Genomic DNA, 56,321 nt, shown 5'->3' with positions numbered 1-56,321 from the left:
ACCATCGTCTGTCTTTCTTTTCTCCTTTGCCAAAACCTATATTAAGGGTGTGCGGTGTAGTTCAGCCCCAACCCAACAAGTCCAATTAGGAGGCAACAATGAAAGCGACATTCAAAGATATTGCGCAGTGTTCTGCCATTGTTTTGGTAATGGCATTGACCGGTTGCGCAAGTGGCAGCGGATCAACCAGTGCGGGGCTTGGTGGTGGTTCGGGTGGAAGCTCCGGTGGTGGCGGAAGCGGCGGCGGTGGGGGTGGCAGTGGTGTAACCAGCACCAGCGCATCACCAACCGGTCGGGTTGCCGATAATGCGGGCAATATCATCAGCACCACAGGCGGTGCTGTTTCTACCTTGGGTACAACGATTGGTGATGGTACGTTGCCGGTCGTACCCGCACAAACACAATCCGATCTGGGTCGTGTAGTGGATGATGCGGGCAATATCGTGACGACGCTCGGTCAGGGCATTTCCAACGGACTTGGCCAGACCGGTTTGGTTGAAAATCCGCTGGGCATTACGGTGGCCAATACGGGTAACGTGATCGAACGCACAGGGCAAACCGTGCAGGATACGGGTTCGCTGGTGAGCAATGTCGGTAGCGGATCGCTTACGCCGCTGGCACCGGTGACGCAGCCGGTTGGTGGTCTGGTGACACGTGTGGGTGAAGGCGTATCCGGCCTGGCACCAAACGTAACCAATGGCTTGTCATCGGGTGGTGTGGAGCAGATCACACAAAGTGGCAGCAATGTCATCACACCATTGACGGATCGTGTGACGACGCTGACGCAAAAGGTTGGCGAACGTACCGGACTGGATGAGCCGGTCGATGGTTTGCTGGGTCGCGTTGGTGGCGGTGTCGATCAGCTGGGGCAATCGGTCAGCGGCTCATCCGAGTTGGGCTCCGGGCTGGGTTCGGTTATCAGTTCAACCGGGCAGACGGTTTCTGCCGCCGGCGTCCTGATCAATGATCGAGACGGCACAGGGTCGAGCAATCTGGTTTCCAGCCTGACGAATACGCTGGGTGGATTGAATGGTCCAAGCCCAAGCGTTGGCATCGGTAACCTGACGGCGACGGTGGATGCGACCGTCAATGTTCTGGTTGGCGTCAATGTAACGCATACCGGCACGGGTGCCAGTGGCGGCACCGCACCGAACTTGCTGACACCGGTGCAAAACCTGACGACGGGCGTGACAGGTTTGCTAGGTCGATAAGGCGTGCGTGATAGACGTTGCGCGTAACGGCAGTCGAATAGATCACCGTTGATCGTGTAGTCAAACAAAAGCCTCGCGATGCGAGGCTTTTGTCATTGATGCGTCGAAGGTTGCGTTGTGCTTGTGCGCTTTTAGGTCCTCAAGGCTTGGTGTCGGTCTTTTGCGTGCGTGGCTTGTCGGATGCTTTCGCTTTATTTTGTGCGGCTTGCTGTTCGGCGGCTTCGGCACGCAAGCGTTCTCTCTCCTTGTTCATGACGAAGTCGGCTTCGCGCTTGCCATGTCCGGGCTCCAGTTTTTCTGTCGATGGCGTGGCGGGTTTGGATGTATTGCCAAACTGCGCCAGTGCCACCGAGCTGACCAGTAGCGATGCCAGTAAAAGAGGACGCACCTTGCGCATGGATATCTCCTGAATGGTTGAGTGATGAGCGACTCGCTAACGTTGCACAGGCTTCTGCACCAGCGAGATGACATTGTCGGAGGCAAACTGATCCTGCAGTGCCTCGATCTCGGCAAACAGTTTCATCAGGCGTTCCAGCCACGGATAACGCGCATAACGGATGGCGCGATTGGATTTTTCCAGGCTGGCGGAAAACTGTTGCGTCAGAATGCGCGGCGCGCCACGACGACACACGCCGCCATGCAACATGGCGCGCTTGCCCAGATAGTCGATTGCGCAACGGCGTTTGTAATCCATCGCATCCGCCTCGGCATGGGGGCCGACCAGTGGGCCGGGTTGCGCTACGGCACGCAGATAACTGTTCCAGTCGCCTTCCGTACAGGCGGGTTGGGTAGTAGTGACCTGTTCAGCAACGGTGTCGCCGGTGATTGGTGTGGTGGTCTCGATTGATTTTTTAAGTACGGTTCCCATAGCAACTCCATTGAAGTGGTGTCCTGCGGTACACGGACTGATTGCTCTCTGCTCATGCAGAGGCGCGTGGCGAAGATCGCTGCAGATGATGGACAACGACTTCGGGGTAAGTCTGCTTCGGTTTTGATGTAAGTCTGCGATGTAAGTATGGTTAACAAGCTAAAGGGCTGAGCATGATTCGGATGTTCGACAGACCACATAAGCATGAGATTTACGTGCGATTGCTGCATAAATTTTGCGCAGTAGGGTAGATCATTTCACTTGAGAAAGGAAATGCTCAGACATCCGCATGCACGGGATGACAATGCACTGCGCACCGATACGAGCCAGCAACTATTTGCCGAATTGCACCCGTTCTGCGTGGCAATGCGTAGAATCATGCGATCTCCCTTTTGATGGTTGATCACCATGAAGCCTGTGCTGTGCCGCCCCCTTGCTCTTGCCACGTTGATGCTTGCTCTGGTGTCGCCGTTTGCGATGGCGCAAACCTATACGCTCGCCGATCTGCAGGCGCTGGTCGCCCGCAAGGAATTTGCCGAAGCCGTCTTGCATCTGCGCGATATTACGCCGACGGCACGCGACGCCACATGGGATGACATTGCGGTGCAGACCCTTATTGGCAATGCCGACAATCTGCGCAAGGATGGTGCGGGCGAAGCCTATCGTTATCTGGAAGAAGGCACGCGCGCTTTTCCGTCCACCGCCAGCGATGCGCGCATGAAGAGCAAACAGGTTGAGCTGGGTTTGCAGGCCGTGAAGGAACGCCGCTTTTACGATCGCAACGAGCGCGACAAGGTGGTGGAAGCAATTCTGCAGATCGATCCGTCCGTGATCGTGCCGCTGATCACCGACGCCTATTACGATGATCCGCATCAACGCATCTACCTGTGGATGCAACAGCAGCCCCAAACAGTCAGCGGTAATCAGAAGCTGAAAGATCATGTGTTGCGTCGAGCTGGACAAAAGAACGTGAGCGAGACACCCGCGCAAACACAAAGCAAGTTTGCCGCCCTGAAAAAGGTTGACTGGCTGGAGGAATGGGCAAAAGCCGATCAGGCGCGCGTGGCGACGTATGCATCCGAACTCATGCGTGGCGAGTTTGGCAATCAGCACATCGGTCGCGTATTGCTGACCTCGCTGGAAGAAGCGGGTTATCGCAATGATGATTTACGCGCGCGCTTTTTTGCACCGTTGGCCTTGATGCGTTCAGCGACAACCTCGGTTGATCCGCTGGATCAGATTGCCAGGGTGCCGTCATCCAGCCTGAAAAAAGCCGAGCGCGAACTGCTGCAAAGCAAACCGACATCGGCTTTCTGGTTTGGCGGCGTGTGGGAAACGGCAGAGTGGGACAAGTTGCGCAAGCTGATGCCGGATGCCGCCAGGCTGGCAGAGCAGGAATGTGCCGCACAGCGCAAGGATGCATCGAAAGAACCCGCACATGTGAGTTACGGCGGTTGTCGCTGGATCAAGTGACGGTGCGGATAACAATGCAGTAGCTGTTTACACGGTGAGCGCGACACAGGACATAGGGCATGCAACAGACAAGCGATGTCGGCAGCAAGAAAAAACCGGGCATCAGCCCGGTTTTGTTTTTATGCAGCGCGTACCTTATCGAATCGCTTCAACTCATCCGATGCAATCGCGGCCAGTTCACGCAGTGCGCGAATCTCTTTCTCGCGCAACCGGCGTGGTTCGCGATCCAGCACGCAGAGCGTACCCATCCGAAAGCCGTCACGATCGATGAGTGGAATGCCGGCATAAAAGCGAATGTACGGCATGCCGGTCACGAGCGGATTATTGCGAAAGCGATGGTCGGCATGGGCATCTTCGACGATGAAGGCATCGTCGTCCAGAATCGCATGACTGCAGAAGGCCCATTCGCGCGGGGTTTCATTCACATCGACCCCAATGCGTGATTTGAACCACTGGCGTTTTGCAGTCAGCATGGTCACCAGTGCCATTGGCGTGTCGGTCACTTGCGTGGCCAGCCAGGTCAGGCGATCAAAGACCGGATCGTTGGCCGATTCCACAATATCCAGCGCGTTCAATGCCAGTAACCGTGCAGCTTCGTTGCCGGGCACCGGATAACGCGGCGCAGATTGTGGCAGAAACTCCACATTGGTCGGGATGAAGGCATTGGCCATGCTGTCTGCGCTGGCCGTATCGGCACGTGTCTTCAGCAAACGCGTGATGGCGCTGAGGCGCACGCGGCGATGGCCGCCCGGTGTCTTCCAGGATTCCAGCGCGCCACTCTCGATCCAGAGCTGCGCGGTACTGACGGCCACCCCAAGCAGACGCGCAGCGCTGCTGGTGGTCAGAATGGGATCGCCGTCTCCTGCGTCCGTTTTTTTCATTTTTGTCATGCTGTTGCTCCGTTGGTTGATACGGAAGTCGCTATGGTATGCGCGATTTAACCAGAAATCACAATTATTTTGTTGGCATATGGAAATTTAAAGCCTAGTATAGGCTCATATTTGCTGTTTTCGTCAAATTCATCATTTTTTAACCTTCTGTGCCGGCAGAGATGACAAGACGACAGCAGCAAGTCACTTTTACGTATGGGTGACGCATCAGGAAGCAACGGCTGCTTCCAAAATGGGCTTGAATCGCATGCGTTTATCGATTTGGAAAGTTCATCATGCAGTTCCTTCGGAATCTCAATATCGGCAAGAAGCTGGGCCTGGGCTTCGGTGCAGTCACCCTCCTCATGCTATTGCTGACTGTTGTGGCGCTGACGCGGATGTCCGTGATCTCGAACGCGGTGTCGGTGCAAACCCAGTTGCAGCAGGAAAAACTGGCGCCGTTGTACGACGCGCGCGAAGCACTGGCGCAAACGGGTCTGGCGGCGCGCAATGCGTTCATTTTTCAGGATCAGGCCAGTGCCATGAAAGAGCTGGATATTGTGGATCAGCAAAAAGTCCTCTATCTCAGTGCCATCAACAAGGCGGCGAACGCATTTAGTGATGACGCTGACTTTGCCAAGGCGCGTAATGGGCTGCTGACGATGGCAAAAGAACTGGAGCGTCCGCGTCGATATCGGGCGTCGAACGATATCAGTGGATTTGGCAAATTTCTGGTGGAAGAATGCAGCCCTCTGCGTCGCCAGATTGTGACAGACATCGACAAGGTGATCAAAAACGTCGAGGCGCAAAGTATGCAGGCAGCGCAATCTTCCAATCACATTCTGGATGCATCGATTATGTTGCTGTTGGTCATTGCCGGTATCGCCTTACTGACGAGTGCAGTCATTGCGGTCCTGATTACGCGCGGTCTGTTGAAACAGTTGGGTGGTGAGCCAGCGTATGCCGTAGCGATTGCGGAAAAGATTGCGCAAGGTGATCTATCGACAAAGATCATCACCAAATCGAACGATCAAACAAGTCTGCTGCACGCAATCAAAACCATGCGCGATAACCTGGCGACAATCGTCAGCCAAGTCCGTATGGGGACAGACATGATTGCGTCTTCATCATCAGATATTGCGCAAGGCAACGTAGATTTGTCGTCGCGCACGGAGCAGCAAGCCTTTGCTCTGGAAAAAACCAGTACGGAGATGCAAAAGCTGACGGACACCGTACGTCAAAATGCAGACAATGCACAACAAGCCAACACGCTCGCTGTCTTCGCATCGACTGTCGCGGGCAAAGGCGGCGCCATGGTTAACGATGTGATCGATACGATGAGTACCATCGATGCTTCTTCGCGTCGTATCGTCGAGATTATTTCGGTGATCGACGGTATTGCATTTCAAACCAATATCTTGGCGTTAAACGCTGCGGTGGAAGCAGCGCGAGCGGGCGAAGCGGGACGTGGGTTTGCGGTTGTGGCAACTGAAGTACGTAATCTCGCGCAGCGTTCCGCAAGTGCCGCAAAAGAAATCAAAGCACTGATCGATGACTCTGTCAGCAACATCAACGCTGGAACCAAGCTGGTTGCCCAGGCAGGTCAGACGATGAAGGAAGTTGTCGACAGCGTACGTCGCGTCACAGAAGTGGTGGGAGAAATCAGTGTTGCAGGTCAGGACCAAAGTGTTGGTATCGGTGCGGTGAGCCAGGCTGTTTCAGAGATGGATCAAACAACCCAACAGAATGCAGCCCTGGTTGAAGAGGCTGCAGCAGCAGCGCAATCGTTACGCGATCAGGCAGCCACCTTGTCCCAACTGGTCCAGACCTTTGTCTTGTCTGAGGCGCAGCATGACGAAGCGTTGCGTGGCCATCGCCGTGCGGAATTTTCGGTGGTAAGTGACGTACCGATGTTGTCCCCTACGAGATTGCTGAGTACAGCATGATGATGACCGCCCTCCCTCTCGACCGCGCCACTTCCGAATACACTGATAATTCAACACTTGAATCGCAGCGATTGGTCGCCTTGCGTAGACTCGGCTTGCTGGATAGTGCGCCGGCCGAAGCATTTGATCGTATTACGCGACTGGCAGCACAGATATTTAAACTGCCGATTGCCGCTGTGTCATTAACGGATTCAGACCGTCAGTGGTTTAAATCACGCGTTGGCGTGACGCATCAACAAATTCCACGACATCTTGCTCCGTGCTCTGAAGTGGCTGACACCTCGAATGTACTGGTTATTCGTGATTTGCTTGCCGATGATGCCTTTAAGCATAGCCATCTAGCGACCACCGGTGTGCGCTTTTACGCCGGCGCCCCTTTGATCACCGATGATGGTTTTAACTTGGGTGCAATGTGCGTGCTCGGGCATGAACCGCGTGATGTCACTATTGAGGAAAGCAAAGCGCTTAGTGATCTGGCAGCACTGGTGATGTCGCAGATCGAACTACAGCATGCGTTGGGTCGTATCGATGCAATTAGCGGACAACCTAACCGCAATCAGTTTCGTGAAGACTTTGAAGATCTTGAAAAAGATCGCCCAGGGCAGTTTGCCGATCTCGTTCTGCTTAACATCGCGCGCGCTGAAGAAATCTCCAGCGCAACCAGAGTGATGGGTTCGCAGTATGTAGAAGCATTGGTGCGTGGTGCCGCATCGATGTTGCGTGCCATGCTGCAACCAGAAGGAACGATTTATCACATCAGCGACACACAATTTGTTTTCTTCGCGCCTCGAGACGTTGATGCTGCTGCTTACCGTTCGACGCTGGAATCGTTTCTATCTGATTACGAATATGGCGTGGATTCACGGTACGTGACAACCGCCACGTTTGGCACGACACGATTTCAGATTGGTCTTAGCGACCATGGTGACGTTTTACGTATGGCGCATAGCGCATCGCAAGACGCTATCCAGTTGGAAGGGCGCGTGAAAGCCTACTCGCCGATGGAAGATGCTGCTTATCGGCGCCGCTTTCAACTTCTTCATCAATTTGGCATTGCGCTTGAGAATACCGAGAGGTTGCATCTCGTTTATCAGCCACGTGTCAACTTGGCCACGCAGAAATGTGTCGGTGCAGAAGCCTTATTACGTTGGACAGATCCGGAACTAGGTGCGGTATCGCCGGCTGAATTCATGCCGATCGTCGAATGCAGTGCAATGATCCATGCCACGACAGCATGGGTCATCGAAAACGCAGTGAGGCAACTTGCAACGTGGCGTAAGGAAGGAAAGCATTGGCAGATAGCGGTGAACATTTCCGCGTCTAACTTGTTGGAGCCACTATTTGCGCAGCATCTGTTTGCGGTACTGAAGCGATATGGGGTTGATCCATCAGAGTTGGAGCTCGAAGTAACCGAGAGCGCGATTATGACAAATCCACAGGATGCCAATCTGGTTCTCGAGCAGTTGGTCGCCCATGGATTAAAAATTGCGATTGACGATTTCGGTACAGGTTATAGCAGCCTTGCATATTTGCAGAAACTTCCGGCGAAGATTCTAAAAATTGATCGCTCTTTTGTAAAAGATCTTGCGATAGACGAAAGACAAAAATCGTTAGTACTGGCCATGCTGAGATTGGCGCACGAGCTCGATTACACGGTCGTCGCTGAAGGCGTGGAAAGCGCGGAAATCATGGCTGTGCTTCAGCAGATGGGGTGCGACGAAGCGCAAGGTTATCTGTTTTCGCCGCCACTTATGCCAGCGGATTTTGTGGCTTGGCAGAATAGTCTGGGATAACGAGAAAAATGCACTTCATCTGCTCGTCTGGTTGAAAGCGCCTGTAGATTGTTTCTTCAAAGGTGGATCTCAGCGCAAAAAAGCGTACATCGTGATGATGTACGCTTTTTTACTTCAGCTCGTGTTAAATACGGCCCGTAAGCAGCAACACGATCAGTACGATGACCAGAATACCGGTGATGCCGCTTGGTGCATAACCCCAGTTACGGCTGTGACCCCAAGTAGGCAAGACTCCAATCAACAACAGAATCAGAATAATCAAAAGGATGGTGGACATAGGGTTCTCCCGTCGTAAATATGGCTAGATCATCCATCCTGTAGGACTTTCGTTCTGTGCGGCGGCACACGCAGTGCTGCTGATTTGCAACTTGCGCAAAGAGCCTGAATGAGGAACGAACTGAATGCCGGGTCTGCTTCGACATAAGGCGGTTCTTGATGTGTCGCGCACCTGTCTCATAGTCGTAATGGTGTTGCACCCACGCCTGGCTGTATTTGAAATCACCTTACAATCATCTGCGTATGGAATTTTGTGCGTGCAGATGCGTCTATCCAAGGTTGATCTTTCTTGGGACAAAGAATGATGAAAATGCGCGTAAATCGATGGTTCGCCCGTGCCGGGATGCTTGCTATCGTGTTCGCACTGATGGGTTGTAGCGGATATGCCGATCAGCCGCGTGCTAAATCCGGCGTAGAAACGTACGGCGTTATCGATGTTGGTATTGGCTCACATCGATAATGTCAGCGATGTACACCTTACCTTGCGCGTTTGGTGCAACATTGCGCGCGCAACCGCGAAGTAAAAACAAGATCAATTACCTATTTCAGAAAGCGACACATGAGTTCACTACCCACTAATCTGCATGACGATGTGGTCCAGTCTGATCCTTTTTTTGACAACGTATTGGGTTTGCCCTGTCTGACGCTGGTATGTGGGCGGGCCGAGGCGCGTGTAACGCGTCAGGGTGCACAGGTCATTTCATGGCGCGCCAGTGACGGACGTGAACGCTTTTATCTTTCCACTCAAACAGGAGGCATGAAGCGGGAGGACGCGCTGGATGCGGCAACACTGGCACAGGCGATCCGTGGTGGTGTACCGATCTGCTTCCCACAATTCTCGGTGCGAGGCGCGATTCTCAAGCATGGTTTTGCACGTGCATTGCCCTGGACGCTGGAGTCGCTGGTCAATCACGATGCGGAGCGTAGCGTGGCGGTTTTTTCCCTGCGTGATGACGCGCGCACGCGTTCGATTTGGCCGTATGCTTTTCTGGTGCAGTTGACAGTGACGCTGGAGCCGCAACGTCTGATGATTGCCTTGCAAGTGACAAATACCGGTGAGGAAGCCTGGACGTTTACCGGCGCCTTGCACAGTTACCTGTTGGTGGACGAGATTGCCAAAACCGAACTGATCGGCTTGCGAGGTACACATTACGAAGATGCGACGGCCGACAATGTGGATGTCATTGATCCGGACGACAGTCTCCGCATTGGAGAGGAAACCGATCGCGTTTATCTCTCGCCGCCGGCATCATTGCAACTGGTCGAGGAAGGCAAGCCTGCGCTACACATCGGCAAAACCGGTTTCACCGATACGGTGGTGTGGAATCCGGGGCCGGAACTGATCCAGACGCTGAAAGACATGCCGGATAGCGACTGGCAGCACATGCTGTGCGTGGAAGCGGCCTGTGCATCGGCACCGGTGATCGTCCAGCCGGGCGAAACCTGGATAGGCAGTCAGGTACTGTCGATTGCCGGTTGAGTCGATAGGAAATAAAAAACGCGTGCCTGATCTTCATCGGCACGCGTTTTATTTTGGGATGGAGGAGGCACCTCTTATTCCTCGCCCCATTCCTCTACGAATGTCTGGCGGAATGCAATCAACCAGGCCAGACGTTCTTCACCCAGTCGTCGCCCTGCTTCGGTTTGCATCGTTGCCGGCAAGGTCGCCAGTTTGACTCTGATGTGATCGAGCGCATAAGCACGATCATCCAGCGTCCTGTCCCGTGCCAGTACATCAGCGGGATGCGCCAGTGCCGAACCCATGCGCCCTGCCGTATAAAACAACCGTGCCAGTCCGACTGCACCCAATGCATCAAGGCGATCCGCATCCTGCACGATCTGTGCTTCGATCGTGACAGGGCTGATCGCAGCAGAAAAACTATGCGCCTCGATTGCATGCGCAACCAGCGGCAGCTTGTCCGGATAAAAGCCGACCGCGCGTAACGCAGTGCATGCCTTCTCTGCAGCGAGGCGTGATGCTTGCGCACGATCCGGATGATTCTTGGGCAGATTGACCAGATCGTGCAGATAGCATGCTGCTTGTACGACCAGCCGATCAGCGCGAGGATAATCGGTCAGCAAATGTTGTGCGGTCTTCCACACGCGATGCAAATGGTTGATGTCATGCGCACCGTCGTCTTCTGCTGCGGCGGTAGCGATGGCAACAAATTCCTGGCGCCAGTCTTGTTCGGATTGTGTCGATGTGTGCATGATTACTGTGCTGGTTGACTACGCATGATAGGCAGCGGCGACGTATTGCCATCCTTATCCTGACTGAAAGCCAGAACGGTGTGTGGATACGGAATCTCGATGCCGGCGGCGGCAAAGTGGCGTGTGACCAACCGGTTGAATGCACGCTGCACCATCCATTGCATGCCGGGTGCCGTCTTGATCAACACACGGATGTTGAAGCCGCGTTCGTGCAGGGACGTCACGCCGGGAATCGAAATCTCTTCCAGAATCGATGGCGCCAGTTCTTCATCCTGCATCAGTTCCTTGAAGGCTTCTTTCAGATGATGGATGGCGTTATCGACATCTTCACGATAGGCGATCGCGTACTCGCCATAGTGATAAGCAAAGTCGCGCGTGTGATTGGAAACCTTGTCCACCGATGAAAATGGAATCATGTGGAAGCCGCCATCGAGCGTGCGGATGCCGACCGAACGGATCGTGATTTTTTCGACCGTACCAAAGATGCCGGCGACTTCCACCACGTCATTCTGGTTCATGCCATTCTCAAGCTGGATGAACACACCGGTGATGACGTCCTGCACCAGCTTTTGCGCACCAAAGCCGATGGCCAGACCGACCACACCGGCACCGGCAATCAGCGGTGCGATATCAATCCCGATTTGCGACAGCACAACCAGAATCGTCAGCGTCACGATCACGACCAGCGCCGCATTGCGGAACAATGAAAGCAGTGTCTTCTCGCGTTCGCTCGGCTGTGCGTGCAGACTGATCGGACTCAGGCGATGCTCGATGATGCTGGCAATGGTGGTCCAGATCAGCGCGGCGATCACCAGAATGATGGCGACGTGTACGGTGGCAATGATGACCGCGCTGCCGCGATCCGATGCAATCCAGTGACTCAGATTGAAGGCGCGCCACGCGTCGAGTACAACCAGTACCACGACCATCATGTTGATCAGATGGAAGCCCTTGAGTGCAGGCGGCACGTAGGAGTTGATGCGTGCCTCCAGCATGGGCAGGCGCGTGCGCAAGTCTTCCGACAGGCGAATGCGCCGCGCAAAGATCGATGACACGATGGTCGATAGCAACAGACCGATGCCAATCGCCAGCAGCGTTTGCAAGGTCGCTTCTGCCATGAATGGCAAGGCATCGTGTGGTGCAATCTGACTGACAATCAGCAGCACGGTGAAATAGACGATGGCCAATGTATGCCAGACACGTGCAAGCACACGGATCATTGTCGAGAAGAACGAAGTCGACGCCGTCTTGGCATAGTCCTCCAGGCTGTCACGTACCGATTTGCGATTGCGGCGGATGGTATTGATGGCATAGACATACACACCCAGCATGATGACGATGTTAAGCAGATGACCAATCGTCGGCGACAGTGCGGTTTTGACGACTGGCACTGCAACCAGAATGCCGTAGCCCATTACACTGATCACGCGTTCCAGCCAGTTGCCCCAGTAGGTTGCCGTTTCGTCGCGCATGGTGAACAGACGCAGACGATCAAAGCGTGGCGAGAAAATGCCGCGCACGACGGCCTTGGCGATTTCGACCGCGACGAAGGCATTGATGAACAGGGATTCGAGCGTATTGATCGTCTCGGCCTCGCCGACAGCAAACAGTGCCACGCCATAACCGACCGCGCCGGCCAGCAGAATGGCGGCAATATCCACCATCATGGCAAACACGATGGCGACCGATTTTCGATACAGTGCCGATCCCACGAAGCGAACCGATTCACCGGTTGTGGCATCGGCAGGCTCGGCTGGCGTTGCAGTAATCCATCGATTGCTGCGCGCATAGATACGCGCAGCCAGTGCGCGAAACAGGAAGAAGGCAACGATCGTCGCAGCGGCAATCATCAGCAGATTAACTAGTAAGGCACGCCAGGCACCGGGCACGATATTGCCCGGTTCATCGGCTTGCTGCTCCTGACCCATGCTGCGGACAGCGGCCATTGCCTCGGACACGTCGGCGCTGATACTGGCAATGAAGTGCTGAATGCCGTCTGCGATATTGCGGGAAAACAGAAGATTGCTATCCGGTTCGATCGGTGCCGATTTGACGATGTTGGTCTTGCTACTTGCGGACGCCGGTGAGGCAGGCGGCGTCGACGTTGTGGATGCGCCGACGACTGAGTCTTGCGGTGCGCTGGTGCCGGCAGCCTCGGTACTGCCGCTCTTGTTTTGCGTATCGGCGAGGGTGCGCAGTTCGGAAATCAGTTGATTGCGCGTGCTTTCCGTTTCCAGAAGATCGGCCAGTGCAGCATATGAAGTGGTGTTGCCGGCTGTTGTGTCCGTCGCAGTGGATTGGGCATGCGCGGAAAAGGGAATACCGATGGCAAGTATCAGGACCAGAAAAAAAGCCTGAATCCGGTGAAGGCGTGTGTCGGACGCGTGTCGTCGCGGAATGAATAGTGTGATGTTGTGCGGTTGAATGATCGAACCCAAATCGGCTTCCTCCACAGATCGGATGTTGATGAAACAGTGTGCAGGCCATCGGTATGGCCCGCGACAACGCGCAATGCGCTACGGACAGGGCAAGCAAATGGTGTTGATAAAGCCGTGGCGACAATGCATGAACAGACGCATTTGCGTGATACCCAGCGTGTTGTTGTGGTGATTGTCCGGCGTGACAACGGCGATGTCAGGGAGAAGACTTTCTCGCCTTCGTGACAGAATGCTTTGCAGCGATGATGCGGTCACAGACCGATCAGAAGATCCTTGCCCAGCCGACATGATAACAGCCGATGCAAAATTGGCCTATGCCGCAGCGATGCACAGGCCCTTGCACCTGGATGAAAGAAACGCGAAATCAGACCGGGTTGGCAATCCACCAGTAGCCGACGCCGCTGTCATTGCGCAGTGCGTAACGCACATGATTCATGAAGCGCTGCGGAAACATCTTGGCATCGGCAGTTGGCGAGGATTCCTGCAACATGGCGTTCACCATGTCCGCGATCTTCTCGCGCGACATGTTTGGATTGGTCGCAGCCGTGACCAGTTTGGAAAGCGAGAACACGATCTCGCGATCTGCCTGTCCCCCATCGCGCCGGACCAGTGCCGTAATGGTGGTGATATAACCTGTATCTTTGGAGACGCTGGCCGTGATCGAGACGCCGGTGTCGAATACCTGCTGGAAGTAATCATGTACCGCGCCGCGCCGGATTTCGACGGTGTTGATATGGAAGGGTTTGTTGAAATTGCGTGCCGCGGTGTTGAACGCATCGACAAACTCTTTCGGAGTGAACGCGAACTCACCGGCTTTCGGTGCGATTTGTGAGGAATTCGTCTTGCTGCCGATGGCGAGATCATCGCCGCTACCACAGGCGGTCAGACAGAGCGCCAGACCCAGAATGGCCAAACTTTTCATTGTCTCCTCCTTGCCCTGTTTTCCGTCATATGTGCGGATGGCTTTTTTATGGAAGGCGGCGTTCATTGCCGCGATGTTTAAAGATTACACCAAATGAAAAAAAATGCAGGCCTGTTTTGCGGCAAGGGCTGACGGGCTACGAGGATCGAGGTGCTTGGCTATAATGCATTGTCGATTGCAACACGCATGGCCGTAATTTCTTAAAAATTTTGCATCGTTTCCGGTCTCCATCACGTCGTTTTCACCAAAAAAAGACATGTCGAGCGGGAGGCTGACGATGATCTCCCGTTTCTCTTCCACTACTATGAATAAATCTGACCACATCCTGATCGTTGATGATGATGAGGAAATTCGGCAACTGCTTTCGGATTATCTGCAGTCGGCCGGTTATCGCACCTGGGTCGCAGCCGACGGCAAGGCCATGCGAGAGCAGCTGGACAAGGTGCAGATCGATCTGATTGTGCTGGATCTGATGATGCCGGGCGAAGACGGCGTCGCATTGTGCCGTGAACTGCGTACGCACAGCGATATTCCGGTCATCATGCTGACCGCACGCGGTTCACCACTGGATCGCATCGTCGGACTGGAAGTGGGTGCCGACGATTACATGCCCAAGCCATTTGAACCGCGCGAGCTGGTGGCGCGCATCAAGGTCATTCTCAAACGTGCACGCAGCTATCCCTTGCAGGCGGCACGTAATGCACCGGGCTTCATCCGCTTTGCCGGATGGCGGCTGGATACGCAGGCGCGGCAGTTGCAGCGTGATGACGAGCCGGTGATTACGCTGGGCAGTTCGGATTATCTGGTGTTGCGTACCCTGATCGACCACGCCAATCGCGCATTGACGCGCGACTATCTGCTCAACAATGTGTATAGCAAGGACAGCCTGCCGTTTGATCGTTCGATCGATGTCTGCATCAGCCGTTTACGCCAGCATCTGGAACCTGATCCGCGTCACCCTACCCTGATTCGTACCGTGCGTAACACCGGGTACATGCTCACAGCGGACGTCGTCGTCGAAGAATGAAGTGGTTTTGGCCGCGATCGCTGACGGGCCGGCTGGTCATCATCATGGTGATCGGCATGTTGTCGGCACAGCTGATGACCGGCACCATCTGGTTCGATATGCGCTACGGCAAAGCGATGGAAGTGCCGACACGACTGGTGGCCAGCGAACTGGCGCTGCGCATACGGTTGCTGGAAACGCTGCCGCTGGAGCAGCAAGTTGCCATGTTGGCCAAGATCAGCAGTCCGCATTTCACACTGAAACAGATCGACCAACCGGCTGAATCCACACGGACGGAAACGCGTCATCAGGCGGTAGCGATGCTGTTTGAAAACGTGCTGGAGCAGCAGCTCGGACAACATCTGCCAACCCGCATTCTCAAGGCGGACTTGCAAAACCGCGACGGCAGCGAGAGCAGTTTCTTTTCTCTGCTCAGAGAAGATTTTCCGGAAGGACATTTTGTCGTGCAGGTGGAGCTGCCGGATCATCGCTGGCTGGAAGTCAATGCGCATGAAGGACAGGCTGGTCTCAGCATGGCGCCGCAGACCGCACTCTACGATTATCTGATGCGCATCTATGTGCTGCGCATCATTGCCATCGTTGCGATTGCATTGATCGTCGTACGTCTGGTGATGAAGCCGCTGAAGAAGCTGGCGAACGCCGCCGAGCAGTTGGGTGAGAATATCCACAGCCCACCGCTGGATGTGACCGGCCCGGATGAAGTCAAGCAGGCAGCGCAGGCATTCAACATCATGCAACGCAAGCTGATCGACGGGATTGCCGAACGGACGCGCTTTCTGGCGGCGGTATCGCACGATCTGCGCTCGCCGATTACGCGGATGAAGTTGCGCACCGAGATGCTCAAGGATGAGGCGGCACAAGCCAAGTTCCGCAAGGATCTGGAAGAGATGGAGGCGATGGTGACATCGACGCTGCATTTCGTACGCAATATCGATACCGAAGAACAGCTGCGCAACGTCGATATCAACGCACTGCTGGAAAGTCTGAAGATCGATGCCGAAGAGATCGGCTCGCAGGTCACGCTCCACGGCAAGGCGCAACCGTTACCCGCCTACGCGCGCAGCTTGCGACGTTGCGTGCAGAATCTTCTGGAGAATGCCATTCGATACGGGCAGACCGCACATATCGAGGTTGTCGATACCCCGGCCCAGTTACAGATCATCATCAGCGATCAGGGACCAGGTATTCCACCCGAACTGCTGGAACAGGTAATGGAACCTTTCATGCGGGTCGAAGGGTCACGCAATACGCATACCGGGGGCTTTGGTTTGGGCTTGAGTATTGCCCGTACCGTAGCGCAGGCACATCGCGGCAGGCTGACCTTGCGCAACCGTGAAGCCGGCGGTCTGGAAGTGACGCTGACCTTGCCGCGTACAAACAGAAGTAACGCCTGACCTCGTGCCATCGACCAATGAAAAAGCCCGCCGGCGATTAAACCGGCGGACTTTTTCATTGGATGGAATCTACTTTGGGAAAATCTCGAACGCTTCACCAACCTTGAGTGCAACCAGATCGTATAGCGAATGACGCGGTTCGGGACCGGCGCGTTCAAACCCTTCTACCGTATCGGGTGTCACGCCTTCAGGCGGCGGCACGAATTGCATCCATTCTTCATAGCCTGGATGCTCCTTCAGGTTGCGATTGAGTTCATCCAGAAACTCCTGTGTGCTCAGTTTGGTCGTCGCCATGATCGCCTCCTTCTTGGACTTGGTGAGACTTCAGCTTAGCACGACGCAGACGGTTTGTTTGTGCGCTGCCCGACAGACGAGTGTGCTGCTTGTCGGGCAGGCCGTTCAGCTTTTGTAAACGCCGCAGCCGACGATCATGTCCTTGTAACGTGCCAGATACATGGATTTGGCTTCGACCTGCTTGCTGATCGGATTGAGGAACATATAGTCCTGCCAGCCCTTGCTGCGGTTCTGGATGATGGCGATACGCTCGCGCACGTACAGATTGCCGGCACCATCCTTGGCATCGATCAGGTCCTTGCCGATCAATGCGGCATTGGCACCGTGCGCCAGATTCTTGCCGTGCATGTCATACACGACCACATACAGATCGCGGTCGCAGAACGGGCCAAGTTTGTTGCTGATGTCGGCAAAGGCCTTGTCCACACCCTGATCCTGCATTGCGTCGATGGCTTTCTCGACCATGTCGACGGCTTCGTCGGTGGTACCGTGGCTGCTGGTTTTGATCTTGAAGACGCTGACGACATTGGTCAGTTCGGTCGTCTGATTCTGTAGCGAGTCGGCGGCCGCAGCGGCCTGCTCTACCAGTGCGGCATTTTGCTGCGTGACTTGATCCATCTGCGCGATCGCTTCATTGACCTGTTCAATGCCGATACTCTGTTCACGGCTGGCTGTGCTGATCTCGTTCATGATGGCGTCAACACGCTGGATGCTGGCGACGACTTCTTTCATGGTGGCACCGGCTTGGGCGACGAGCTTGCTACCGCCTTGCACCTGATGGACCGAGTCTTCGATCAGTTGCTTGATCTCTCTGGCAGCGGCAGAGCTGCGTTGCGCCAGACTGCGGACCTCGCCGGCGACCACGGCAAAACCTCGTCCCTGTTCACCCGCACGCGCAGCTTCGACTGCGGCATTCAATGCAAGGATGTTGGTCTGAAACGCAATGCCATCGATCACGCTGATGATGTCCACAATGCGCTTGGATGAGGTATTGATCGACTCCATGGTGTGCACAACGTCGCCTACGACATGGCCACCTTTGACGGCAATTTCCGATGCGGTGCGGGCCAGCTGATTGGCCTCGTTTGCGTTACCGGCATTGCCTTTGACGGTGGAAGTCATCTGCTCCATCGCTGAAGCGGTTTCTTCCAGCGAGCCAGCCTGCTGTTCAGTACGCGATGACAGGTCGAGATTGCCGGCAGCGATTTCACTGGTCGATACGGCGAGACGTTCGGTTCCCTGGCGGATATGCCAGACCACGTTGGCCAGACTCTGACCGATGCTGTTGATGGCACTGAGCAACTGACCGATCTCATCATGACGATGATGGTCGACGCGGGTGGTCAGGTCGCCGCTTGCCAGCTGATGCGCAAGCTCGGTAGCCTGCCCCAGTGGCTGTGCAACGGTTTTGCGAATGACGATATAAAGCACCCCACTGATCAGCAACACGGCGACGATGGCGGCGAGTATGGCGATGTCGCGTACACGTGTGGCATCCTGGGTAATCGCATCAATCGGCATGTCGCCGACGATCAGCCAGTTGCGATCTGACACAGTGATGAAAGCGACAAGATGATTACGCCCGTCTTGTGCGCGATAGCGCAGGCTGCCTTCCTTTTGATCTTGCATGGCTTTGACGAGCGGCCGACCATCCGTGGTTTGTTCGGCCAGCGCGCGCTGGCTGCCATCTGCCGATCCGGTGGCGAGATCGATCAGGTAAAAGGTGCCGGGTTTGAGCGTGAGCAGCCTCTGGCGCGTCTGAGTTTGATCTGTCGACATGTCGGCAACAAGGCGTGCCTTGCCAGTCATGTCATCCGCAGTGCGTTGCACAAGCAGATCAGCGGTTGTTTTACCGCTGACGCAAACAAAGATGCCAAGAAGGAGAGCAATCGAAACGAAAACAATTGCGGAAAGTCGGGTACCGATACCAAGTCGGGACATACTGCGAGTCAACCTGCTCATCACCTGCGTCCAATCACAAACGAATCACACTAACAGCACAGAAAAAGGAGAAAAGCATGGAGCGATGCCATGCGGAAACATCATAACCAGTTAATTGTGGCGTGAGGTGATAAAAGCGTTTTCGCATTGCAATCTATTGTTAAATCCGCGCAGTGCGTTGCTTAAAGAAATGGGTGTTCGATGTTGTCTGTCGTACAGGTGTCGCAATGCGACGGCTTAAATAGTGAAAAGCGGCCTGCCAAGACCGCTTTTTGTCAGCACAAAATGATTAGAACTTGTAACCGACGGAGGAAGGAAACATAGGGATCGAGAGTCAGGTTGGTGACGTGTCGTGAAATGGGCGTGCCAGCTGCACTGCGCCCAATGATTTCTGCATCGGTATCGAGCGGGATATAAGACAACGAAAATCCGATCGACCACTTTTCATCAAGGTTGTAGCGAACGCCAACATTGGCAACCGGCGCCCAGGAAGAACTGAGATTTGCCGTTGCGGTTGCCCCGGGTGTGCCGAATGTCACTAGCGACTGCAGTGACTGCGACAGTTTGACATCCGAATACCAGACGTGGGTGACACCCAGACCCACAAAGGGACGCCATTTTGCATTGGGTTCACCAAAGAACCATTTGGCCACAATCGCGGGGCTCCACTGTTTGGCCGTACCGAGTTGTCCTCTGCTGGCCAATGTTCCTTCGCCATCCAGTTTGAATTTTGGTGGAATGCCTGCATCGAGCGTCACTGCAAAGTTGTCCGTGACAAAGCGGGTATAGGCAATGCCTAAGGTGTCGGCGCTGCTGACGGTGGCACCGCTGCCAGCGAATGTGGTTGAACCTGGTGATGTTTGTCGCAAAGGTTGGCTTGAATCATCCGTGTACAGATGAAACCAGCCGATATTTACGACATTGCTGCCGGCAGTCTGTGCAGCGGCTGGCAACGAGAGTGCCGTCAGTGCGGACAAGAAGGAAAAAGCGGCAAACCGGGGCACCATGCGAGGGGAAGGGAAGCGATTCATTGTTGTCTCCAGATGTTGTTGTAATGCACGATCGGGAAAGAATCATTCTGGTACGGATGCCTCTTCATCCTATCGCCAAACGAATGCGAAAGTCGAATGGTTAACGCGTAAAAATGCCGGGTGTTACAGATTTACATGTCAAAGTGATATAGCGAACAGATGGCAACGATGGCGCCATGGTTTCATGGCTCCACTGTCAACCTTGAGGAGCTCAGCATGTACATCGGTATTGGTACACTTCTGGTCATCGTGGTGCTGGTTTTGCTGTTGCGATAACGGCGACGACGATGTCACACAGAACGACTCACCCTGATTCGCTTACGCGGATGGTAAAAAAGCCGCTGATTGCGGCTTTTTATTTTTAGGGAGATAGGGCGCTCCCACCTGGCCCATGGTCTACGGTCGTAACCAAACTGAAGCAAGACCAGAGCGCGTGCGCTCACTACAGATCAGTCAGGCGCGCGTTGGCGTGACAAGCCGAACGGCACCTGTCAGCCGAGCAATTCAAGAAGACTCCAGGCGATTGTCTTTGTGGCAACAGGCAACGTAAAGAGCGGTACCTTTTCATCGGCACGATGGCCGTTGGCATCAAGCAGCGTGCGTGGTCCGGCGCCGTACATGACAGTCGCGACGCCTGCTTCCGCATACAGTCGTGCATCGGAGTACAGCGGCACACCGATTGGCGTAACGGCTTCACCCAGCGCAGTGGATGCTTCGGCACACACAATGTCGCGCAAACGCGCCGCGTCACCGACCGGCTTGAATGGCGCAGCGAGCAGTATGCGTTCGACGTTGCATTGAATGCCGGCTAGTTTGTTGGCAGTTTGTTCGATCAGGAGACGTAGCTGTGCTTCGACTTCTTCCGGATTTTCCTCCGGGATGATGCGACGGTCCAGACGCAATGTCACTTCATCCGGGACGACATTGGTATTGATGCCGCCGTGGATGGTGCCGATCACGATGGTGGGTGAGGTGATGCCGGGTGTGGCGGAGACAGTTGCTGCCAAGCCATCGCGATACGCATACAGTGTTGTCATCAGCTTGTTTGCCGCTTCCAGCGCATCATGCCCCGTATCCGGGCGAGCGGCATGAGCTGATGTGCCGCGCACCGTCACTTGCAGATGCAGACAGCCATTGTGCGCAGTGGTGACGTTGTAAGAGAAACCTGCGCAAATGGCGTAATCGGGTTTGCTCAATCCTTGCTGCAAAATCCATCCCGGACCGGCGAGACCGCCGGTTTCTTCATCATAGGTAAAGTGCAGCTCGATACTGCCTTGCAACGGTACGTCCAGTGCCTTGAGCGCGCGCAGCGCGAAGGTGTACGTCGCAAAGTCTGATTTGGAAACCGCTGCACCACGGCCAATCATCCAGCCATCGCGCACAGTCGCAGAGTACGGATCGACGCTCCAGCCGCTGCCCGGTGGTACCACATCGCCATGTGCATTCAATGCCACGGTCGGGCCATCGGCAAAGCGTTCGCGCACGATCAGGTTGATCGCGCTTTCCAGTCCGGTGCTGTTGGCAAAGTCATTGGGTACGACATGCTGCTCGACTGCCAGTTGCATGTCTTCCAGCAAGGCAGCCGTCATCAGTGCATGCGGTGCACAGTTGCCCGGAGGATTATCGGACGGGCATTGCACGACCCTGGAAAGAAAATCGATCTGTTCTTCGGTATGTTGATCGATCCAGTCGGCGAGTTGTTGCTTGAGTAAAGTCTTGTCCATCGGATGTTCGATTCTTTTCTATGTTGCTGTAAAAAATTTATGCGGCTTAATTGCTGGCGCTTGCTTTGGCAGCGACCGCGTCAAAATTTTCCACAAAATCCATGAAGACATCGGCAGCAATGCCTGCATCTTCGGTTGTCATGGTTTCTGCCGGATTGTGACTGATGCCACCGTTGCCACACCGGACGAACAGCATCGCCATTGGCGCAATCGTGGCAATCGCCATCGCATCATGTCCGGCACCGGACGGCAGCAAACGCGGTGTGCAGTTGTTCAACGCCATTGCTGTGCGCCAGCCGTCCTGCAGCCACGGTGCACAGGTTGCGCTGGTGGTTTCATACGTTTTGGTCAGCTTGCTGCGTACACCGCGTTTGCTGCAGATGCGGGCCAGTTCAGTTTCGATGTCGTTGACCGCTGCCAGTCGTATGGCATCGTCGCCGGCGCGTACATCGAGTGACAGTGTGCAACGACCGGGGATGACATTGGTTGCGCCATTGGGCACCTGCCACTGACCGATGGTACCGACCAGCCCGTCGACGTTGCTACAACGTTGCTCGATGAATAGCGCCAGTTCTGCCGCCGCCATGGCTGCATCGTGCCGGATGTTCATCGGTACGGTGCCGGCATGACCTGCTAGACCTTCCAGTTCCAGCATGAAGCGTGAGGCACCGGAAATCGCCGTCACAATACCGAGCGGCAAACCTTCGTTGAGCAGAACAGGGCCCTGCTCGATATGGACTTCGATGAAGGCAGCGATGCTGTCTTTCGGTGCAGCGGCGGCGCTGATCTTTGCCGGATCAAAGTCGGCAGCCTGCATCGCATCACGCATGCTGATGCCCTGCTCGTCCGTATTGTTCAGCACGGCGTGTTGGAACGTACCGGCAATCGCGCGGCTGCCGAGCATCGGTGCCTTGAAGCGCACGCCTTCTTCTTCACTGAAGGCGACGATCTCGATCGGAAACGGAAATCGCTTGCCAGCGCGATGCCATGCAGCAACGCAGCTGATCGGTAAGATGATGCCGAGCAGACCATCATAGATCCCGCCGTTACGCACGGTGTCGAAGTGCGAACCCGTCATGAGTACTGCGCGTCCCTCTTCCGTGCCTTCGTAGCGTCCGATCACATTGCCGACGGCATCACGTCGCACAGTCATGCCGGCATCACGCATCCAGGCCGCAATCTGTCCAGCCGCACCACGATGTGCCGCTGTCAGATAGGTACGCGTCATCATGCCTTCCTGTTCGGTATGTTGAGCGAGCAGATGCAGGCGTTCCATGATTTCCTGCGCGGTTGTGGTGGTCGGTGCGTTCAAGGTCGAAGGCATGGTGTGGTTCAGGATGTGAGTCTGGATATAAATCAGTGCGTGGTCATGCCGAGGAACTGCTTGAGTTCCGGCGTAGCGGGATTGGCGAAGATTTCTTCCGGCGCACCGATCTCATGTACCTTGCCCTGATGCATGAAGACGACGCGGTCGCAGACTTCGCGTGCAAAGCGCATCTCGTGCGTGACCATGATCAGCGTCATGCCTTCATCAGCCAGACTGCGCACGACGCTCAACACGTCGTTGACCAGTTCCGGATCAAGGGCCGACGTGACCTCATCACACAGCAAGGCCTGCGGCTCCATGCTGAGTGCGCGCGCAATCGCCACACGCTGCTGCTGACCGCCGGATAACTGATCAGGAAAACTGTCGAATTTTTCGGCAAGGCCGACGCGTGCCAGATTCTTCATTGCCAATTCACGTGCAGTTTCTTCCGATGCACCTTTGACGATCATCGGCGAGATCATCACATTGCGGCCTACGCTCAAATGTGGAAACAGATTGAACTGCTGGAAAATCATGCCGACTTTCAGACGCAGATTGCGCAGTTCCAGCTCTGTCTTGCCAAGGTGTGAGCCGGCAACGCTGATTGCGCCTTCATCAATGCTTTCCAAGCCGTTGATGCAGCGCAGCAGCGTACTTTTCCCCGAACCGCTCTTGCCAATGATGGCAATCACTTCACCCGGTTCGACATCCATGCGAATGCCCTTGAGCACCTGATTGGCGCCGTAGCTTTTCTTGACGTTATCAATGGTGATGAGCGGCATGATATTTCCTTTCGAGGAACTGGCTGTACTTGGACAAAGGCCAGCACAGCATGAAGTAGAACAGGCCGGCGGCAGCGTAGACCGTGAACGGCATGAAGGTTGCGTTGGTGATGACGGTTGCCGCTTTCGACAACTCAACAAAGCCGATGATGGAAGTGACGGCCGTTCCCTTGATCACCTGTACGCTGAAGCCGATGGTCGGTGGAATCGCGATACGCAAGGCTTGCGGCAGGATCACATGACGCATCTGCTGGAGGTAGTTCATCGCCAGCACCGAAGAGGCTTCCCACTGGCCTTTTGGAATCGCCTCAACGCAACCACGCCAGATCTCGGCGAGGTAGGAGGCGCTCCACAAAGTCAGCGTCAGTCCTGCTGCCAGCCATGCGGGTACTTCGATACCGAACAGGGCAATGCCAAAAAACACCAAGAACAACTGCATCAGCAGCGGCGTGCCTTGAAAAATCTCGATATAAACGCGCGCGGTGTTCTGCAGCACGCGACTCCTGGATGTGCGGATAAACAGAATCAGCAGGCCCAGCATGCCACCGAGAATGAAAGTGGCGAGCGAGAGAACAATCGTCCAGCGCCCTGCCAGCAGCAGATTGCGCAGAATGTCCCACAGCGAAAATGAAATCATGCCAACCTCCGGCCGATGATGAAGTGCGTGCCGATCAGACGCAGAATTTGTCGCAGTACGATGGCCATCACCAGATAAATGACGGTTGTGATCAGATAGGCTTCAAATGCACGGAAGTTGCGTCCTTGAATGAAGTTGGCAGCAAAGGACAACTCTTCCACAGCGATCTGTGAACACACGGCAGAGCCCAGCATCACGATCACGATCTGGCTCGACAGTGCTGGCCAGATTTTCTGCAGTGCAGGGCGAAGAATCACGTGGCGGAAAATCTGCAGGCGCGTCATTGCCAGACTTAAACCCGCTTCGATCTGTCCTTTGGTCACGGCAACCACACCGGCGCGAATGATCTCGGTGCTGTAGGCGCCCAGATTGATGACCATCGCCAGACTGGCTGCCTGCATCTCTGTGATCTGTACACCGACGCTTGGCAAGCCGAAGAAGATGAAGAACAGCTGAATCAGAAACGGCGTATTGCGAATGAGCTCGACATACATGCTGACGAAGGGCCGCAACCAGCGCGGTCCTTGCGTGCGTGCCCATGCACCGAAGATACCGACGGCCACGCCGAGCACGCCGCCGATCGCAATCAGTTCGATCGACGTGACGATGCCTTTGACGAGCACGTCGGTGTAATCGAAGGTCGATGCAAAATCAAATTGATAAGCCATGATGCGTTCGCTTTCCGTATTGCCGGTGTGATGCAAACAGATGACGTACCCGTCTGATATCAGACGAGTACGCTTGCTGTCTGATTACAGATTGGCGGGCAGCGGCATGCCCAGCCATTTTTCGGTCAGTGCGTTGAGAGAGCCGTCTTTCTTGGCTTGCTCGAGAATTTCATTGACCTTGGCTTGCAGTTTTTCTTCACCCTTGTTCATGCCGATGAAGCATGGCGAATCCTTAATCAGGAACTTGGTTTCCGGTTTCTTCGGTGGATTTTTGGCGATGATGGCAGCGGCAATCACGTTACCGGTTGCAACCAGTTGCACCTGATTGGAGAGGAACGCACTGATCGTGCCGTTGTTGTCTTCATAGCGTTTGACGGTTGCGTTGGCAGGCACGATCTTGGTCAGTTCCAGATCTTCCACCGAGCCACGCGTTACACCAATTGTCTTGCCTCCCAGATCGGCGGCGGAAGCGACTTTCTGATCAGCCGGGCCAAACACGCCGTTGAAGAAGGGGGCGTAAGCGGCACTGAAGTCGATGACTTTTTCACGCTCGGCGTTTTTGCCCATGCTGGAAATCACCAGATCGACTTTCTTGGTTTGCAGATAAGGCACGCGATTGGCGCTGGTGACAGGAATCAGTTCAACCTTGGCACCGAGTTTCTTGGCGATCAGCGTGGCAACATCGATATCCAGACCTTGCGGTTTCATATCAACCGTGACGGAGCCGAATGGCGGGAAGTCTTGCGGCACGGCGACGCGCAGGACGCCTTTCTTTTGAATGTCGTCGAGCGCATCAGCGCGTGCGGCGTTGGACAACAATAATGCGCCGGCCATCAGGCCGATCAGGAGTTTGCTGAATTTCATTTTTCCATTTCCTTTCCAGGTGAATTCGATGAAGCACGGGACTGCGTTGAGAGAGAAGACAACGTTGGTTTGCTGCTTGTTTTGGGTGCTGCGCGCTTGCCTACTGCAGATTTCATTGCAGATTTTCTGGCAGGTGTTGTTACGGATGGGTTGCTTGATTGAGTGGCGGCACGCCGCCCTTTTGCGGCACTGACAGGTGTCAATGCCGTACGTAATGCATTGAGTGGATCGTTAGGCTGCACTTCGTCATAGAGTGTGCTTTCTACGATTTGCAGATGATCGAGCATCAGCCGTTCTGCTTCGTCGATATCGCCACGCTCCAGTGCATCGACAATGTGCACGTGGTCTTCACACGAATCGACGGCTTGCGAAGACGACTGACGCAGCATGGCAGTTAGCGTCGTGCGCGCTGTCAGATCGCGCAGCGTGTCTGATAAAAGATTGTTGCCCAGGCATTCACACAGGCAGACATGGAAGTCGCCGAGCAGATAACTGCGGGCACCAACATCGTCACCCGAGATCGCCGACTGTTCCTGCGCAATGTGATCGTGCAATTTGTCGAGCGCTGCTTTGGTCAATGGTCGCGCATGACGTAACAAGCCCAGTTCGATCACACGGCGCGCTTCAAATGCTTCGCGTGCTTCAGCTGCGGTCGGCTCAATCACATACCAGCCACGGCGTGCGCTGACCTGCACAATGCCGCGCGCTGCCAGCCGCATCAACGCTTCGCGAATCAGCGTGCGCGAGACGCCAAACAGGTCCGCGAGTTGCTGCTCACCGAGGCGTGTGCCCGGCGCCAGCTGTTTTGCCAGAATCGACTCGGTAATGCGCGTGGCGATCTGCAAAGAGGTTTTGTTGGAAGAATCGGTAGTCATGCCTACCGTTCAGCAATATGTATGCCAATCTTGTGTGCATTGCTGGTATACAAGATTTTTCTTGCTGGTTTTGGCGACTTTTCTCTCTGAAAAGGATGTTTCTCAGATGATCAAATTCTGAGTGAGAGGCCATTGAATCTTGGTAATCTGGAATGCACCTACTCGGCACAATTGAGGTGCAGGTGAATTGGAATGGTGCGAAATTGCGGGCTATGTTTAGATCGCCGTTAATAGGGCAATAAAAAAAGCGAACCGAAGTTCGCTTTTTTGGCAGGAATTCAAATGCTTAGGCAGGAATCAGCAATGCGCCATTGCGATCGACAAAAGCAGAGGAGTTTTCAACCGGGGCGACATGTTCGAGCGCACAGGTCACGAAGAAAGCAGGTGTGTCGGAAGGTGACAGCGGTACAAACTTCATGATGGTATGAACGGTACTGTTCTCTTTATGAATAAACGTGCCGACCACGCTCGCATTTGCCATGAAATCACCTCAGTAAAAATTCTGCTGGGATTACATACGAACGGATGACTGTTTGCCATCCCACGATTATGGGGTTTTGCATATTTGAGCAGACTAAACTGCTGAATCTCTTTCCCATCGCAAACAAATACAACGAAAGTTGGATTAGGGAATGAAAAAAGCCGCATTTCTGCGGCTTTCTTGTGAGCATGGATCAGTCTTTACGCAGCGACTGTTTCACCGCTCTTGGTTGCAACGATCTCGTCATCGACTGAACTTCGGATCAGGTGATCGAAAGCGGACAACGATGCTTTCGCACCTTCGCCAACCGCAATCACGATCTGCTTGTAAGGCACCGTGGTGACGTCACCTGCTGCAAACACACCTGGCACTGAAGTGCGGCCATGCGAATCCACTTCGATTTCACCGTGGCGCGACAAGGCAACCGTGCCTTTCAGCCATTCGGTGTTCGGCACCAGACCGATCTGGATGAAGACGCCTTCCAGTTCGACAGTCTTGGTTTCTTCGGACTTGCGATCCGTATAGACCAGACCGTTGACACGTTTGCCATCGCCGGTGATTTCGCTGGTTTGTGCCGACGTAATCACGGTAACGTTTGCCAGGCTGCGCAATTTCTTTTGCAGCACAGCATCGGCACGCAGTTCCGGTGCAAATTCCAGCAAGGTCACATGACCAACAATACCAGCCAGATCGATTGCCGCTTCCACGCCCGAGTTACCACCACCGATCACAGCAACACGCTTGCCTTTGAACAGCGGGCCATCACAGTGCGGGCAATACGCCACGCCCTTGTTGCGGTACTCTGCCTCGCCCGGCACATTGATGGTTCTCCAGCGTGCACCGGTTGAAAGGATCACGGTTTTGCCCTTGAGTGAGCCGCCGTCCTTCAGTTTGATTTCGATCAGCTTGCCCGGCACCAGTTCGACAGCCTGCTGCACGTTCATGATGTCGACTTCATACGAGCGGACATGCTGTTCCAGCGCGACGGCAAACTTCGGACCATCGGTTTCCTGCACCGAAATGAAGTTTTCGATCGACATCGTATCCAGCACCTGACCGCCGAAACGCTCTGCTACTACGCCCGTGCGAATGCCTTTACGTGCGGCGTAGATCGCTGCCGCTGCACCTGCAGGACCGCCGCCGACGATCAGCACGTCGAATGGCTCTTTGGCGCTCAGTTCTTCCTGTTTGCGCTTGTTGCCGCCAGTGTCCAGCTTGGCCAGAATCTGTTCGATGCTGACGCGGCCCGACTCGAACGGCGCACCATTCAGGAAGGTAGTTGGCACCGCCATGATTTCGCGATCCTTGACCTCGTCCTGGAACAGGCCGCCATCAATCGTGACGGCGCGGATACGCGGGTTGAGCAAGGCCATGACGTTGAACGCCTGCACGACTTCCGGACAGTTATGGCACGAGAGCGACATATACGTCTCGAAGGTGTAATCACCGTCCAGATTGCGGATCTGTTCGATGACCGAATCTTCGAGTTTCAATGGGTGGCCGCCGGTTTGCAGCAACGCCAGGACCAAAGAGGTGAATTCGTGGCCCATCGGGATCGCGGCAAACTGAATGCCGGCGGGTCCTTCAGGACGCTTGATGACGAAGGAGGGTTTGCGCTCGCTGTCGTCGGTGCGTTCGACCAAAGTGATCTTGTCGCTCAATACAACGATTTCCTGCAGCAATTCCTGCAGTTCACGAGATTTGTCGCTGCCATCGAGTGACGCGACGATCTCGATCGGTTGCACGATCTTTTCCAAATAGGCTGCCAATTGGGTTTTGAGATTTGCATCCAACATGATGGTCCCTGCTTTCTTTACAGTTAAATTGGGGTCCTGCTTGTCCGGGCTGCATGAATTGCAAGCCCGGACGTACTACGTTTACTACGCTATTGCTTTACGGCGGATTAGATCTTGCCGACCAGATCCAGCGATGGAGCCAAGGTTTTTTCGCCTTCTTTCCATTTTGCTGGGCAAACTTCATTTGGATGCTCGGCAACGTATTTAGCCGCTTTCAATTTACGGACGGTTTCCGAAACGTCACGAGCGATTGCGTTGTCGTGCACTTCCAGCGTCTTGATAACGCCTTCTGGGTTGATGACGAACGTGCCGCGCAGGGCCAGACCATCTTCAGGGATGTGAACGCCGAAAGCATTGGTCAGTGCGTGGGTTGGATCGCCAACCAGTGGGAATTTTGCTTTGCCAACTGCTGGCGACGTTTCGTGCCAAACTTTGTGCGAGAAGTGGGTGTCGGTGGTGACGATGTAGACTTCTGCGCCCAGTTTCTGGAATTCTGCGTAGCTGTCCGCTGCATCTTCAACTTCGGTTGGGCAGTTGAACGTGAATGCTGCTGGCATGAAAATCAGAACGGACCATTTGCCCTTGAGCGATTGTTCCGTCACTTCGATGAACTTGCCGTTGTGGAAAGCTTGTGCCTTGAATGGCTGCACTTGGGTATTGATAAGGGACATTGTCTAATTTCCTTACTGGTTAATGAAATGAGTTGAAAACTCGGGTTAAAAATCGGTACGAGTTCGAAGTGTAAAGATCAATCATCTATTTGTATAATTGATTTACTTTAGCTTTTCGATTTGTTTTCGCTATCGAGAGGCGTTGGATTTAGCCAAAACCGAATAGCGAATTGTCTATTATGCAGTGTTCCGTCTTTTTCGTTTGGCGCAGCCCGACACGGGTCGGACGGCCAGAATATGCACACCGACAACGGGAAAAACCTGACCGCTTTATAATTTCAGCTTGATTTTCGCTCTGCCTGATGACGACATGACGTCAATCAGGCGATTTGGCAAGGTGCTTTTATGAATGATGCAAGCCGTTTACCGGTTGATTCTCCTGTACCGGCGGGGATGAGCGCAGAAGAATGGCAGACCCGTGTCGATCTTGCTGCCTGCTATCGTCTTTGCGCGCTGAAGAACTGGGACGATCTGATCTATACGCACATCTCGGCGATGGTTCCGGGCGAAGAAGGCCGTTATCTGATCAATCCCTTTGGCTGGCGCTTCGACGAAATCACTGCTTCCAGTCTGGTCAAGATCGATATCAACGGCAAGATCATTGGCGATCAAACCGCACGCGTCAATGTGACCGGCTTTGCAATCCACGGTGCCGTGCATACAGCCCGTGCCGATGCCATCTGCGTCATGCATTTGCATAACGAAAACGGTGTCGCAGTTGGCATGCAAAAAGGCGGCTTGCTGCCTTTATCGCAACATGCCTTGCGGTTTTACGAGCAAATGGGCTATCACGACTACGAAGGACTGGCCCTCTCGGCTGCTGAACAAGGGCGGCTGATCGCTCACCTGGGCACTTATCCGGCGATGTTGTTGCGCAATCACGGCACATTGATCAGTGGCCGCACGATTGCAGAGGCTTATACATTGATGGATACGTTGGACAAGGCGTGCTCGTTCCAGCTCAAGGCCCAATCCGGTGGTGGTCCGCTCAATATCCCGCCGCCTGAGGTTTGCGCAAAAACGTACAAGGAACTGCTCGGCGACGGTTCCCCTGAAGGTATTCTTGAGTGGCCCGCGTTGCTGCGCAAGCTCGATGCCATTGATCCGTCATATCGTAACTAAGCCCGATACATTATTGATCGCAGCAACGCTTAACAGGCGCGACGACGATCTTTTTTTACCGTTTCACCATTTTCATCAGAAAGGAAGAAGGCATGCCAACTATCAACGTCCAGTTATTCGAGGGCCGTACCATCGAACAGAAACGTGCTTTTGTGAAAGCCGTGACCGAAGCGACGGTAGAAACTCTCGGTTCCAGCGCGGAATCGGTCGATATCATCCTGACCGAGGTCAAACGCGAGCACTGGGCGACTGGCGGTAAACTGTGGTCGGACGCCTCCTGATTTTTGTTGTGTAACCGGCCGTTATCGGCCCTCGTTTATTTGATTTCACAGAGATCCAATCATGAGAGCCGATGCGCTGACAGCCAGAACCGTTCAAGACGTATTTCCCGCCATCCGGGACGACATTGCCGATCTGCATACGTGGCGCGCCCTGCCCACGGAACACGTCTGGATGGTCGATCCTTTCCTGTTTCTCAATCATCACGGTCGTCAGGTTTATCCACGCAATAATCGCGGCCTGCCTTTTGGTCCGCACCCGCATCGCGGCTTTGAAACGGTCACGTTCATCCTTGAGGGAGATATCGCCCACCGCGACAGCGGCGGTCACGAAAGCGTGATCGGTGCAGGGGGCGTGCAGTGGATGACTGCTGGTAGCGGTCTGATCCATTCGGAAACCTCATCGGACGTCTTCAAGAAAAATGGCGGGCCGATGGAGATTCTGCAGTTGTGGGTCAACCTGCCGGCACGACTGAAGATGACGCAACCCGCCTATCGCGGTTTGCAGCAGGAAGACATTCCGCAGATTGCCGATGCTGGTGGCGCGCTGGTGCATCTGGTGTCCGGTGAATGGAATGGGCATCGCGGACCATTCACGCCACTGCTGGACATTGTCAGCATGTGGTTCACGCTTTCAGCAGGCCAGCAATTCTCCTTGTCGATTGCATCGCAACGTGCGGTGTTCTTCTATGTCATTCACGGCAGTGTGGTGGTCAACGGACGCACTGTTGATGCGCGGCATCTCGCCACGTTTGCCGATGATGGTGAGCAACTCCACATATCGGCTTCTGCCGATGCCGTCATCCTGCTTTGTCACGCCGAGCCACTCGACGAGCCGGTTGTATCGCACGGCCCGTTTGTCATGAATACGCACGATGAGATTCGTCAGGCAATTGCTGATTATCAGGCGGGCAAGTTCGACGGCTGATCTTATGTGCTGCAGCGTACTGACGCGCGCGCCTTATCCGGCGATCCTGATCAACAACGAAAGGATTCGCAATGAACAAGGCTTTCGTCAAGGAAGGTGCTGAGGACGAGACACTCATTCCAGTGCCGACGATGCCGGTCGGTGTAAAAAACTACATTACACCAGCTGGCTTTGAACAGATGCAGCAAGAGTTGCAGCGTTTGTCGACGGCGCGTGATAGTGGACTGGGAGAGTCGATTGACGCGCGTGAGCGCGATCAACGCATCCACTATCTGCAGGCGCGGCTGGAAACCGCAGAAATCGTCGATCCATCGGTGCATGAAGATGGCGGGCCGATTCGCTTCGGTGCGACTGTCACCTACGAACATCAGGATGGTGCGCAGCACGCCATCACGATCGTCGGTCTTGATGAAATCGATCCGGCAGATGGCCGCATCAGCTGGCTTTCACCGATCGCGCAGGCATTGCTCAATGCAGAACCCGGTGACAGTGTCGTCCTGGAATCGCCATCCGGTGAAGAAGAACTGTCGGTCATCGAGGTTCGATATCCCAAGGCGGCGGAACCCTGATCATTGCCGCTTGTCTGATTTATACCGTTTGCATTGGCAAAGGAGACGCACATGACACATCCCTCTACGAAAGATGCCTCAGCAAAAAAAAATGAAAAGGCACACGCCACCGCTGGTGAGACAGTACGTGACGAACACGCGCTTGATGGTGCATTGGAAGACACATTTCCTGCGAGCGATCCGGTAGCCGAAGTTGCTTGTGACAAGGAAGACTGCAAGACTGAAAAAGCGGGCGAGTCGCAACTGGACGACGCGATTGAGATGAGTTTTCCGGCCAGTGATCCGATCTCGGTCGACGCTGGCATTACGCGCATTGAACGTGTACCGGCCGACAAGAACGCATCTGAAAAAGCTGATGCACATGACGACCATCAAAATAGCGCGATCGTCGAAGAGAGCGAAGAAGCTGCTGCCAGAAAAAGTGCAAAAAAATAGAACGCCAACCCATTGCGCTCACCGATAAGTCAGCTTTCTGCAAAAATGCCGCGTACGATTTCACGTGGCATTTTTTATGTGCATTCGCTCTGTTCTTATTGAGGAAAGACAGGATCGTCATTGAAGTTTTAGCGTACTTTTTACCGTCTTTGTCGCAGACTCTGTCGACATGACGCAACATTCCAACCCTGCCGAAAGGCCGGGAATCACTTGATTCGCAGCTTTTTTCTGTTAGTATGCGGCCCACGCTAGGGGTCCTGAAGAGCAATCTTCGGGTGAGATGAAACCCTTGAACCTGACCTGGATAATGCCAGCGTAGGGAAGCGAAAAGTCACTCAAGGTAATTCTTCCCTCCAGAGACTCTTTGTTCATTCCCGCGCGGCCTGTCCGTAACGCGATTGAGTGAGCAAACAATGTCTGCATTTCCCTTCCGTCACAAATTGATCGCACTGGCCGTTGCCAGCGCATTGACCCCTGCTGCCTTTGCACAGACCAGTACAGGCGAAAATGTCTTGCCGGAAGTCGTCGTAACTTCCGCGCCTGCCGAGGGCATCGCACGCAATGCCAGCGTGGGTGGTTTTTCTGAAGCGCCTTTGCGCGAAACACCGGCATCAATCAGTGTCATTACGCACGAACAGATGCAGGAACGCAGCGTGCGATCTGCAACGGATGCGGTGAAATGGGATGCCAGCGTGCAAAACTCGTATAACGCGGTTGGTCTGGCCGACTGGTTTGCGATTCGTGGTTTTGTTCTCGATCAGGGCGCGAACTATCGCAAGGATGGCATGGTGATTCTTGCGCAAGCCATGGTGCCGATGGAAAACAAGGAGCGCATTGAAGTGCTCAAGGGCCTGGCTGGTTTGCAGGCCGGTATTGCGGCATCCGGCGGTGTGCTGAACTATGTGACCAAGCGCCCAACCGATACGCCGACACGTTCAGCAACGTTTGAAGTACGCGAGCGCGGTACGGTGTACGGCGCAGTTGATCTCGGTGGTCGTTCTGATGATGGCGTTTTTGGCTATCGCATCAATGCGGCTGCGGAAGAGATCAAATCCTATGTACGTGGGTCGAATGGCGACCGTCGTTTCATCTCCGGTGCATTTGATTGGCGCCTGAGTCCGCGTGCTGTTGTGCAGCTGGATATGGATTACCAGCACAAGTCACAACTGACTGTGCCGGGTTATCAGTTGCTGGGTGCTGCGCAAAGCATTCCAACCAATGTGAGTGCGAAGAGAATGCTCAACGATCAGTCGTGGAGTCGTCCGGTTGTTGATGACAACGACAACATCGGCATCAAGTTTGAATATGAATTGAACGACAACTGGCGCACGACATTGCAGGCCAACAAATCAACCTTGCGTCGTGATGATGCGGTGGCATTGCCTTCCGGCTGTGTTCCGGAAGGATTGATTATTGGTTATTGCAGTGATGGTCGTTATTCTTTATATGATCTGCGCCGAGACAATGACAAGCGTTCCATCATGACGACGCAGGCTCTATTGCAAGGTAACTTCATGACGGGAAGTGTGCGCCATGATCTGACGACGGGCGTTTCCACACTCAATCGCCGTGATAATTTTGCCGACTACACGTTCGGTTATGTTGGTGAAAGCAGTATCTATGACCCGGCATATTATGACTATGCGCTTGGTCCAACCAATCCTGTTTCCCTGCGCCGCAAGGATGAAGAGCGTGCAGCTTTCATTCAGGATGTGATCACGCTGACCGATCGCATGAAGTTGCATGCGGGTGTTCGTTATGTGCAGCTCAAGCGTGAGCAATTCAATTCTGCTGGCACGACGACGCGCAGCACCGATGACAATTTCGTTCTGCCCAATGTGGCCCTTGTCTACGCGTTGCGTCCCAACGTCAATGTGTATGGCGCGTACTCGCAAGGCCTGGAGCCGGGAGGCGAGGCACCGACCGGCACAAATAATGCCGAGATCATTCTCGATCCAAGCAAATCGAAGCAGATCGAGTTCGGTGTGAAAGCGGACGTTACGCAGGATATCAATGTGTCTGCTGCCGTGTTCCAGATCAAACGCAATAACGAATATGTGAACGCAGCATCAGACTACGTGATGTCTGGCACGCAAATACATCGCGGTGTCGAGTTGGCCGTGCAAGGGCGTGTTACACGCGAGCTAATGGTGGGGACCAGCTTTACCGCGCTGCAGGCAAAGGCCGAAGGAACGGGGGATGATCGTATCGAAGGCAAACGCATCGGTAACGTACCGCGCTTCAAATCGGCGGTCTACATGGACTATGCACTCCCGCAAATGCCTGCGGTGAAGCTGAATGCGACCTGGATTTATTCGACAAGCAAAACATTTGCACCGAACAACCAGATTGCAGAACTGAACCGCAAGGTGGACGGCTACCATATCGTTAACCTGGGAGCACGTTATGCGACGAAAATTGGCAATACGGCGACCACATTGCGGTTCGGTGTGGATAACGCATTTAACAAGTTTTATTGGGGAGATGCCTCGAATGCCTTTGGTGGCTATCTGATTCCGGGTGCACCACGACTCTTCCGCATGTCGGCACAATTCGATTTCTGATCAATTTTATTTTTACGGAAATGCCGCTACGACGAATGTTCTAGCGGCATTTTTTATTGTCGATGGGTGTTCTCGAGATAGTCGATTACCTGCATCATGCGCGCTTCCACATTGCCATCGACGAGTTGATAAGCAATGTTGGCCGCGGCGAGCGCGCGCAACAGGCGCGCATGAATCTGCTGTCGCACATCGTCCGATTCCCGTTGCAAGCCATCCGGCATCCAGGGTGTAGTCGGTGCCGTGACGATGGTGGCAGCATAATCATGCTGTGACGCTAGCAAGCCAAGCGGCGCATCGATTCCACCGAAATAATAGTCGCTGTAAATTGCCGTCATCAGCGGTGATGTATCGCAAAACAGAAAGCGATGCGCGAACACTTCATTTTCCGCCTCATGCTGTCGCTGCATCGTGGCAATCAGAAACTGTTCTTCTGCATGTGGTGTGCGTTGGTGCAAATCGACAAAGGTGCGCAGATATTCCGGTACCCAGCGGGTCTGATAATGCGCAGCCAGCGTCTTCGCCAGTGTGGATTTACCGGTCGACTCGGCACCGAGGATGACGACGCGTTGCACAGTTGTGCTCATGGCACTCCCGCTCGGATTGTCAGGGATTTCTTCCAGGCGTTTAATCCAATGCACGCCAGCACGGCAAACAGTCCGTAAAGCACAGCGGTCAGATAGAGATTCTTGTGGATGTATAGACCGATATACAGCAGATCAATCGTGATCCACATATGCCAGTTCTCCAGTGTCTTGCGTGCAAGCAGAAACTGGGCAACCAAGCTGCCTGCCGTGAGGAAAGCATCGATATGGGCAACATCACTGTTGGTGAAGCGCGCCAACAAGATGAAAATCAAGCCATATGCCGCGCCCCAGCTCGCGATTGTCAATGACCAGCCTTTTCTTGATAAGTGCGAAACCGTGATGCCCTGATGCAGTCGGCCGCCGAACAGCCATTGATAGGCTCCCCATATGGAGACGGCAATGAAGACAAACTGAAGACCCATGTCGCCATAGATCCGTGCTTCGTGAAAGACTTTTGCATATAACGCGGCTGAGATGATCGCAAATAACCAGCCCCACGGTGATTGCCGGATGTTCAGCGCGACCATGGCGAGTGCCAGCAGGAAGGAAATGATTTCCAGCCAGGAGGTCTGCAAGAAACCGAATAACAGGATGGGGGTGTGCATTGGTAGACAGTTGCGATTGGTCGCCGGAATTATCGCAGTGTTATTGCCTGTTACCCGATTTTCTTGTTGTCCTGCGTGCCTTGGCACCTTATGTCGCACCTCATGTCGTCACGTCAAGTGCGAACACGATTACTGCAATGTCAGAAAAAGCAAAGCCGCCAGCCGGCGGCTTGTTGATCCATGCACACGCTCCTCGTCTCGATGCCCTATGGAGCCAAGCCCAGCCGGTATCGTGGCCGCGGCAAAAATACGGATCAGGGACGCTAGCCGCAGGCGGCGCGGGTGATCTTGCCGGTTCGTGGATCGGTTTCGATCGTCACGCGCTCCTGGCGATAATCCATCGTCACGCCCTGGCCCGGTGCGATCTGGCGAACGATCGTCGCCCCCGTCCTCTGCATCGCCTGCTCATCGGTGAGGCGGTTCATGCCCACCAGCGCCTCAGCGGCATCCGGACGGCAGACGTTCGTCTTGGTGCTGTTATCCATATTGCCTCTACTGGTTTGGCAAGCGGTGAGTGTCCACGTGGCGAGCAAAATCGCTACGACAGAAATCGGTTTCGTTTTCATCTCGATAGTCCTTTTGGTGCGCTTCACTTCAGCATAATGACGGTTTCTCTGGTCCTGATTTTGGACGAGAAGGGATTTGGTTCCCTGATCACGGTCTGCCCACTACGGCAAGAGGCAGATATGGCAAAACCGCTTTTTCATATCATACCCCTCTATCATTTCACTCCTATGGCGTTGCAGGTTACTCGGCCACGATAAGCCTGGCAGCCTGAAGCCACAAGATATCGCCTTAGTGTTGATTTACAGTGTGTGGGCCTTTCACGGCATTGCCGTTTCCGTCGCCAGATCCATACTGAGTTGGTGTCGGGTGGGGACCAGTTCTTGCCATCGCGCATTCGAGCTATATGGCTGCCGCCCACCCATCACCGGATGTTGGGTCAGGATGGTCGCAAGATGTGGCCCGTTATCACAGCTTCATCTCGACATGTTCGCCGACGTCGGTCGGACGTTGTCCCGTCAGGATGCCTTTGGCGATGGCAAACAACTGCGTCATTTTGCTGGATGAGGAATCCCAGTATTCGGCAGTGACGATATCCAGATTGATGAGGGCGAGATCTGGATCATCGAGACCGCCGGGAAACCAGGCGCCGGCCATCGGGTTCCAGAGCTCCTCTGCCTTGTCACGATTGTGGACCAGCGTGGCTCGTCCCGAGACGGACACATAAAGGCTGTCATCGGGATTTGAGAATGTGATGTTGACTTCGGGCTGGCGCGACAGATCCTTGGTAAAGGCATTTTTGTCCGAGGTGAAAAACCACATCTGACCCTGCGCATCGATCTGCTGCGCCGTCATGGGGCGGCTGGACAGGGTCTGATCGGGGTTGACGGTGGTCAGCATGCCGAATTTAACGTTCTCAATTTTCTGACGCAGATTGGCAAGTTGCTCCTTGTGGGTCTCAGCCATGAAAAACTCCTTTGGAAATAATGGTGCAGATCTGCACATCGGGGTTTTTCACTGTAGCGCCAAAATGGCAAGCATCTCGGTACGCAAACCCACAGTACACGTGGTTTGCGGAAGAACGAATCGACGAGGCAGGCGTGCAATAAATGATAAGGAATGCCCTATTTTCCTACATGAAATCGAGCGCAATACCTATAGGTAACAATCGCGTAGCTGACTACATTACGAACACACGTTTTTAACAATATTTAACAAAGGTGGAGTTTGTTATGAAATTGCTTACTCAGCGAGGTTTGTCGTGAATATTCTTTTCAAAAGTGTTTCCACCTTTGGCATGTTGTCATCGATTGTCTGGTTTGCAATGTATCAAGATTTTGCTGCCGTCCTGCTTGGCATTCTTTCACTATCGGGTTTTATGCTGACTTTGCTATTCGTACAAAGTGCGGATGAACAAGGGCCGCCAACGATCATCCCTGACCTTGAATAAATAGCTGGCTTACAAGTTGTTGCTCACAGTTTGCTCTACATAAATTACGGCACGACGGTACCGTAAAGAGGATTTGACGCGTAGAATCGTCGCATCTGAAAAATAACAACGACTGCATGGCAGTGCATCAAGTATTGGGCTGTGGCAAATGACAAACGAAAAAACATTGCAGGTCTTGCTGGTCGAGGACAACGTCGACGCGCTGGAAGGCATGATCGAGATGACACGGTTTTTCGGCCACGAAGCGCATGGATGCGCTTCTGCAGAATCGGCGCTTGATCTTCTGACCAAAGAATCGTTTGATGTCATGGTGACCGATATCGGTCTGCCCGGCATGTCGGGTCTGGAGCTTGCGCGCAAGGCGCGTGAAATTCAGGAGCTCGACATTACAGTCGCCAGCGGTTACGCACGCGGTGATGATGTGCCCGATGACGTGGGCTGGCTGATGAAGCCTTTCGGCATTGAAGAATACGCCGCACTGCTTGCCAAGGTAGTAGGACACTGAAGCTGTCCGACGGATGGATTAAAAATAGCCGACAAGAATGTCGGCTATTTTTTTGCCTCTGATCTTATCGGATATGCAATTACATCAAACATCTGATTTAATTAAATCAAGTGTTTAATTTTGTGGTTTAATGGCGGTCATGAACGCTGCCAAAAAAACCTCCCCCTCTTTGACGCCGGATGATTCCGTGCCGGAAGCCGATCAGCGCCGTCAGCGCGCCGATGGCGCAGAGGCGCGCCAGCGCCTGTTGCACGCCGCATTGCGACTCTTTGCCGAAAAAGGGTTCAGCAAGACATCCACGCGGGATATCGCACAGACGGCAGGCGTCAACGTTGCTTCAATCAAATATTATTTTGGTGACAAGGACGGGCTGTACCGCGCCGCGTTTGCTGAATCGATGGGACCGGAATGCAATAGCTGGAGCGAAGGTCACGATGTCCACGCATTATCACTGCGTGATGCGTTGATGGTGTTCTACAAGGAGTTTCTGGCGCCACTCAAGCAGAGCGAAACGACGCAACTGGGCATCCTTTTGCATTTCCGTGAAGTGCTGGAACCAACCGGTATGTGGCAGGAAGAGATCGACAGACAGATCAAGCCATCGCATGCCGCACTGGTGCAACTGCTGCTCAAACATATGCAAGTCGAGCAAGAAGACGACGAAATTCATCGACTGGCATTTTCAATCGCTGGCTTGGCAATGCAGGTCTACATTAATGACGACATTCTGCGAGCGATTCGTCCGTCACTGATTGCGAGGGACGATGAGCTGGAGCGCTGGACAACGCAATTGACCGGGTACGCCGAAGCCATGGTGCTGGCTGCCGCAGCACAACGTCGCAAGCTTGCCTCTCAATCCGAACAACAACAAAAATGATGAACAGACTTCCTTTGCTTGTGTGTGCCGGCCTGCCGGTTCTACTGGCAGGTTGTGCGCTCAAGGCGCCGCCGGCCAGTGTCGATGCGCCGGCTCCGACACGGTGGTATGCGTCTGCACCAGCTGCACCAACAATCGATGCAGCGGAAGCACGCTTGCCACATGGCGGTGTTGTCACTGATCTGTCGCAATGGTGGCAGCAACAGAACGATCCCTTGCTGGTCGAGTTGATCGAAGCAGCGCAAATTGTCAGTCCGAACGTGGCATCGGCGCATGCTCGGATCGAGCAATCGCGTGCCAACGCAGTAGCAGCGGGCGCGGCGCTGATCCCCAAACTGGATTTGAACGCCAGCATGAATCGCACCAACAGTCAGCCGCCCTTGCCGCTCAACACCACATCACAAGTGGCGTTGCAGCCATCTTGGGAAATCGACTTGTTCGGAGCCAATCGCGCCACCAATCGTGCGGCCATCGTGCGTTACCAGGGTGCGCAAGCCAACTGGCACGATGCACGCGTGGCGGTTGCCGCGGAAGTTGCCAATCGCTATTACAGCCTGCGCACCTGTCAGAAACTGGTAGAAGTAACGCGTTCGGACGCGGCTTCGCGCAGCGAAACCGCACGATTGTCGGACTTGAGCATGAAAGCCGGTTTTGAAGCACCGGCCAACGCCGCGCTGGCGCGCGCCAGCGCGGCAGAAGCAAACGGACGCGCCACGCAGCAGCAGGCGCTGTGCGACATTGACGTCAAGGCAATGGTTGCGTTGACGGCCATCGACGAGCCGGTACTGCTCAGCAAGCTTGCTGCGTCATCCGTGCCTGCGACGACGCCGGGCATCGTGATTGACAGCTTGCCGGCCCAGACGCTGGTGCAACGTCCGGACGTCTTTGTTGCCGAGCGTGAGGTCGCCGCCGCCAGTGCAGAAACCGGCAGCGCCATGGCGGCACGTTATCCGCGCCTGACACTGAACGGCTCGATTGGTGTGGCGCGCTTCCATTCCGCTGGCGTGGCGACCGATTTACAGACATGGAGCATCGGGCCATTGCAGCTCTCTCTTCCCATTTTCGATGGCGGTCGACGCGCTGCCAATGTGGATGCGGCGCGTGCCAATTACGAGTCTGCGGTTGCCAGCTATCGCGGTACCGTGCGTCAGGCAGTGCGCGAGGTCGAAGAAGCAATGGTCAATCTGCAGAGTACGGCTTCGCGTAGCGATGACGCGCGTACGGCAGTGGATGGCTATCGCAATTCTTTCGAGGCAACCGAAGCACGCTACCGCAGTGGCCTGGCCAGCCTGATGGAACTGGAAGATGCGCGACGCATGCGGCTGGCGTCCGAACTGAACGCCGTCACACTCGAGCGTGAGCGCATGCAGGCATGGGTGGCACTGTATCGTGCAGCAGGCGGTGGCTGGCGCAACCCGGATCAGAACGCAAATGCCGCAGTCGCGACTTCGTTGCAGTCATCTTCTGGCACCTCTTCCGATTCCTCTGACGGATTGAAAAAATGAAACGCATCAACCTCAATAAGAAAAACAAAATCATCGCGATCAGCGCATTCATCGTTCTGGTCGTCATTCTGATCATCGTCTTTGCCGGTGGTGCACACGAGAAGAAAGCGGATGAAGCCGCACCAAAACCCGCGCTGACCGTAACGACTGTGCAGCCCGCGCAAGCGGCATTGCCAATCCGCATGAATGCCAACGGTACGATCACGGCATGGCAGGAAGCGATCATCGGCAGTGAGTCGAATGGCCTGAAACTGACCGACGTACGCGTCAATGTCGGCGATGTCGTCAAGCGTGGTCAGATATTGGCAACCTTCTCGCAAACCTCAACCAAGGCCGACGTGGCACAGGCACGTGCCTCGGTGATGGAAGCGGAAGCCAATGCCGCAGACGCACAGGCCAACGCGGATCGCGCAAAGACACTGGAAAGCACGGGTGCGCTGAGTACGCAACAGATCAATCAGTATCTGACGACCGCGCAAACGGCCAAGGCGCGTGCGGAAGCCGCACGTGCCACGCTGGAAGTGCAACAAATCCGTCTGACGCAGACCGAGGTAGTGGCACCGGATGATGGTGTGATCTCGGCCCGCAGCGCGACGGTCGGTGCCGTCGTGGGCGCGGGTACGGAACTGTTCCGCATGATTCGTCAGGGGCGGCTGGAGTGGCGTGCGGAAGTGACGTCGGAAGAGCTTGGACATCTGCATGTCGGTACGCCTGTTTTGTTGCGCGCTGCAAATGGAACGGAAGTCGCTGGCAAGGTGCGCATGATCGCACCAACGGTTGACGCCAATAACCGCTCGGCGCTCGTGTATGTGGATCTGTTGCCGACACCGCCCAAGGCCGCACCCGTGCGTGCAGGTATGTTCGCGAGCGGTGCGTTTGAGCTGGGTGAGTCCAATGCGATTACGGTGCCGCAGCAATGCGTCGTGATTCGTGACGGCTTCAGCTATGTGTTCCGTCTGAATGCGGACAATCGTGTAACGCAGGTCAAGATTGTGCCGGGCCGTCGTCTGGATGATCGTATCGAGATTGTGGAAGGGTTGGCTCAAGATGCCGTGATTGTGCAGAGCGGTGCCGGCTTTCTGAATGATGGCGACCTGGTGCACGTCGTGCAGGAACAGGCACCGGTCCAGACCCCGGCAGCCGATCCGGTAACACCTGCGGTACCGGCTGCGCCACAAGGCGCGCCGACCCAACCTGCCAAGAACTGATCGGAGCCGGCGTGAATTTTTCTTCGCTTTCCATCAAGAACCCGATTCCGGCAATCATGCTGTTTGTCCTGCTGACCCTGGCAGGTCTGCTCGCTTTCAAGTCGAGTGCGGTTCAGGATTTTCCGGATATCGAATTGCCCATCGTCACCGTCACGGCAACCTTGCCTGGCGCGGCACCTGCCCAGCTGGAAACGGAAGTGGCGCGCAAGATCGAAGATTCGGTTGCGTCGGTGCAAGGCATCAAGAACATGTATACCAAGGTGCTCGATGGCGTTGCCACGATCACGATTGAATTCATTCTTGAAAAGAATCTGTCCGATGCGGTGAATGAAGTGCGCGATGCCGTATCGCTGGTGCGTGCCGACATGCCGGCCGATCTGCGTGATCCGGCAGTGACCAAGGTTGCCACGGCCGGTCGTGTGGTGGTGACGTATACCGCATCGCCCTCGGCAGACAGCAACATGGATGAACAAGAGCTGAGCTGGTTTGTCGACAACACCGTTGGCAAGCGCATGCTGAGCGTGCCGGGTGTGGGCTCCTTCAAACGTGTTGGTGGCGTCAAACGACAAGTCCGTGTCGAACTTGATACGGATCGCATGGCGGCATTGCACGTGTCTGCTGCGGATGTATCGCGTCAATTGCGTGCGGTGCAGCTGGAAGCGCCGGGTGGTCGTGGGGATGTCAGCGGTGCCGAACAGGCGGTGCGTACGATCGCGACTGTCAAGACCGCGGCAGAGCTGTCGCAAATGCAAGTGCCATTGTCCGATGGCCGTCGTATTCGTCTGGATCAGGTGGCACGGGTGATCGATACGATTGCAGAGCGACGCGCGACGGCGTCTCAGGATGGCAAGACAGTCGTCGGATTTGAAATCTTCCGCTCCAAGGGTGCAAGTGAAGTCAAGGTCGCCGAAGGTGTTGCCAAGGCCGTGGAAGAACTGCAGGCGTCCAACCGGAATGTCGTTTTCAAGCAAGCCATCGACAATGCACAGCCAGTGCAGGAAAACTTTGACGGATCGATGGAGCTTTTATACGAAGGGGCCTTCCTGGCGGTGCTGGTGGTCTGGTGGTTCTTGCGCGACTGGCGTGCCACGATCGTGGCAGCGTCGGCGTTGCCGCTGTCCGTCATTCCAACCTTCCTCGGTCTCAGTTACTTTGGCTATACGCTCAACACGGTGACGCTGTTGTCATTGGCACTGGTGATCGGTGTACTGGTAGATGATGCGATTGTCGAGATTGAAAACATCTCGCGACATTTATCGATGGGCAAGACGCCGATGCAGGCCGCGATGGAGGCGGCGGATGAGATCGGCATGGCGGTGATTGCCACCACCTTTGCACTGGTGTCGGTGTTTCTGCCGACTGCCTTCATGGCGGGGATTCCCGGATTATTCTTCAAGCAGTTTGGCTGGACGGCAGTGCTGGCGGTATTGGCCTCGCTGGTGGTTGCACGTTTGCTGACGCCGATGATGGCAGCCTACATTCTCAAACCAAAAAAAGAGCATGTCGAGAAAGATGGCTGGATCATGCAGCACTACATGCGCACCATGCAGTGGTGTTTGCGGCATCGTCTGACAACGGTGATTGCGGCAGCGATTTTCTTTGTGGTGTCCGTGTCGCTGGTAGCGTTGTTGCCAACGGGGTTTGTGCCGCCGGCTGATCGTGCCCAGACGCAAATCACGATCGAATTGCCGCCGGGCAGTACGCTCAATGAAACGATTGCTGTCTCTGAACGCGTCCGTCTTGCTGTGATGGGCGATAAAAACATCACCAGTGTCTTCAGCTCGATTGGCGGTGGTTCGAGTGGTGATGCCTTTGCGCCGGGTGCTGCTGCAGAGGCGCGTCGTGCGGTGTTGACACTGACGACGACCCACCGCAATGATCGCAAGCAAACCATGTCGCAGATCGAAAACGGTATTCGTGCCAATATCGCCAATATTCCGGGCGCACGTTTTACCGTTGGCCCGCCGGATACCGGCGTCAAGATGCAGCTTGTTTTGCGCAGCGACGATCCGGTCGCGTTAAGTGATGCTGCCAAAAAGGTCGAACGTGAATTACGTACCTTGCGTGGCATCGGCAACGTGACCTCCAGTGCTTCGCTGGTGCGGCCAGAGATCATCGTGCGCCCCGATACGGCACGTGCGGCCGAACTGGGCGTGACGGCGTCGAGCATTGCCGAAACCGTGCGTGTTGCCACGGCCGGCGATTATGATCAGAACCTGCCCAAGATGAACCTGAGCGAACGTCAGGTGCCGATCCTGATCAAGTTGCCGGACGCAGCGCGGGCCGATTTGTCGACGATCGAACGACTCACTGTGCCGGGCCGGAATGGCCCGGTGATGATCGGTAATGTGGCGACGGTCACCATGGATAGCGGACCGGCCCAGATCGACCGTCTCAATCGCAGCCGCAATGTGACACTGGATGTCGAACTGGGGGCGCGCTCACTCGGTGAGTTGAATCAGGAAGCGCGCGCCCTGCCGTCGATGCGCAATCTGCCGCCAAATGTGAAAATTGCGGAACTGGGCGATGCGCAGGAGATGCAGGCACTCTTCGAGAGTTTCGGTCTGGCGATGCTGATTGGTGTGCTGTGTATCTATGGCGTACTGGTCTTGCTGTTCCGCGACTTCATGCAGCCCATCACGATTCTGGCGGCCTTGCCATTGTCGATTGGCGGCGCATTTGTGCTGTTGCTGCTGGCAGGCAAGGCGCTGTCGATGCCATCCATGATCGGTCTGATCATGCTGATGGGGATCGTCACCAAGAACTCGATTCTGCTGGTTGATTACGCGATCATGGCGCGTCGCGAAGGGATGGCACGTTTTGAGGCGCTGGTCGATGCCTGTCATAAACGTGCGCGTCCGATTGTGATGACGACGATCGCGATGGGCGCCGGTATGTTGCCGCTGGCCCTGGGCTGGGGCGCGGATCCGAGCTTCCGCTCACCGATGGCGATCACGGTGATCGGCGGTCTGATTACGTCGACGATGCTGAGCTTGCTGGTCGTGCCGGCCGTGTTCACCTACATCGATGATCTGGAACAATGGTTGAAGCGCCTCATGGGACGTGACGCACATGGTGACGGACATGCGTCCCATGCCGAACCCAAACCGCAACCGGAGAACTGATGCGGGAAACAAAGATGACGACTGACGTGTGGGATTTTCCACAGACACCGCGCCCGCTTGCACTGCATGCTTTGTCGATGGCAGTGCCGCCACGCATTGTGGTGCTGGCACCGCATCCGGATGATTTCGATGCGATTGGCGTGACCTTGCGACATTTTCATCAGGCAGGGGCGGCGATCCATCTCGCGGTGCTCACGACCGGTGCCAGCGGTGTGGAGGATGGTTTTGCGGGCGCGACGACGGATCAGCAAAAAGGCGATTTGCGTGAAGCCGAACAGAAAGACAGTTGTGCTTTCTTCGGCTTGCCACTCGAACGCATCACGTTCCTGAAACTGCCGCCGGATGAAAGCGGGAATCCAAAGCTGGATGATGCAAATCATGCATGCATTCGGGATTATCTGGCAGCACGCTCGCCGCAACTGGTATTCATGCCGCATGGTAATGACAGCAATGTCACGCATCAGCGGACGTATGCCCTGTTCCGCGCTGTGGCATTGGCCGAGCAATGGTCGATGTGGGCAGTGTTGAATCAGGACGCCAAGACCGTCAAGATTCGTACCGATTTGTATACGCCGTTTGACGAAGCATCTGCAGAATGGAAAGCTGCGTTGTTGCGGCTGCATTGTTCGCAACATCAGCGTAATCTGCATACCCGCGGCAAGGGGTTCGACGAACGTGTGCTGGCGATCAATCGTCAGGCGGGTGCGACGGTCCATGCACCGTATGCAGAGATTTTTGAAGTGGAGCGCTTTGGCTGACGTCCGAAGCAACCGAGAAGTAACAGGAAGGAAGCGCGATGGCGTGCGATCACAAAAAAGTATTGGAATTGGCGAAAGCCGGAAACTGGGAAGAGTCTCACGCGCTGGTGCAGGTGCACGGCGACGAACTGTCGTGCCAGATCCACGGTTATCTTCATCGTGTGGAAGGCGACTTGAGCAATGCCCGCTACTGGTACAGCCGAGGCAACAGCACGTTGCCAGCCAATAGTCTCGAAGAGGAATTCGAGCGTTTGAGTGCGCGTCTGCGTTGAGTTGCGTAGCAAGGACAGAGCGCACGACTGATTCATCATCACTTCATCAAGGAACGACCATGAGATTGCTGATTGCACTGATTTTGCCGTGGCTGACCTTTTTTACGATCGGTCGTCCGATTGCGGGCATTGTCTGCCTGATTCTGCAGATTACCTTGATCGGCTGGGTGCCAGCCGCGATCTGGGCTGTGTACGCATTAAGTCAGTACAACACCGACAAAAAAATACAGCGCGCACTGAACACGCGCTGATGCGACGCAGGCACGGGCGATGCTAGTCCTTGTGTGCGGTGCGTGAGTCGGTCGGTGCTTGGGCCCGATCGTGCAAGCCGTAGTCGCGCACGACATGCGCGACACGCAGGCGGTAATTTTCAAAAATGGTCTGGCGACCTGCAGCCTGCGTATGACGATGCGCTTCCAAGTTGCGCCATTGCCGCACCGCTTCTTCATCCCGCCAGTAAGACAGGGAAACAAACTTGCCCGGCTGTGCCAGGCTTTCGAAGCGTTCGATGGAAATGAACCCATCGATGGTTTGCAACAAGGGTTTCAAGGCCGCAGCCGCATCAAAGTAATCTGCCTGATGATCCGGATGCGGAACGACTTCAAAGATGACGGCAATCATGGTGCGCTCCCGTGGCAGTTGCGTGTCGGTTAAGCGTGGCAGGTTGGCATGCCATTCTGACAGGTCGGCGACACGTTGGCGTGTGTCTTGGGATTAATCCTTGACCGGTGTAAAGCGCTGTACCGTTTTGCCCTGATGCTCGATTTTTTCAAAGAAAACAGAAGAAGGTCGTGTCCAGTAGGAGCCATCGGCTGCCGTGTAGACAATCATCGTGACATCCGGATCGGACTCAAGACGGGCTGCACAGATAAAGTTGTACAGGCCACCTTTAAAGTGCTGATATTGTTTGGCGTAACTTTCCACGATGGCGGGCACTTACTTTCCAACAAACCAGCCAGCAATGATCATCACAATCCCGACGTTGATCGGAATATTCAGGCCCTTTTGTTCGCGACCGTAAGCCTTGGTCAGATTGCGAACCGCAAATCCACCCCACGCCAGCAGGTTGCCGCCTCCGCGCAGCCAGTCGTTTTCATTGGCACCGCTCAGCAACTGTTGCGCGCCGATGACGGCAAAAAAGATGCAAATTACAGCCAGGCCGAGGCGAACACGTTTCTGTTGAAGCAAGGCTTCGAGGGATTCCCCAAACATGGTTACTCCTTTTGATAAGAGCGCTATTGTAAGGGAGCTCACAAATCCACGCATCAATCTCAATATTTTGTTAAATTTCCGTCCCTGAGCCTTGTAAACCTTGGCACTCGCCGATTCATGTGCAAAGATGATCGGACATGTGTTCGCCTGAGGGCGGACTTTTTCAGCGGAGGACATCATGATCGGTGGCATAAACAATGGAGGATGGGCGGTCCAGAAGACCGACTCGGCCAAGGTTGCGACCGATTTACTGGCCAAGGCCGATGACATTCTGCAAGGCACCGAAAAGCCGACTCGCCAGACTGCCCTGACCCGTCCGGCGGATCAGGATACCGGGGATGGCGGCATTGGTTATGCCCGTGGCTTCCCTGCCGACGTACAGCTCGGTGATGAGCTGGCGGCGCAACTGGATCAGTCCCGTTTTTCCCGTGAAGAAATTGCTGTTCGCAATCCGACGGCGCAAACCGTATTCACCAGTCTGGATGTGGAAAACAAGGGCTACCTTGATCGCCAGGCATTGCAGGCGGCGTTCGACAAGATGTCGGACGACAGCGAAGCGAACGCGCAGAAGGTTGAGCAACTGCTGCAGGAGCTGGCCGATGGTAATGAGCAAATTTCTGCCGATCAGTTTGCTGCAGGCGTGAGCCAGATCGCACCGCAGGATGCGAGTGCGGCTGATGCGCTGAGCAGTGCTGACGTAACCGATGTTGTGGCAGAGTCTGCTTCGGTGCCTGCAGCTTTGGGCGTGCCGGTGCAGTCGACTGCGGTAGAGAGCAGCAGTGTTGCAGATATGAATAGTGATGGTTTGGTTGGGCTGCAGGAACTGGTGTCGTTCCAGACCAAGCAGGCGCAGGTGCAGCAAGTAGAGCAAACCTCGCAGCAGGAGCGTGACATCGTCAACCGCATCACGACGCAACTTGTGCAGACCTACGGTCGGTTTGATGCACAGGTCGCGAATGCGACCGCGCAGGTCAATCCTTTCAATACCACGGCCTGATCACGCCCATATACATGCGCGAACCATGCGCATCACGTGATTTAACCGGCCGTATTCTTCTCAAATCCTAACCTTACTTCGCGGGCAGAAGCTTCAGGATTTGTCCTGCAGATTCATCTGTTGCAATGTACAGATAGCCATCCGGCCCCTCTCGCACATCCCTGACGCGTGCTTTTAAATCCGGCAGCAGTTTTTGCTGGCGCACGACTTTGCCGTCCTTGATCTCCAATCGCTCCAGATTGCGGAATACCAGTGAGCCGACAAACAGATTTCCCTGCCATGCCTTGCCGTAGCGATCGCTATTCAGAAAGGTCATGCCAGACGCTGCAATCGAGGGTGTCCAGTGGTGGACCGGCTGTTCCATGCCCGATTTCGATGTAATACCTTCACCAACCTTGCCGCCGCCATATTGCTCGCCGTAGGTGATAACCGGCCAGCCATAGTTTTTTCCGGGTTCCGGATGGTTGATCTCATCACCGCCTTGTGGTCCGTGCTCGTGAATCCATAGCTGCCCGTTGGGCCCGCGCGTTGCTCCCTGAATGTTGCGATGTCCGATGCTCCATATTTCAGGCAGAGCGCCCGCTTTGCCGACATATGGATTGTCTTTGGGGACGGAGCCGTCCTTGTTGATGCGTACAACCTTGCCGTGATGGTTGTCCAGTGTCTGTGCGTCCTGCGCGCGGTGGTAGCGTTCGCCCAGGCCAAGGAACAGGGTGCCATCTGGATTCTCGACAATCCGACATCCGAAATGGAGTGCGCTACGGGACTTCGGCAACTGGCTGAAGAGAACTTTGACGTTGCTGAGCGACCTGTCGTCTTCCGACAACCTTGCGGATGCCAATGCGGTGGAGCTGCCGTTGCCACCTGTTTTATCGTTGGCGGGTTCGCTATAGCAAAAATAGACCGTACGATTGCTGGCAAATTTGCTGTCGACAATGATGTCCAGCAATCCGCCCTGCCCGCCGGCTTGTATTTTTGGCAGACCACTTACTGCCGACATGGGCTTGCCTGCCTGGATGAGTTGCAGGCGGCCGGGCCGCTCGGTCACTAGCATGGTGTTGGTATCGATGAAGGCAATCGCCCACGGATGTTCGAGTCCCTTTGCCACGACTTCGGTGCGCAATTCGACTGCCTGTGCCGGGAGCATGGTGGCCAATACGGCAAGGCCAAGAACCGGTGTCCACAACGAGCAGACAGGGAGCGTCAATGTGGCGGAGGATTGCGACATGTAGGGCGACCTTTCACTGGCAAAAGACGGGTGCGGCGAGAATCTAAATGGAGGCAGCGACCGTCGTAATCGCTAGCTGGCAAGACGGTCACTGCAGCGGGATGCGTTGCCTAGATCGCTTTGACGCTGGTGATGGCATAACCTTTGGCGCTGATCTGTTCATGTGGGTCGTCGATGGCGAATTCGGGAAGCTGCGTGGCATCGTCATCCACATCCACACCGCGATCGCTCAGTTCCCAGTCGGTGTTGATGGCTTCTTCCGGGATGATCTTGCCTTCTGGTACGGCGAGATAGGAAAAATGACCCGCATGTTCCGCTCTTCTGTAGATATCGACGCGCATGACGAAATTCCTCCAAATGTAGTGGCTGGCCTTTTGTGACCGCAAGGGCATACAAAGGTTGCGCCAAAAATGCATGAATGAGCTGGTCTGTTCCTTGCTAAATGGTTTGCTCCAGCGCAATTTGTGCGATTTTGGGCCGCAATGGTTTCAAAATAGCAGAATGAGCGATGAAGATGAACAATGTCTGTGCGTTACGGTATGTAACGCAATATTGACGCTACGTCATTGTGCATGAAGAAGCGTGAAAGGGATCAAGATGTTGAAGTACGATTTTTCGCTGAAAACCAGAGACGGCCTTTGTCTGAAAAGCATCATCATCGGTGGCATGGACCGCAATGATGCCGAACGTAAATTGCGCCAGGTGTACAGGAATTGTGAAGTCCTGCATTGCGATATCAAAGGCGACCTGCAGCGCCCGGGCTATTTGAGCCTGAATCAGAGAAGTCTGTTCGCAACAGCCTGATTCCTCAGTCGAATCACTTGCACGGCAGGTTGTCGGACAGTAGACGCAGGCACGAGGTGCCTATCGCAGTTTTATTCCCAGTCGTCGCCAGCCGATCACAATGCCTGTCACGCTGAGGACAAGCCCGCCCAGGCTCAGTGCAATCAGGAGGACGTCCCACAACGGTCGTCTTTCCAGCAACGGCAGCCAATCCCAGCTGTGGAGCATGGCAAATAGCCAGCGATTGATGCGACGTGCTTCATCCGTTTTTCCCAAGATCGCGCCGGGTCGCGGATCGACATGTACCCACGTTTTCTGCGGATCATCAAAGATCACACGTAAAACCGGTAGCGGCTTTTCCGTGCCGCCAAGCATGGTGTGCGCATCGCGTGCGTAGTAATACAGATCGTAGTCATTCAGCTGTGTGATGCCGCGCACCGGGTAAGGCAATAAACGGGTGACAGCCGCATCCAGTTCCTGTCGATCAATCACGCGGGCTTGTGCGGTATGGCTATCCAGCAGAATCGACGCGCCTTGCGCATCGGAGGCGGACACCGTGTTCTGTGCAAGCGTGCGTGTCCAGCGCAGTTCCTTTACTGATGATCCGGCGGCGTGCAATAGAGTGCCCGGTACGGCATCCTGCGACGAAAGTATGAGTGGACCGCCATGCATTTGTGATGTTTGCAAGGGTGCAGCGCCGCTATCAAAAATACGCCATGGATTCATCGACATCAATCCGCTAAAGATCCATGTGATGGTGATCAAGGCAAACAGCAGTCCGGTGATGTGGTGCCAGCGCATGAAGCCGCCACGGTAAGGTGAATGTGACCCACTGCGGTAGGGCTTGGAGAAACGCCATCGAAATATGCCGATAATCGTACCGCTCAGCGCGACGACAATGCCACCGATGGAAAGCCCGATGACAATGTCGCTCCACCATGCGTTGAAGACGTTGCCGCGGAACGGATACAGCCAATGTATCCATGCGCCGGCATAATTCCAGACACGCTCGTTGCGTGTCGCATCGCGCACGACTTCACCGGTCTTGCCTGAGATGTACAGCAAGGTGTTGTCGACATCGTCGAGTTGTACGCGATGCAACGGGCGATGCTTATCGAGGTTGCGGGAATGACTGAATGCATCTTCGTCTATCTCATCGATGTAGGTCGTGGTGATGTTCGGTCCGGCGTATGCCGCGGCACTGGCGAGTGCCAGCGCGCGATCTACGTGCTGCAGACGTTGCCCCGACCGGGCATCGACGATGACGGTCCCGTTACGCTGGCGCGCCTTCGCCTGCGCTGAGGTTTGCTCCGCGGCAGGTGTTGCCATGTAGACCGGTTCTCCACCGCGCGCATTGGCAAGTCGCAATTCTTCCAATACACCGTTGATGCCTGCGACATGCAATGCCTGACTAGGCGATAAGAGTTCGGCTTGTGCATCGAGCGCTGGCAGATGCTGCAAGCGTTCCCGCTCGGTCAGTTTCGGGTAGCCGACGTACATCATGACGACCCCCGAGACAAACCACATCGCAAAGAACAGGCAGGCAACAATGCCCAGCCAGCGATGGATGAGAAACAGCCAGCGTTTCAAACGGGTTTGCATGCGTGGTGCTCCGTTCAGAACGTGATGCGCAAGCTCACATCGGCGGTGCGTGGTGCGCCGAGGTAGACAGATTGTGGAACATTGTTATCGCTACTCACATTCAGAGCGTAAATCTTGTCTGTGACATTTTTTACGCGAGCAACCAGAGAGAGATTCTTGTTTATCTGATAGGCAAGACCCAGATCCACTAATGTGTACGCAGGCCATGTCGCTGAATTGGTGTTGTTTGCATAGACTTTGCCAACGTGTCTCATGCCCAGACTAGCCTTGAGGTCGGGTGTAAATGCATAGCTTGTCCACAAGTTGGCAATGGTCGATGGCGTATTGGCGGGGGTATTCCCTGCCAATGACACGCCGGTGCTGGTAAGGAAGGTTTCGTATTGCGTATCCACGTATGACAGATTTCCCTGGACGCTCCATGCGGGCGTCATGAGTAGTCCCGCAGATAGCTCGATGCCCTTTGCGCTTTGCTCGCCGATCAATTGCGTAATGTTGTTGCTCGTGACCGCGACGTTCTTGCGAGTGATGCTGTAAAGCGCCACGCCAGCATTACCCTTGCCTTGCCAGAAATCCATCTTGCTGCCGATTTCGAGCTGACGACCTGTCGTCAGGTCTGTGTTGTTGATGGCATTGGCAAAGGTGGCAGTCGAGAGCGAGCCCGCAGGCGGATCGGCTGCCGTAGCATATTGAACATATGCCATCGCATGAGGGGTGATGTCCCAAACTAATCCGATTCGACCGGTAGTCGGGTTATAGCTTCGCTGATAATTCGCGGGACTGGTCGCACTGACTGCCCGACGATTGATCAGATCCAGATTGATACGTTCGTGCCGAAGTGCCGTGACCAGATTCAGTGTTGGCAGTAATGCGGTCCGGTTCTCAAGATAAAGCGCTGTGGTTGTGATCTTGTTGGTGCGATCTGCGTTAAAGCCGGGACTCATGCCGGGAATGTTGAAGAAATTCTCGGTCACGTAGTTATAGGGGTCAACCGTGCTGATCGTTCCTGTCAGGCTGCGTGGAAAACGCGTTTGCTTGTTCAGACTGACATCGAGTCCGAAAGACCAGTCACTGCGCCGGCCGCCAATCTCTCCGTGATACGTGCCATCAATGCGATTGCCGACCAGTCGCTGATCGTGGCGTTGGAGCAATGCACCCGAGCGAATGACGTTGGTGTTGGCTGGATCAAAGCGATAACTTTCTACATTCCGATAATCTCGTTGTGCATCGTAGGCATAAAACGTGTTCTTGAACTGTAAAGTGTCGTTGACCTTCAGATCAGTCATGGAACGCAGCCACTGCACACGTTGCTCATACACGGCATCGGCGCTGTTGTAGTTCTTGAAGCGGGTGCCTTCATCGATATGCAAACTGCCGCTGACCGGATTGAGCAATGGTGTGCCCCAGTATGGGCGATCTACTTTTTCGTTCTGATATTCGTAAGCCAGCGTATGCGTGAGGCCACGTCCGAGATCGGATAACAGCGAGGTTGCCAATTGCGTTGACCTGGTTTGCGTCCCATCGATCCAGCTGCCCGCATCACGATGATTGAGGTCTATGCGCGCGTAATGTGACGGGCCGCCCTCTTCGCCATCGGTGATGCGACGATTGATGCCGATGGAGGCTTCCTTCATATTGTCGGAGCCAAAGCGGATGCGACCCTCGGAAAGATCCTGTCGCTGCGCCAGCTTGGTAATGTAATTGATTGAACCGCCAACCGCGCCGGCACCGTATAGAAAACTCGAGGGACCGCCGATCGCCTCCACGCGATCAAAAATCCAGCTATCGATAGCGCGACTGGCAATCGTGTATTTGACGTCGATGCCGTTGTACAGCTGACTCAATGAACTGCTGTTGAAACCACGGTAACTGACGCCAACACTGCCTGGCGCATTGTGTGCGGTGATGCCAGGAATGGACTGTAGGATTTCCTGCGTGTCATCTGCGCCGCGTGCATCGATGGTGGCGCGATCCACGATGGTCACCGTAGCGGGTGTTTGACGTGGTGTCAGGCGCAGGCGGCTGCCGGTATCGGATGGCGTGTCCAGATTGAGTCTGCTGTTTTCTTGCGATGCGGTGACATCTACTATCGGCAATGTCTTTTCTTCTCTGGTCTGGGCATGGGCCAGCGTGACGGCGGAGGACGAGAACAGTACGGCGATCAGCAGCGCGATTTTCTTCGGCGTGAACATCCCTTGATCGGATCGAATCATTTTTATTCCTGCAAATTGGTTGCAGCGCCATGAAGGCGATTACCCATCCATCGCTTCAATGGCGATGTGATACTCAAGTACGGGTAATCGGGTTTCTGGCACGTTCCTGTTTGTCAGCACGACATCAGTCTGTGCTGACAGTGGATAACGACGCTGCGTACATCCGCAAGAGGATGCGCAGCGTCTGGCAATGATCAGGAAAGTGCAGGGGGTGCGCGCGGAGAGGCTGTGGTCCAGACATACAGACCTTGAGGGGCCTGATAGAAGAGCGCGGGGAATGCGCCGCGTGGCGGAATGGAATGAATGAGGGGTGCGGTCGTTGCCGGCAGTCCCGTTGCGACACTGTTGGTTTTACAGAACGGGCAATGCTCGAAGTGATCGACCTGTTCCTGGTGATGCGTGGGTTCAGGCTGCTGTGCTGCATCCACCTGCACCATCTTGCTGCCTTCCATCGTACAGATTTCCACGACCGTCTGTTCAATGCCATGCGCATTGTGTTTGGCCAAGGCGTGTGAAATCGACGGCGCCAATGCAGCCAGCAGGATCGTGCACAAGGCGATCCATGCAGCACTGCGTTGCATGACAAGCGTCATTCTCATCGTGGCGGGCAAATAGAAGGGCGAACTGTGGGCATCATACGGGCGTGTTCATCGGGCTGACAAGTGGACATCTTGTCTCGCATGCAGGATTGCAACATTCACGGTATCGTTTCGCTCTTGATCAGGCAGGAAAGTCATGTATGAACACATCGTATCGTCGTCCCGTCGAGGCGGAAAAAGCCTATCGCCTACTCAATCATGGTCCGACCGTTCTGGTCAGTGCCGCATACGCAGGCCAGCGCAACATCATGGCGGCGGCATGGGCCATGCCGCTGGATTTCAAACCGGGTAAGGTCGCTGTTGTGCTGGACAAAAGTACATGGACGCGCACGCTGGTGGAGGCATCCGGCCATTTTGCTTTGCAGGTACCAACCGTGGCACAGGCACACATGGTGGAAGCGGTAGGTAGCAGCGCCGGCAAGGTGCTGATTGACGAGGAAAACATCGACAAGTTCGCGGCGTATGGATTGAGCGTATTTCCAGGACAGGTTACCGATGCACCTTTGATTGAAGGTTGTGTCGCCTGGCTTGAGTGTCGCTTGTACCCGGAGCCGCATATTCAGGAAACCTACGATCTCTTCCTCGGTGAAATCCTGTTTGCGCAGGCAGACGAGCGAGTCTTCAGCAATGGTCGCTGGCATTTTGACGGGCATGATCAGCTGCGCACGATTCATCATGTGGCGGGCGGGCACTTCATTACGGCAGGGCCGGCAATCGATGCGCTGGCCATGCCGCGCGTGCGCTAGGTGGGAGTGGGCACATGAGCGAAATCAGCGTATCGTGGTTGCTATTGCGCCAATATGTCTGCCTATGAATACTGCGTCTTCCTCTCAAATCCGTTGGCTGCTGCTTGGTGTCGCACTGATTGTCGCGGCGTTGATTGTTTCCTTTATCAATCCATAC

Annotated in this window: 58 protein-coding genes and 1 riboswitch (1 of these 59 cut by a window edge); of the genes, 26 read left to right on the top strand and 32 right to left on the bottom strand. The window is 54.9% G+C overall.

Annotated features, from left to right (window positions below; genetic code table 11):
* The first annotated feature begins 98 nt into the window (after positions 1-98).
* On the top strand, positions 99-1,211 hold the full coding sequence (locus IEV29_RS09015) for a collagen-like triple helix repeat-containing protein (protein WP_188380856.1): 1,113 nt from the start codon (positions 99-101) through the stop codon (positions 1,209-1,211).
* A gap of 139 nt (positions 1,212-1,350) precedes the next feature.
* Here IEV29_RS09015 and IEV29_RS09010 read toward each other — a convergent pair whose 3' ends face one another.
* Complete coding sequence (locus IEV29_RS09010) at positions 1,351-1,608, bottom strand: hypothetical protein (RefSeq protein ID WP_188380855.1); 258 nt, start codon at positions 1,606-1,608, stop codon at positions 1,351-1,353.
* Between the two features lie 36 nt (positions 1,609-1,644).
* Positions 1,645-2,079, bottom strand: a complete 435-nt coding sequence (locus IEV29_RS09005) for a hypothetical protein (RefSeq protein WP_188380854.1) — start codon at positions 2,077-2,079, stop codon at positions 1,645-1,647.
* A gap of 408 nt (positions 2,080-2,487) precedes the next feature.
* On the opposite strand from IEV29_RS09005, the gene IEV29_RS09000 reads away from it, so the two are divergent.
* Positions 2,488-3,552, top strand: coding sequence for a hypothetical protein (locus tag IEV29_RS09000; RefSeq protein WP_188380853.1), 1,065 nt, complete (start codon positions 2,488-2,490; stop codon positions 3,550-3,552).
* Between the two features lie 119 nt (positions 3,553-3,671).
* On the opposite strand, the gene IEV29_RS08995 is transcribed toward IEV29_RS09000, so the two are convergent.
* A complete protein-coding gene (locus IEV29_RS08995; protein WP_229726293.1) occupies positions 3,672-4,442 on the bottom strand; it encodes a GAF domain-containing protein in 771 nt (256 codons plus the stop codon).
* A 275-nt stretch (positions 4,443-4,717) separates the two neighbouring features.
* On the opposite strand from IEV29_RS08995, the gene IEV29_RS08990 reads away from it, so the two are divergent.
* Both IEV29_RS08990 and IEV29_RS08985 read left to right on the top strand, forming a co-directional pair.
* Positions 4,718-6,367 carry a methyl-accepting chemotaxis protein gene (locus tag IEV29_RS08990; RefSeq protein ID WP_188380852.1) on the top strand — a complete coding sequence of 550 codons (1,650 nt, stop codon included), beginning with the start codon at positions 4,718-4,720 and terminating at the stop codon, positions 6,365-6,367.
* Positions 6,364-8,160, top strand: a complete 1,797-nt coding sequence (locus IEV29_RS08985) for a putative bifunctional diguanylate cyclase/phosphodiesterase (RefSeq protein WP_229726292.1) — start codon at positions 6,364-6,366, stop codon at positions 8,158-8,160. The genes IEV29_RS08990 and IEV29_RS08985 overlap by 4 nt, the downstream gene beginning before the upstream one ends.
* Before the next feature lie 124 nt (positions 8,161-8,284).
* On the opposite strand, the gene IEV29_RS08980 is transcribed toward IEV29_RS08985, so the two are convergent.
* Positions 8,285-8,437 carry a DUF3309 family protein gene (locus IEV29_RS08980; RefSeq protein ID WP_188380851.1) on the bottom strand — a complete coding sequence of 51 codons (153 nt, stop codon included), beginning with the start codon at positions 8,435-8,437 and terminating at the stop codon, positions 8,285-8,287.
* Positions 8,438-8,995: 558 nt separating this feature from the next.
* On the opposite strand from IEV29_RS08980, the gene IEV29_RS08975 reads away from it, so the two are divergent.
* The gene (locus tag IEV29_RS08975) at positions 8,996-9,916 is read left to right on the top strand and encodes a D-hexose-6-phosphate mutarotase (RefSeq protein WP_188380850.1); all 921 of its coding nucleotides are present in this window, start codon (positions 8,996-8,998) and stop codon (positions 9,914-9,916) included.
* Between the two features lie 74 nt (positions 9,917-9,990).
* Here IEV29_RS08975 and IEV29_RS08970 read toward each other — a convergent pair whose 3' ends face one another.
* From IEV29_RS08970 to IEV29_RS08960, 3 genes are all read right to left on the bottom strand, one after another.
* Positions 9,991-10,647: an HD domain-containing protein gene (locus IEV29_RS08970; RefSeq protein ID WP_188380849.1), complete on the bottom strand. Its 657-nt coding sequence runs from the start codon at positions 10,645-10,647 to the stop codon at positions 9,991-9,993.
* A 2-nt stretch (positions 10,648-10,649) separates the two neighbouring features.
* The gene (locus IEV29_RS08965; protein ID WP_229726291.1) at positions 10,650-13,085 is read right to left on the bottom strand and encodes a mechanosensitive ion channel domain-containing protein; all 2,436 of its coding nucleotides are present in this window, start codon (positions 13,083-13,085) and stop codon (positions 10,650-10,652) included.
* A 364-nt stretch (positions 13,086-13,449) separates the two neighbouring features.
* Positions 13,450-14,007 carry a hypothetical protein gene (locus IEV29_RS08960; RefSeq protein ID WP_188380848.1) on the bottom strand — a complete coding sequence of 186 codons (558 nt, stop codon included), beginning with the start codon at positions 14,005-14,007 and terminating at the stop codon, positions 13,450-13,452.
* 304 nt (positions 14,008-14,311) lie between these two features.
* Here IEV29_RS08960 and IEV29_RS08955 point away from each other — a divergent pair, with 304 nt between their 5' ends.
* Together IEV29_RS08955 and IEV29_RS08950 are read left to right on the top strand one after the other, a co-directional pair.
* Positions 14,312-15,034, top strand: coding sequence for a response regulator (locus IEV29_RS08955; protein WP_188380847.1), 723 nt, complete (start codon positions 14,312-14,314; stop codon positions 15,032-15,034).
* Positions 15,031-16,428, top strand: a complete 1,398-nt coding sequence (locus IEV29_RS08950; protein ID WP_188380846.1) for an ATP-binding protein — start codon at positions 15,031-15,033, stop codon at positions 16,426-16,428. Before IEV29_RS08955 ends, IEV29_RS08950 begins: the two co-directional genes overlap by 4 nt.
* Positions 16,429-16,497: 69 nt before the next feature.
* Here the strand turns inward: IEV29_RS08950 and IEV29_RS08945 are convergent, their stop codons facing one another.
* From IEV29_RS08945 to ahpC, 13 genes are all read right to left on the bottom strand, one after another.
* Positions 16,498-16,722 (bottom strand): hypothetical protein, encoded by a 225-nt coding sequence (locus IEV29_RS08945; RefSeq protein ID WP_188380845.1) that lies wholly within the window; start codon positions 16,720-16,722, stop codon positions 16,498-16,500.
* A gap of 105 nt (positions 16,723-16,827) precedes the next feature.
* On the bottom strand, positions 16,828-18,684 hold the full coding sequence (locus tag IEV29_RS08940; RefSeq protein WP_188380844.1) for a methyl-accepting chemotaxis protein: 1,857 nt from the start codon (positions 18,682-18,684) through the stop codon (positions 16,828-16,830).
* Positions 18,685-18,938: 254 nt separating this feature from the next.
* On the bottom strand, positions 18,939-19,694 hold the full coding sequence (locus tag IEV29_RS08935; RefSeq protein WP_308632717.1) for an OmpW/AlkL family protein: 756 nt from the start codon (positions 19,692-19,694) through the stop codon (positions 18,939-18,941).
* Positions 19,695-20,185: 491 nt separating this feature from the next.
* Positions 20,186-21,418: a M20/M25/M40 family metallo-hydrolase gene (locus IEV29_RS08930; protein WP_188380843.1), complete on the bottom strand. Its 1,233-nt coding sequence runs from the start codon at positions 21,416-21,418 to the stop codon at positions 20,186-20,188.
* 46 nt (positions 21,419-21,464) lie between these two features.
* Complete coding sequence (locus tag IEV29_RS08925; RefSeq protein WP_188380842.1) at positions 21,465-22,742, bottom strand: allantoate amidohydrolase; 1,278 nt, start codon at positions 22,740-22,742, stop codon at positions 21,465-21,467.
* Positions 22,743-22,774: 32 nt separating this feature from the next.
* Positions 22,775-23,506, bottom strand: a complete 732-nt coding sequence (locus tag IEV29_RS08920; protein ID WP_188380841.1) for an amino acid ABC transporter ATP-binding protein — start codon at positions 23,504-23,506, stop codon at positions 22,775-22,777.
* Positions 23,487-24,143, bottom strand: a complete 657-nt coding sequence (locus IEV29_RS08915) for an amino acid ABC transporter permease (RefSeq protein ID WP_188380840.1) — start codon at positions 24,141-24,143, stop codon at positions 23,487-23,489. The genes IEV29_RS08920 and IEV29_RS08915 overlap by 20 nt, the downstream gene beginning before the upstream one ends.
* Positions 24,140-24,811: an amino acid ABC transporter permease gene (locus IEV29_RS08910; protein ID WP_188380839.1), complete on the bottom strand. Its 672-nt coding sequence runs from the start codon at positions 24,809-24,811 to the stop codon at positions 24,140-24,142. Before IEV29_RS08910 ends, IEV29_RS08915 begins: the two co-directional genes overlap by 4 nt.
* A gap of 84 nt (positions 24,812-24,895) precedes the next feature.
* The gene (locus IEV29_RS08905) at positions 24,896-25,675 is read right to left on the bottom strand and encodes a transporter substrate-binding domain-containing protein (RefSeq protein ID WP_188380838.1); all 780 of its coding nucleotides are present in this window, start codon (positions 25,673-25,675) and stop codon (positions 24,896-24,898) included.
* Positions 25,672-26,550, bottom strand: coding sequence for a GntR family transcriptional regulator (locus IEV29_RS08900; RefSeq protein ID WP_188380837.1), 879 nt, complete (start codon positions 26,548-26,550; stop codon positions 25,672-25,674). Before IEV29_RS08900 ends, IEV29_RS08905 begins: the two co-directional genes overlap by 4 nt.
* A gap of 286 nt (positions 26,551-26,836) precedes the next feature.
* Positions 26,837-27,031, bottom strand: coding sequence for a hypothetical protein (locus tag IEV29_RS08895; RefSeq protein WP_188380836.1), 195 nt, complete (start codon positions 27,029-27,031; stop codon positions 26,837-26,839).
* A gap of 200 nt (positions 27,032-27,231) precedes the next feature.
* Positions 27,232-28,827 (bottom strand): alkyl hydroperoxide reductase subunit F, encoded by a 1,596-nt coding sequence (gene ahpF / locus IEV29_RS08890; protein WP_188380835.1) that lies wholly within the window; start codon positions 28,825-28,827, stop codon positions 27,232-27,234.
* A gap of 107 nt (positions 28,828-28,934) precedes the next feature.
* Positions 28,935-29,498 carry an alkyl hydroperoxide reductase subunit C gene (gene ahpC, locus IEV29_RS08885; protein ID WP_188380834.1) on the bottom strand — a complete coding sequence of 188 codons (564 nt, stop codon included), beginning with the start codon at positions 29,496-29,498 and terminating at the stop codon, positions 28,935-28,937.
* Between the two features lie 345 nt (positions 29,499-29,843).
* On the opposite strand from ahpC, the gene IEV29_RS08880 reads away from it, so the two are divergent.
* The 6 genes from IEV29_RS08880 (at position 29,844) to IEV29_RS08855 (ending at position 35,394) form a co-directional block, all read left to right on the top strand.
* Positions 29,844-30,620: a class II aldolase/adducin family protein gene (locus IEV29_RS08880; RefSeq protein WP_188380833.1), complete on the top strand. Its 777-nt coding sequence runs from the start codon at positions 29,844-29,846 to the stop codon at positions 30,618-30,620.
* 74 nt (positions 30,621-30,694) lie between these two features.
* Positions 30,695-30,901, top strand: coding sequence for a 4-oxalocrotonate tautomerase (locus IEV29_RS08875; RefSeq protein ID WP_268234305.1), 207 nt, complete (start codon positions 30,695-30,697; stop codon positions 30,899-30,901).
* Positions 30,902-30,962: 61 nt separating this feature from the next.
* Positions 30,963-31,826, top strand: coding sequence for a pirin family protein (locus IEV29_RS08870; RefSeq protein ID WP_188380831.1), 864 nt, complete (start codon positions 30,963-30,965; stop codon positions 31,824-31,826).
* A gap of 71 nt (positions 31,827-31,897) precedes the next feature.
* Positions 31,898-32,395 (top strand): GreA/GreB family elongation factor, encoded by a 498-nt coding sequence (locus tag IEV29_RS08865; protein WP_188380830.1) that lies wholly within the window; start codon positions 31,898-31,900, stop codon positions 32,393-32,395.
* A gap of 51 nt (positions 32,396-32,446) precedes the next feature.
* Entirely contained in the window at positions 32,447-32,830 is a 384-nt protein-coding gene (locus IEV29_RS08860; protein ID WP_188380829.1) for a hypothetical protein, read from the top strand.
* 240 nt (positions 32,831-33,070) lie between these two features.
* A riboswitch (TPP riboswitch) is annotated at positions 33,071-33,169 on the top strand.
* Positions 33,170-33,243: 74 nt separating this feature from the next.
* Complete coding sequence (locus IEV29_RS08855) at positions 33,244-35,394, top strand: TonB-dependent siderophore receptor (protein WP_188380828.1); 2,151 nt, start codon at positions 33,244-33,246, stop codon at positions 35,392-35,394.
* Between the two features lie 53 nt (positions 35,395-35,447).
* On the opposite strand, the gene IEV29_RS08850 is transcribed toward IEV29_RS08855, so the two are convergent.
* The 4 genes from IEV29_RS08850 to IEV29_RS08835 all read right to left on the bottom strand — a co-directional run bounded on the left by IEV29_RS08850 (position 35,448) and on the right by IEV29_RS08835 (position 38,053).
* On the bottom strand, positions 35,448-35,978 hold the full coding sequence (locus tag IEV29_RS08850) for an AAA family ATPase (protein WP_188380827.1): 531 nt from the start codon (positions 35,976-35,978) through the stop codon (positions 35,448-35,450).
* The gene (gene pnuC / locus IEV29_RS08845) at positions 35,975-36,583 is read right to left on the bottom strand and encodes a nicotinamide riboside transporter PnuC (RefSeq protein ID WP_188380826.1); all 609 of its coding nucleotides are present in this window, start codon (positions 36,581-36,583) and stop codon (positions 35,975-35,977) included. The genes IEV29_RS08850 and pnuC overlap by 4 nt, the downstream gene beginning before the upstream one ends.
* A gap of 263 nt (positions 36,584-36,846) precedes the next feature.
* Positions 36,847-37,068, bottom strand: coding sequence for an I78 family peptidase inhibitor (locus IEV29_RS08840; protein ID WP_229726290.1), 222 nt, complete (start codon positions 37,066-37,068; stop codon positions 36,847-36,849).
* Positions 37,069-37,555: 487 nt separating this feature from the next.
* Positions 37,556-38,053: a pyridoxamine 5'-phosphate oxidase family protein gene (locus IEV29_RS08835; RefSeq protein WP_188380824.1), complete on the bottom strand. Its 498-nt coding sequence runs from the start codon at positions 38,051-38,053 to the stop codon at positions 37,556-37,558.
* 295 nt (positions 38,054-38,348) lie between these two features.
* Between IEV29_RS08835 and IEV29_RS08830 the strand changes: the two genes are divergently transcribed.
* From IEV29_RS08830 to IEV29_RS08790, 9 genes are all read left to right on the top strand, one after another.
* Positions 38,349-38,537, top strand: a complete 189-nt coding sequence (locus IEV29_RS08830) for a hypothetical protein (RefSeq protein ID WP_188380823.1) — start codon at positions 38,349-38,351, stop codon at positions 38,535-38,537.
* A gap of 148 nt (positions 38,538-38,685) precedes the next feature.
* Entirely contained in the window at positions 38,686-39,042 is a 357-nt protein-coding gene (locus IEV29_RS08825; protein ID WP_188380822.1) for a response regulator, read from the top strand.
* Between the two features lie 139 nt (positions 39,043-39,181).
* Positions 39,182-39,919 (top strand): TetR/AcrR family transcriptional regulator, encoded by a 738-nt coding sequence (locus IEV29_RS08820; protein ID WP_188380821.1) that lies wholly within the window; start codon positions 39,182-39,184, stop codon positions 39,917-39,919.
* Complete coding sequence (locus tag IEV29_RS08815) at positions 39,919-41,424, top strand: efflux transporter outer membrane subunit (RefSeq protein ID WP_188380820.1); 1,506 nt, start codon at positions 39,919-39,921, stop codon at positions 41,422-41,424. The genes IEV29_RS08820 and IEV29_RS08815 overlap by 1 nt, the downstream gene beginning before the upstream one ends.
* Positions 41,421-42,632, top strand: coding sequence for an efflux RND transporter periplasmic adaptor subunit (locus tag IEV29_RS08810; protein ID WP_188380819.1), 1,212 nt, complete (start codon positions 41,421-41,423; stop codon positions 42,630-42,632). Before IEV29_RS08815 ends, IEV29_RS08810 begins: the two co-directional genes overlap by 4 nt.
* 11 nt (positions 42,633-42,643) lie before the next feature.
* On the top strand, positions 42,644-45,757 hold the full coding sequence (locus tag IEV29_RS08805) for an efflux RND transporter permease subunit (protein WP_188380818.1): 3,114 nt from the start codon (positions 42,644-42,646) through the stop codon (positions 45,755-45,757).
* Positions 45,758-45,771: 14 nt separating this feature from the next.
* A complete protein-coding gene (locus IEV29_RS08800) occupies positions 45,772-46,515 on the top strand; it encodes a PIG-L deacetylase family protein (protein ID WP_188380817.1) in 744 nt (247 codons plus the stop codon).
* A 38-nt stretch (positions 46,516-46,553) separates the two neighbouring features.
* Positions 46,554-46,787: a hypothetical protein gene (locus tag IEV29_RS08795; RefSeq protein WP_188380816.1), complete on the top strand. Its 234-nt coding sequence runs from the start codon at positions 46,554-46,556 to the stop codon at positions 46,785-46,787.
* A gap of 59 nt (positions 46,788-46,846) precedes the next feature.
* Positions 46,847-47,038 carry a YqaE/Pmp3 family membrane protein gene (locus IEV29_RS08790; RefSeq protein WP_188380815.1) on the top strand — a complete coding sequence of 64 codons (192 nt, stop codon included), beginning with the start codon at positions 46,847-46,849 and terminating at the stop codon, positions 47,036-47,038.
* 22 nt (positions 47,039-47,060) lie between these two features.
* Here the strand turns inward: IEV29_RS08790 and IEV29_RS08785 are convergent, their stop codons facing one another.
* The 3 genes from IEV29_RS08785 to IEV29_RS08775 all read right to left on the bottom strand — a co-directional run bounded on the left by IEV29_RS08785 (position 47,061) and on the right by IEV29_RS08775 (position 47,999).
* Positions 47,061-47,408, bottom strand: coding sequence for an antibiotic biosynthesis monooxygenase family protein (locus tag IEV29_RS08785; RefSeq protein WP_188380814.1), 348 nt, complete (start codon positions 47,406-47,408; stop codon positions 47,061-47,063).
* Between the two features lie 93 nt (positions 47,409-47,501).
* Positions 47,502-47,723 carry a DUF1653 domain-containing protein gene (locus IEV29_RS08780; protein WP_229726289.1) on the bottom strand — a complete coding sequence of 74 codons (222 nt, stop codon included), beginning with the start codon at positions 47,721-47,723 and terminating at the stop codon, positions 47,502-47,504.
* Positions 47,724-47,999, bottom strand: a complete 276-nt coding sequence (locus IEV29_RS08775; RefSeq protein WP_188380813.1) for a hypothetical protein — start codon at positions 47,997-47,999, stop codon at positions 47,724-47,726.
* Positions 48,000-48,177: 178 nt separating this feature from the next.
* Here IEV29_RS08775 and IEV29_RS08770 point away from each other — a divergent pair, with 178 nt between their 5' ends.
* A complete protein-coding gene (locus IEV29_RS08770; protein ID WP_188380812.1) occupies positions 48,178-48,996 on the top strand; it encodes an EF-hand domain-containing protein in 819 nt (272 codons plus the stop codon).
* A gap of 73 nt (positions 48,997-49,069) precedes the next feature.
* Here IEV29_RS08770 and IEV29_RS08765 read toward each other — a convergent pair whose 3' ends face one another.
* Positions 49,070-50,143, bottom strand: a complete 1,074-nt coding sequence (locus IEV29_RS08765; protein ID WP_188381133.1) for a PQQ-dependent sugar dehydrogenase — start codon at positions 50,141-50,143, stop codon at positions 49,070-49,072.
* Positions 50,144-50,334: 191 nt separating this feature from the next.
* The gene (locus IEV29_RS08760) at positions 50,335-50,565 is read right to left on the bottom strand and encodes a DUF6139 family protein (protein WP_188380811.1); all 231 of its coding nucleotides are present in this window, start codon (positions 50,563-50,565) and stop codon (positions 50,335-50,337) included.
* A 256-nt stretch (positions 50,566-50,821) separates the two neighbouring features.
* Here IEV29_RS08760 and IEV29_RS08755 point away from each other — a divergent pair, with 256 nt between their 5' ends.
* Positions 50,822-51,028, top strand: a complete 207-nt coding sequence (locus IEV29_RS08755) for a hypothetical protein (protein WP_188380810.1) — start codon at positions 50,822-50,824, stop codon at positions 51,026-51,028.
* Positions 51,029-51,088: 60 nt separating this feature from the next.
* Here the strand turns inward: IEV29_RS08755 and IEV29_RS08750 are convergent, their stop codons facing one another.
* The 3 genes from IEV29_RS08750 to IEV29_RS08740 all read right to left on the bottom strand — a co-directional run bounded on the left by IEV29_RS08750 (position 51,089) and on the right by IEV29_RS08740 (position 55,412).
* Positions 51,089-52,609, bottom strand: a complete 1,521-nt coding sequence (locus IEV29_RS08750; RefSeq protein ID WP_188380809.1) for a PepSY domain-containing protein — start codon at positions 52,607-52,609, stop codon at positions 51,089-51,091.
* Between the two features lie 14 nt (positions 52,610-52,623).
* On the bottom strand, positions 52,624-54,819 hold the full coding sequence (locus IEV29_RS08745) for a TonB-dependent receptor (RefSeq protein ID WP_188380808.1): 2,196 nt from the start codon (positions 54,817-54,819) through the stop codon (positions 52,624-52,626).
* Positions 54,820-55,013: 194 nt separating this feature from the next.
* Positions 55,014-55,412, bottom strand: a complete 399-nt coding sequence (locus IEV29_RS08740) for a DUF2946 domain-containing protein (protein ID WP_229726288.1) — start codon at positions 55,410-55,412, stop codon at positions 55,014-55,016.
* A 146-nt stretch (positions 55,413-55,558) separates the two neighbouring features.
* Here IEV29_RS08740 and IEV29_RS08735 point away from each other — a divergent pair, with 146 nt between their 5' ends.
* Together IEV29_RS08735 and IEV29_RS08730 are read left to right on the top strand one after the other, a co-directional pair.
* Positions 55,559-56,164, top strand: a complete 606-nt coding sequence (locus IEV29_RS08735; protein ID WP_188380806.1) for a flavin reductase family protein — start codon at positions 55,559-55,561, stop codon at positions 56,162-56,164.
* 64 nt (positions 56,165-56,228) lie between these two features.
* Positions 56,229-56,321, top strand: the 5' end (the start) of a protein-coding gene (locus IEV29_RS08730; RefSeq protein WP_188380805.1) for a DUF2238 domain-containing protein. 543 nt of this gene lie beyond the right edge of the window; 93 of the gene's 636 nt are visible here — the first part of the coding sequence; the start codon lies at positions 56,229-56,231; its stop codon lies off the right edge, out of view.

Source organism: Oxalicibacterium faecigallinarum (genome assembly GCF_014635705.1).
GTDB classification, from domain to species: domain Bacteria; phylum Pseudomonadota; class Gammaproteobacteria; order Burkholderiales; family Burkholderiaceae_D; genus Oxalicibacterium; species Oxalicibacterium faecigallinarum.
This window is presented reverse-complemented; position numbering and strand designations above follow the sequence as displayed.

What these genes read in the sequence shown, in the direction of transcription:
- IEV29_RS09015 (WP_188380856.1), top strand. Translation starts at nt 99, where the DNA reads ATGAAAGCGACATTCAAAGATATTGCGCAGTGTTCTGCCATTGTTTTG.
- IEV29_RS09010 (WP_188380855.1), bottom strand. Translation starts at nt 1,608, where the DNA reads ATGCGCAAGGTGCGTCCTCTTTTACTGGCATCGCTACTGGTCAGCTCG.
- IEV29_RS09005 (WP_188380854.1), bottom strand. Translation starts at nt 2,079, where the DNA reads ATGGGAACCGTACTTAAAAAATCAATCGAGACCACCACACCAATCACC.
- IEV29_RS09000 (WP_188380853.1), top strand. Translation starts at nt 2,488, where the DNA reads ATGAAGCCTGTGCTGTGCCGCCCCCTTGCTCTTGCCACGTTGATGCTT.
- IEV29_RS08995 (WP_229726293.1), bottom strand. Translation starts at nt 4,442, where the DNA reads ATGACAAAAATGAAAAAAACGGACGCAGGAGACGGCGATCCCATTCTG.
- IEV29_RS08990 (WP_188380852.1), top strand. Translation starts at nt 4,718, where the DNA reads ATGCAGTTCCTTCGGAATCTCAATATCGGCAAGAAGCTGGGCCTGGGC.
- IEV29_RS08985 (WP_229726292.1), top strand. Translation starts at nt 6,364, where the DNA reads ATGATGATGACCGCCCTCCCTCTCGACCGCGCCACTTCCGAATACACT.
- IEV29_RS08980 (WP_188380851.1), bottom strand. Translation starts at nt 8,437, where the DNA reads ATGTCCACCATCCTTTTGATTATTCTGATTCTGTTGTTGATTGGAGTC.
- IEV29_RS08975 (WP_188380850.1), top strand. Translation starts at nt 8,996, where the DNA reads ATGAGTTCACTACCCACTAATCTGCATGACGATGTGGTCCAGTCTGAT.
- IEV29_RS08970 (WP_188380849.1), bottom strand. Translation starts at nt 10,647, where the DNA reads ATGCACACATCGACACAATCCGAACAAGACTGGCGCCAGGAATTTGTT.
- IEV29_RS08960 (WP_188380848.1), bottom strand. Translation starts at nt 14,007, where the DNA reads ATGAAAAGTTTGGCCATTCTGGGTCTGGCGCTCTGTCTGACCGCCTGT.
- IEV29_RS08955 (WP_188380847.1), top strand. Translation starts at nt 14,312, where the DNA reads ATGAATAAATCTGACCACATCCTGATCGTTGATGATGATGAGGAAATT.
- IEV29_RS08950 (WP_188380846.1), top strand. Translation starts at nt 15,031, where the DNA reads ATGAAGTGGTTTTGGCCGCGATCGCTGACGGGCCGGCTGGTCATCATC.
- IEV29_RS08945 (WP_188380845.1), bottom strand. Translation starts at nt 16,722, where the DNA reads ATGGCGACGACCAAACTGAGCACACAGGAGTTTCTGGATGAACTCAAT.
- IEV29_RS08940 (WP_188380844.1), bottom strand. Translation starts at nt 18,684, where the DNA reads ATGAGCAGGTTGACTCGCAGTATGTCCCGACTTGGTATCGGTACCCGA.
- IEV29_RS08935 (WP_308632717.1), bottom strand. Translation starts at nt 19,694, where the DNA reads ATGAATCGCTTCCCTTCCCCTCGCATGGTGCCCCGGTTTGCCGCTTTT.
- IEV29_RS08930 (WP_188380843.1), bottom strand. Translation starts at nt 21,418, where the DNA reads ATGGACAAGACTTTACTCAAGCAACAACTCGCCGACTGGATCGATCAA.
- IEV29_RS08925 (WP_188380842.1), bottom strand. Translation starts at nt 22,742, where the DNA reads ATGCCTTCGACCTTGAACGCACCGACCACCACAACCGCGCAGGAAATC.
- IEV29_RS08920 (WP_188380841.1), bottom strand. Translation starts at nt 23,506, where the DNA reads ATGCCGCTCATCACCATTGATAACGTCAAGAAAAGCTACGGCGCCAAT.
- IEV29_RS08915 (WP_188380840.1), bottom strand. Translation starts at nt 24,143, where the DNA reads ATGATTTCATTTTCGCTGTGGGACATTCTGCGCAATCTGCTGCTGGCA.
- IEV29_RS08910 (WP_188380839.1), bottom strand. Translation starts at nt 24,811, where the DNA reads ATGGCTTATCAATTTGATTTTGCATCGACCTTCGATTACACCGACGTG.
- IEV29_RS08905 (WP_188380838.1), bottom strand. Translation starts at nt 25,675, where the DNA reads ATGAAATTCAGCAAACTCCTGATCGGCCTGATGGCCGGCGCATTATTG.
- IEV29_RS08900 (WP_188380837.1), bottom strand. Translation starts at nt 26,550, where the DNA reads ATGACTACCGATTCTTCCAACAAAACCTCTTTGCAGATCGCCACGCGC.
- IEV29_RS08895 (WP_188380836.1), bottom strand. Translation starts at nt 27,031, where the DNA reads ATGGCAAATGCGAGCGTGGTCGGCACGTTTATTCATAAAGAGAACAGT.
- ahpF (WP_188380835.1), bottom strand. Translation starts at nt 28,827, where the DNA reads ATGTTGGATGCAAATCTCAAAACCCAATTGGCAGCCTATTTGGAAAAG.
- ahpC (WP_188380834.1), bottom strand. Translation starts at nt 29,498, where the DNA reads ATGTCCCTTATCAATACCCAAGTGCAGCCATTCAAGGCACAAGCTTTC.
- IEV29_RS08880 (WP_188380833.1), top strand. Translation starts at nt 29,844, where the DNA reads ATGAATGATGCAAGCCGTTTACCGGTTGATTCTCCTGTACCGGCGGGG.
- IEV29_RS08870 (WP_188380831.1), top strand. Translation starts at nt 30,963, where the DNA reads ATGAGAGCCGATGCGCTGACAGCCAGAACCGTTCAAGACGTATTTCCC.
- IEV29_RS08865 (WP_188380830.1), top strand. Translation starts at nt 31,898, where the DNA reads ATGAACAAGGCTTTCGTCAAGGAAGGTGCTGAGGACGAGACACTCATT.
- IEV29_RS08860 (WP_188380829.1), top strand. Translation starts at nt 32,447, where the DNA reads ATGACACATCCCTCTACGAAAGATGCCTCAGCAAAAAAAAATGAAAAG.
- IEV29_RS08855 (WP_188380828.1), top strand. Translation starts at nt 33,244, where the DNA reads ATGTCTGCATTTCCCTTCCGTCACAAATTGATCGCACTGGCCGTTGCC.
- IEV29_RS08850 (WP_188380827.1), bottom strand. Translation starts at nt 35,978, where the DNA reads ATGAGCACAACTGTGCAACGCGTCGTCATCCTCGGTGCCGAGTCGACC.
- pnuC (WP_188380826.1), bottom strand. Translation starts at nt 36,583, where the DNA reads ATGCACACCCCCATCCTGTTATTCGGTTTCTTGCAGACCTCCTGGCTG.
- IEV29_RS08840 (WP_229726290.1), bottom strand. Translation starts at nt 37,068, where the DNA reads ATGGATAACAGCACCAAGACGAACGTCTGCCGTCCGGATGCCGCTGAG.
- IEV29_RS08835 (WP_188380824.1), bottom strand. Translation starts at nt 38,053, where the DNA reads ATGGCTGAGACCCACAAGGAGCAACTTGCCAATCTGCGTCAGAAAATT.
- IEV29_RS08825 (WP_188380822.1), top strand. Translation starts at nt 38,686, where the DNA reads ATGACAAACGAAAAAACATTGCAGGTCTTGCTGGTCGAGGACAACGTC.
- IEV29_RS08820 (WP_188380821.1), top strand. Translation starts at nt 39,182, where the DNA reads ATGAACGCTGCCAAAAAAACCTCCCCCTCTTTGACGCCGGATGATTCC.
- IEV29_RS08815 (WP_188380820.1), top strand. Translation starts at nt 39,919, where the DNA reads ATGAACAGACTTCCTTTGCTTGTGTGTGCCGGCCTGCCGGTTCTACTG.
- IEV29_RS08810 (WP_188380819.1), top strand. Translation starts at nt 41,421, where the DNA reads ATGAAACGCATCAACCTCAATAAGAAAAACAAAATCATCGCGATCAGC.
- IEV29_RS08800 (WP_188380817.1), top strand. Translation starts at nt 45,772, where the DNA reads ATGACGACTGACGTGTGGGATTTTCCACAGACACCGCGCCCGCTTGCA.
- IEV29_RS08795 (WP_188380816.1), top strand. Translation starts at nt 46,554, where the DNA reads ATGGCGTGCGATCACAAAAAAGTATTGGAATTGGCGAAAGCCGGAAAC.
- IEV29_RS08790 (WP_188380815.1), top strand. Translation starts at nt 46,847, where the DNA reads ATGAGATTGCTGATTGCACTGATTTTGCCGTGGCTGACCTTTTTTACG.
- IEV29_RS08785 (WP_188380814.1), bottom strand. Translation starts at nt 47,408, where the DNA reads ATGATTGCCGTCATCTTTGAAGTCGTTCCGCATCCGGATCATCAGGCA.
- IEV29_RS08775 (WP_188380813.1), bottom strand. Translation starts at nt 47,999, where the DNA reads ATGTTTGGGGAATCCCTCGAAGCCTTGCTTCAACAGAAACGTGTTCGC.
- IEV29_RS08770 (WP_188380812.1), top strand. Translation starts at nt 48,178, where the DNA reads ATGATCGGTGGCATAAACAATGGAGGATGGGCGGTCCAGAAGACCGAC.
- IEV29_RS08765 (WP_188381133.1), bottom strand. Translation starts at nt 50,143, where the DNA reads ATGCTCCCGGCACAGGCAGTCGAATTGCGCACCGAAGTCGTGGCAAAG.
- IEV29_RS08760 (WP_188380811.1), bottom strand. Translation starts at nt 50,565, where the DNA reads ATGCGCGTCGATATCTACAGAAGAGCGGAACATGCGGGTCATTTTTCC.
- IEV29_RS08755 (WP_188380810.1), top strand. Translation starts at nt 50,822, where the DNA reads ATGTTGAAGTACGATTTTTCGCTGAAAACCAGAGACGGCCTTTGTCTG.
- IEV29_RS08750 (WP_188380809.1), bottom strand. Translation starts at nt 52,609, where the DNA reads ATGCAAACCCGTTTGAAACGCTGGCTGTTTCTCATCCATCGCTGGCTG.
- IEV29_RS08745 (WP_188380808.1), bottom strand. Translation starts at nt 54,819, where the DNA reads ATGATTCGATCCGATCAAGGGATGTTCACGCCGAAGAAAATCGCGCTG.
- IEV29_RS08740 (WP_229726288.1), bottom strand. Translation starts at nt 55,412, where the DNA reads ATGACGCTTGTCATGCAACGCAGTGCTGCATGGATCGCCTTGTGCACG.
- IEV29_RS08735 (WP_188380806.1), top strand. Translation starts at nt 55,559, where the DNA reads ATGAACACATCGTATCGTCGTCCCGTCGAGGCGGAAAAAGCCTATCGC.